40 protein-coding genes, 1 tRNA gene and 3 pseudogenes are annotated in these 56146 nt (G+C 70.6%); 29 read left to right on the plus strand and 15 right to left on the minus strand.

Annotated elements, in window-relative coordinates; all coding sequences use genetic code 11:
- Positions 1–38 precede the first annotated feature (38 nt).
- Positions 39–1317, plus strand: a pseudogene (locus tag DVH02_RS13670) (tyrosine-type recombinase/integrase).
- 78 nt (positions 1318–1395) lie between these two features.
- On the opposite strand, the gene DVH02_RS13675 reads toward DVH02_RS13670, so the two are convergent.
- From DVH02_RS13675 to DVH02_RS13685, 3 genes are all read right to left on the minus strand, one after another.
- Positions 1396–1938, minus strand: coding sequence for a DUF4265 domain-containing protein (locus DVH02_RS13675; RefSeq protein ID WP_158575883.1), 543 nt, complete (start codon positions 1936–1938; stop codon positions 1396–1398).
- On the minus strand, positions 1910–2680 hold the full coding sequence (locus DVH02_RS13680; protein WP_114624076.1) for a polymorphic toxin-type HINT domain-containing protein: 771 nt from the start codon (positions 2678–2680) through the stop codon (positions 1910–1912). The genes DVH02_RS13675 and DVH02_RS13680 overlap by 29 nt, the downstream gene beginning before the upstream one ends.
- A 324-nt stretch (positions 2681–3004) precedes the next feature.
- Entirely contained in the window at positions 3005–6592 is a 3588-nt protein-coding gene (locus DVH02_RS13685; RefSeq protein WP_147286057.1) for an FG-GAP-like repeat-containing protein, read from the minus strand.
- A gap of 717 nt (positions 6593–7309) precedes the next feature.
- On the opposite strand from DVH02_RS13685, the gene DVH02_RS13690 reads away from it, so the two are divergent.
- Both DVH02_RS13690 and DVH02_RS13695 read left to right on the plus strand, forming a co-directional pair.
- Positions 7310–15097 (plus strand): ricin-type beta-trefoil lectin domain protein, encoded by a 7788-nt coding sequence (locus DVH02_RS13690; RefSeq protein WP_114624110.1) that lies wholly within the window; start codon positions 7310–7312, stop codon positions 15095–15097.
- Positions 15098–15180: 83 nt separating this feature from the next.
- Positions 15181–15657, plus strand: a complete 477-nt coding sequence (locus DVH02_RS13695) for a hypothetical protein (protein WP_233518211.1) — start codon at positions 15181–15183, stop codon at positions 15655–15657.
- Positions 15658–15790: 133 nt separating this feature from the next.
- Here the strand turns inward: DVH02_RS13695 and DVH02_RS13700 are convergent.
- From DVH02_RS13700 to DVH02_RS13710, 3 genes and pseudogenes are all read right to left on the minus strand, one after another.
- Positions 15791–16054: pseudogene (locus DVH02_RS13700) on the minus strand (tyrosine-type recombinase/integrase); the annotation flags it as partial.
- A 120-nt stretch (positions 16055–16174) separates the two neighbouring features.
- Complete coding sequence (locus DVH02_RS13705; protein WP_114624079.1) at positions 16175–16957, minus strand: GntR family transcriptional regulator; 783 nt, start codon at positions 16955–16957, stop codon at positions 16175–16177.
- On the minus strand, positions 16954–17496 hold the full coding sequence (locus DVH02_RS13710) for a GntR family transcriptional regulator (protein ID WP_114624080.1): 543 nt from the start codon (positions 17494–17496) through the stop codon (positions 16954–16956). The genes DVH02_RS13705 and DVH02_RS13710 overlap by 4 nt, the downstream gene beginning before the upstream one ends.
- 287 nt (positions 17497–17783) lie before the next feature.
- On the opposite strand from DVH02_RS13710, the gene DVH02_RS13715 reads away from it, so the two are divergent.
- The 12 genes from DVH02_RS13715 (at position 17784) to DVH02_RS13770 (ending at position 31079) form a co-directional block, all read left to right on the plus strand.
- Positions 17784–18083 (plus strand): hypothetical protein, encoded by a 300-nt coding sequence (locus DVH02_RS13715; protein WP_114624081.1) that lies wholly within the window; start codon positions 17784–17786, stop codon positions 18081–18083.
- A gap of 113 nt (positions 18084–18196) precedes the next feature.
- Positions 18197–18493, plus strand: coding sequence for an ATP-binding protein (locus tag DVH02_RS13720; protein WP_233518212.1), 297 nt, complete (start codon positions 18197–18199; stop codon positions 18491–18493).
- A 240-nt stretch (positions 18494–18733) separates the two neighbouring features.
- Complete coding sequence (locus DVH02_RS13725) at positions 18734–19615, plus strand: LLM class F420-dependent oxidoreductase (protein WP_114624083.1); 882 nt, start codon at positions 18734–18736, stop codon at positions 19613–19615.
- A gap of 177 nt (positions 19616–19792) precedes the next feature.
- Positions 19793–21172 (plus strand): nitrate/nitrite transporter, encoded by a 1380-nt coding sequence (locus DVH02_RS13730; RefSeq protein WP_114624084.1) that lies wholly within the window; start codon positions 19793–19795, stop codon positions 21170–21172.
- 129 nt (positions 21173–21301) lie between these two features.
- Complete coding sequence (locus tag DVH02_RS13735; protein WP_114624085.1) at positions 21302–22447, plus strand: uroporphyrinogen-III synthase; 1146 nt, start codon at positions 21302–21304, stop codon at positions 22445–22447.
- A 144-nt stretch (positions 22448–22591) separates the two neighbouring features.
- Complete coding sequence (locus tag DVH02_RS13740) at positions 22592–23128, plus strand: GNAT family N-acetyltransferase (RefSeq protein ID WP_114624086.1); 537 nt, start codon at positions 22592–22594, stop codon at positions 23126–23128.
- A gap of 265 nt (positions 23129–23393) precedes the next feature.
- Positions 23394–24032, plus strand: coding sequence for a CGNR zinc finger domain-containing protein (locus DVH02_RS13745; protein WP_114624087.1), 639 nt, complete (start codon positions 23394–23396; stop codon positions 24030–24032).
- Positions 24033–24361: 329 nt separating this feature from the next.
- Entirely contained in the window at positions 24362–24949 is a 588-nt protein-coding gene (locus DVH02_RS13750) for a sigma-70 family RNA polymerase sigma factor (RefSeq protein WP_114624088.1), read from the plus strand.
- Entirely contained in the window at positions 24946–25791 is an 846-nt protein-coding gene (locus DVH02_RS13755) for an anti-sigma factor family protein (protein WP_114624089.1), read from the plus strand. The genes DVH02_RS13750 and DVH02_RS13755 overlap by 4 nt, the downstream gene beginning before the upstream one ends.
- 62 nt (positions 25792–25853) lie before the next feature.
- Positions 25854–28418 carry a HelD family protein gene (locus DVH02_RS13760; protein WP_407697622.1) on the plus strand — a complete coding sequence of 855 codons (2565 nt, stop codon included), beginning with the start codon at positions 25854–25856 and terminating at the stop codon, positions 28416–28418.
- Positions 28419–28947: 529 nt separating this feature from the next.
- On the plus strand, positions 28948–30366 hold the full coding sequence (locus DVH02_RS13765) for an NAD-dependent malic enzyme (RefSeq protein ID WP_114624091.1): 1419 nt from the start codon (positions 28948–28950) through the stop codon (positions 30364–30366).
- A 431-nt stretch (positions 30367–30797) separates the two neighbouring features.
- Positions 30798–31079, plus strand: a complete 282-nt coding sequence (locus DVH02_RS13770; protein WP_004571953.1) for an HU family DNA-binding protein — start codon at positions 30798–30800, stop codon at positions 31077–31079.
- Positions 31080–31221: 142 nt separating this feature from the next.
- Here DVH02_RS13770 and murA read toward each other — a convergent pair whose 3' ends face one another.
- Positions 31222–32562 (minus strand): UDP-N-acetylglucosamine 1-carboxyvinyltransferase, encoded by a 1341-nt coding sequence (gene murA, locus DVH02_RS13775; RefSeq protein WP_114624092.1) that lies wholly within the window; start codon positions 32560–32562, stop codon positions 31222–31224.
- 275 nt (positions 32563–32837) lie between these two features.
- Here murA and DVH02_RS13780 point away from each other — a divergent pair, with 275 nt between their 5' ends.
- The 9 genes from DVH02_RS13780 to DVH02_RS13820 all read left to right on the plus strand — a co-directional run bounded on the left by DVH02_RS13780 (position 32838) and on the right by DVH02_RS13820 (position 43986).
- Positions 32838–33398 carry a YqgE/AlgH family protein gene (locus tag DVH02_RS13780; RefSeq protein ID WP_114624093.1) on the plus strand — a complete coding sequence of 187 codons (561 nt, stop codon included), beginning with the start codon at positions 32838–32840 and terminating at the stop codon, positions 33396–33398.
- A gap of 122 nt (positions 33399–33520) precedes the next feature.
- Positions 33521–33820, plus strand: a complete 300-nt coding sequence (locus DVH02_RS13785; RefSeq protein WP_114624094.1) for a DUF3039 domain-containing protein — start codon at positions 33521–33523, stop codon at positions 33818–33820.
- Between the two features lie 195 nt (positions 33821–34015).
- Positions 34016–35320 (plus strand): extracellular solute-binding protein, encoded by a 1305-nt coding sequence (locus DVH02_RS13790; protein WP_114624095.1) that lies wholly within the window; start codon positions 34016–34018, stop codon positions 35318–35320.
- A 5-nt stretch (positions 35321–35325) separates the two neighbouring features.
- Positions 35326–36303 (plus strand): carbohydrate ABC transporter permease, encoded by a 978-nt coding sequence (locus tag DVH02_RS13795; protein WP_114624096.1) that lies wholly within the window; start codon positions 35326–35328, stop codon positions 36301–36303.
- A gap of 2 nt (positions 36304–36305) precedes the next feature.
- Positions 36306–37139, plus strand: coding sequence for a carbohydrate ABC transporter permease (locus DVH02_RS13800; RefSeq protein WP_114624111.1), 834 nt, complete (start codon positions 36306–36308; stop codon positions 37137–37139).
- A gap of 11 nt (positions 37140–37150) precedes the next feature.
- Complete coding sequence (locus DVH02_RS13805; RefSeq protein WP_114624097.1) at positions 37151–38923, plus strand: beta-N-acetylhexosaminidase; 1773 nt, start codon at positions 37151–37153, stop codon at positions 38921–38923.
- 250 nt (positions 38924–39173) lie between these two features.
- Positions 39174–40070 carry an FAD binding domain-containing protein gene (locus DVH02_RS13810; RefSeq protein WP_114624098.1) on the plus strand — a complete coding sequence of 299 codons (897 nt, stop codon included), beginning with the start codon at positions 39174–39176 and terminating at the stop codon, positions 40068–40070.
- The gene (locus tag DVH02_RS13815) at positions 40067–41686 is read left to right on the plus strand and encodes a (2Fe-2S)-binding protein (RefSeq protein WP_114624099.1); all 1620 of its coding nucleotides are present in this window, start codon (positions 40067–40069) and stop codon (positions 41684–41686) included. Before DVH02_RS13810 ends, DVH02_RS13815 begins: the two co-directional genes overlap by 4 nt.
- Positions 41683–43986 carry a xanthine dehydrogenase family protein molybdopterin-binding subunit gene (locus tag DVH02_RS13820; protein ID WP_114624100.1) on the plus strand — a complete coding sequence of 768 codons (2304 nt, stop codon included), beginning with the start codon at positions 41683–41685 and terminating at the stop codon, positions 43984–43986. Before DVH02_RS13815 ends, DVH02_RS13820 begins: the two co-directional genes overlap by 4 nt.
- Positions 43987–44290: 304 nt before the next feature.
- On the opposite strand, the gene DVH02_RS13825 is transcribed toward DVH02_RS13820, so the two are convergent.
- A tRNA-Cys gene (locus DVH02_RS13825) sits at positions 44291–44365 on the minus strand.
- A 250-nt stretch (positions 44366–44615) separates the two neighbouring features.
- Between DVH02_RS13825 and DVH02_RS13830 the strand changes: the two genes are divergently transcribed.
- From DVH02_RS13830 to DVH02_RS13850, 5 genes are all read left to right on the plus strand, one after another.
- Positions 44616–46115, plus strand: a complete 1500-nt coding sequence (locus tag DVH02_RS13830) for an MFS transporter (RefSeq protein WP_114624101.1) — start codon at positions 44616–44618, stop codon at positions 46113–46115.
- Positions 46116–46228: 113 nt separating this feature from the next.
- Entirely contained in the window at positions 46229–46831 is a 603-nt protein-coding gene (locus tag DVH02_RS13835) for a DinB family protein (protein WP_114624102.1), read from the plus strand.
- Positions 46832–47129: 298 nt separating this feature from the next.
- Positions 47130–48917 carry a DEAD/DEAH box helicase gene (locus DVH02_RS13840; RefSeq protein ID WP_114624103.1) on the plus strand — a complete coding sequence of 596 codons (1788 nt, stop codon included), beginning with the start codon at positions 47130–47132 and terminating at the stop codon, positions 48915–48917.
- A 492-nt stretch (positions 48918–49409) separates the two neighbouring features.
- Complete coding sequence (locus tag DVH02_RS13845) at positions 49410–50051, plus strand: IclR family transcriptional regulator (protein WP_114624104.1); 642 nt, start codon at positions 49410–49412, stop codon at positions 50049–50051.
- Positions 50052–50189: 138 nt separating this feature from the next.
- Positions 50190–50978, plus strand: coding sequence for a S16 family serine protease (locus DVH02_RS13850; protein WP_114624105.1), 789 nt, complete (start codon positions 50190–50192; stop codon positions 50976–50978).
- Positions 50979–51104: 126 nt separating this feature from the next.
- Here DVH02_RS13850 and DVH02_RS13855 read toward each other — a convergent pair whose 3' ends face one another.
- From DVH02_RS13855 to DVH02_RS13885, 7 genes and pseudogenes are all read right to left on the minus strand, one after another.
- Entirely contained in the window at positions 51105–51452 is a 348-nt protein-coding gene (locus DVH02_RS13855) for a hypothetical protein (RefSeq protein ID WP_114624106.1), read from the minus strand.
- Positions 51453–51624: 172 nt separating this feature from the next.
- On the minus strand, positions 51625–51843 hold the full coding sequence (locus DVH02_RS13860; RefSeq protein WP_114624107.1) for a hypothetical protein: 219 nt from the start codon (positions 51841–51843) through the stop codon (positions 51625–51627).
- Positions 51844–51854: 11 nt separating this feature from the next.
- The gene (locus DVH02_RS13865; RefSeq protein WP_114624108.1) at positions 51855–52583 is read right to left on the minus strand and encodes an ArsR/SmtB family transcription factor; all 729 of its coding nucleotides are present in this window, start codon (positions 52581–52583) and stop codon (positions 51855–51857) included.
- Positions 52584–52705: 122 nt separating this feature from the next.
- Entirely contained in the window at positions 52706–53653 is a 948-nt protein-coding gene (locus DVH02_RS13870) for a glycine betaine ABC transporter substrate-binding protein (protein ID WP_114624112.1), read from the minus strand.
- Between the two features lie 104 nt (positions 53654–53757).
- Complete coding sequence (locus tag DVH02_RS13875) at positions 53758–54600, minus strand: ABC transporter permease (protein ID WP_114624109.1); 843 nt, start codon at positions 54598–54600, stop codon at positions 53758–53760.
- Positions 54597–55877, minus strand: a complete 1281-nt coding sequence (locus DVH02_RS13880) for a betaine/proline/choline family ABC transporter ATP-binding protein (RefSeq protein ID WP_114624113.1) — start codon at positions 55875–55877, stop codon at positions 54597–54599. Before DVH02_RS13880 ends, DVH02_RS13875 begins: the two co-directional genes overlap by 4 nt.
- Positions 55878–55944: 67 nt before the next feature.
- A pseudogene (locus DVH02_RS13885) lies at positions 55945–56146 on the minus strand (ABC transporter permease); the annotation flags it as partial.

Here is a 56146-nt window from a genome sequence, read left to right on the forward strand (position 1 = left end):
AGTGACTTCTGTTAGGACCTCTAACAGGACGCCGCCTGATGCCCACACCCCGGGACACGCCTGCCGTCGCGTCCGCGCCAACGGCGACGAAACCGTCTACCAGCGCAAGGACGGCCGCTGGGAGGCCGCCGGATACGTCCTCGCCCCCGGCAACACCCGCAAGCGCGTCCGCGTCTACGGCACCACCCGGAAGGAAGCCCTGGCCAAGCTCACCGAGAAGATCGCCGCCAGCAACCGTGGCGTCCCCGCCCCATCCGCGCAGGGCAGCCTGGCCGCGTACCTGACGTACTGGCTGGAGCACGTCGCCGTTCACCAGCTCCGCGAGAACACCCACGCCCGCTACACCGCCGTCGCCCGGCTCTACCTCATCCCCGGCCTCGGACGAAAGAAGCTCGCCAAGCTCACCGCCGAGGACGTCCGCACCTGGCTCAACCAGCTCCGCACCACCTGCCAGCGCTGCACCCGCGGCCGCGACACGGCCCGCGAGGAGTCCCGCTGCTGCGCCGCTCGTGAGTGTTGCTTCAAGCGACTCTCGCCGCTGACTCTGGCCTACGTTCACTCGGTGCTCAAGTCCGCTCCGGAGCACGCGGTACGCGAGGAGGAGATCCCGCGCAACGTCGCCCGCAACGTCCGCATCGGCACCCCACGACCTCGCCGCTTCGAACCCCTCACCGCCGACGAAGCCCGCCGTTTCCTCGCTGCCGCGCGCGGACACCGGCTCCGTTCCCTGTTCGAACTCGCTCTCCACTCCGGACTCCGCAAGGGCGAGCTCCTCGGCCTTCGCTGGGAAGGCCTCAACTTCGGCACCGGTACCGCTGCCGTCCGCCGCGCATTGCAGCGCACCAGCACGCGCGGACTCACCACGTTGCCCACCAAGACCCGGCCTCCGAGCGCCGCATCACCCTCCCCACCCGCTGCCTCCAATCGCTGAAGGTTCACCACGAACGGCAGCAGCACGAGCGCGAGGCCGCGGCCACCACGTGGCAGCACCACGAGCACGTGTTCACCACACCGCAGGGCAGGCCGATCGACCCGACCAACCTCACCCGCCGCTTCCGCCGCCTCCTCCACAACGCAGAACTCCAGACCATCCGCTTCCACGACCTCCGACACTCCACCGCCACCCTGCTCTTGGAACAGGGCGCCGATCTCGTCGTCATCAAGGAACTCCTCGGCCACGCCCACATCGGCGTCACCGCCGGCGTCTACGCCCACGTCCGACTCCGCCTCCAGCGTCAGGCCATCGATACCCTCGGCAGCATCCTCAGCCCGACCGACGATCCAGACGACCCGCCCACCGCAGCCGTCGTCCGCTGACGTTGCCGTCAGCGTTGCCGTCAAGCGGCACAGAAGCCCTACCGAAATCACTCTCGGCGGGGCTTCTGGCGGACCATATTAGAGATCTGACTCTGGCAATCCGAGTCCGTCTCGGTGAGCCCTCGCGAGGGCGCTCTCTTCGATGCTGATTTTCTCTTCACTGGCAATGCGAAGGAGAGCGGTCCTCATAGGTGCGTAATCAACATGCGGCGGCACATCGATTGCCCACAAAAATCCGGTTGCATCAATCTCCCAGGAACAATCAAAGGCGCGAAGCGTGGCGTCGACTTCCCCTCCCGCGCCGTCACCTTTGATGATGATGCGGACCGCCGAATGGCCAGACTCAGAAACGAACTCCTCGAACACGAGCTCCCTGCGCTCGTGATCAGCCCTGACCCGCACGATATCCCCGAAGGCAACACCCTTCACGTAGAAGGGGGTGTTCCGGACCTGAACCTCCATCTTCACGGAGGTCTTCCCAGTCCAGAGCCGCTCCGTAGACGCACGCGCCCAGTGGGCTGTCTCTTCAGGGAGGTCGAAGGCTACCTTGTACAGCCTCTCAGGCTTATCGTCCGACGCCGACTTTCCGGCGCTAGTCATCGAGGAAATCTCTGAGCTCATCGTCCCAATCTTCCAGAGGTTTCGTGGACTTATCTCTGTTGCATCGACGGCAGGCCACCGCTCCATTGTGGTCGCCACCGTGCCCTCCACTGGCCTTCGGCTCTACGTGGTCGATCTGGGCATCGTCGGGCCTCCCCTTGACGGCGTTTCCATTGGCGTCTCGTGATGCGCGCCGCTCCACCGTCTGCCCACAGTAGTCACACTTGTACTCGCCGCCGTTCTGCGCGGCATTGGCGTCGTAAACCTTCTGCCTCTCGGCATCAGTGAAATCCAAACCGGCTCTGTTGCAGTTATGAACTAGAACAGGCGTGGTGCCTGCCAGCACATAGTACGTGTGCTTATCGGTGACGGTGAGGTTGTGGACCTTTTCCGCCGTGGCCGTCCAGCGTTTGATCGCCGTGATCTGGACGTGGGTGCCGGCGCTTGTGCGGAGCCACTGGCCTGCCTTGAGGTGGGTGGCCTTGATCCAGGTGTTGAGTGCGGGGACCCAGAAGGGGTGGCCGTCCGTTGCTGTGAGCGTGGAGGTTGTGGAGGTGGCCTCGGTCGGGGCTTCGGTCGGGCCCTTGCCTGCTTCCGCGTCGCCTTCAGCGGCGATCGTGACCTCGACCAGGTTCTTCTGTCCCTGGCCGGTGATCTGCGCCGATACCGTTTCCACGCTCGTCTCGCCCGTGGCCGGGTCGGTGGCCAGGACCTTGTCGCCGTTCCTGACGTCTTCGATCGGCTTTGTCGTGCCGTCGGCCATCAGGACCAGCGTGCCGGGGACGAAGCTGTTGCAGCCGGACTTGGGGCTCTCGCCGTGGCTGGCGCTGCCGGTGCCTCCGCTGCTCGGGCTGTTCGTCCGCGTCGCGCTGTTGGTGCGCGCCGGGCTCGCCGTTCTCGCGGCGCCGCCGCCTCCGCCGCTGGACTTGGTACCTGTGTGTGTGGGGGGGCGGGCTGGGTCAAGGTCAGCTACGACGGTGCGCAACGCTCGGAGAAGTGCCCGACCTGCAATGGTTGAGGCGCCGCCGCCCGCGCGGTATGCGCGTGCGGCGGCGGCCTCGGCAGGTGGGGCGGGGTGCGGGCGGGGTCAGCCGAATCCGAGTTTGCTGGTCTTCCAGCCGCTGCCCGCGCTGATCACCGTGGTCGGCGCGCCCAGTGTGGTTCTGCCTCCCTTGTAGATCGCGATGGCACCGTCGTCCGTCACCGCCCAGATGTCCGGGATGCCGTCGCCCGTGACGTCCGGGGTGCCGTAAACCAGATGGATCGGCTTGGCCGCGGTCGTCCACCCGGTGGCGTACGTCGAGTCGACGCCCGTCTTGGAGGCGGCGGCGGTGGCGAGGGAGGCCAGGGCGGTGCCGCCCGCGGAGTCGGCCGTGCCGTAGCGGATGTAGAGCTTGCCCGAGGCCCCGGAGCGCCACACCAGGTCGGGTGCGCCGTCCTTGTCGTGGTCGCCGATGGAGACCAGGTCACGGTCGGCCCAGGCGCTCGCGTTCAGCTGGGTCGCCGAGGAGAAGACGGCACCGGTGTAGCCGGTGAAGGCCCACATCGCACCCGAGTGGGTGAGGACGAACAGGTCGGGCCGCTTGTCCCGGTTGTAGTCGCCCACGATGATCTGCTTGTACGTCGCGGGGTCGGGGGCGTTGGCGGGGAGCTTGATCCGGACGCGTTGCTCGATGTCCACGCTGCCGTAGCCGTCGCCCCGGTAGACGTAGAGCCTGCCGTCGGGCATCCGGGCGAAGAGGTCGGTGATGCCGTCGCCCGGGTAGGCGTCCCCGCCGTGGGCGATCAGCGCCGCCTTGCCGTCGGCGCCGATCCAGTAGTCGCCGTAGCCGTCCTCCTTGGAGAGGATCACCCCGTCGCGGTGGGCGCCTTCCAGCGAGTGGTGCAGATCGCCGGCCGGGTCGGAGGGGTACATCCTCAGCAGCCCGGTGTTCTGGATGGTGTAGAGGTCGGGGATGCCGTCCCCGGTGACGTCCCCGAAGGTGTCGGCCTTGTCGCGCGGTGTCACGTAGAAGAGGTACTTGGTGCCGTCCGAGACGTTGCCGGCGATGTCGACGGACCGTACGTACAGCACGTTCGGCCCGGCGAACGGCGGACGCAGCGGGTCCACGGTGGCCGATTTGCCGACCGTCGTCTTCTTGCCGCTCTTGTAGGCGGAGCTGTTGAACGAGTACTGGAACTCGTTGATGTCCTTCTCGCCGTTGGGGTCGAAGGTGAACGATCCGTCCGTGCCGAACGGCACCTTCGACCAGACGGTGCCGTCCTCGTCGGCCTCGGGGAAGGTCTTCGAGGAGACGACCGGCGAGGCGGGCTTGGCGCTGTCGTAGAGGAAGCGGCAGACCTTCGGGTCCGCCGTCGGGGCGTAGGCCGAGGCCGTTCCCGAGGAGTCGATCGCCCGGACCCGCCAGGAGTACTGGTACTTGTTGGTGAGCTTGGACTGGGCCAGCGTCACGGATGCCTTGCCCGTGCTGGTGACGGTGACCTTCTTGTCGAGGATCTTGCTGTCGCCGTATCCCGTGCGCCACAGCTGGAAGTGCAGCTGGGCGAGGTCCTGCCGGGTCGAGGTGTCGTCCGGGTCGGAGGAGGCGGCCGAGAGGGTGAGATCGTGCTTGCCGACGCTCTGGTACGGGGCGCTGGTGTCGCATCCCTTGCCCGGCGACTGCTGAAGCGAACTCGGCGTCTTGGGCGGCCGGTTGTAGACGACGGTGATCCGGGGGGCCGATTCGCCCTCGGCCTTGAACTTCTTCCACGAGTAGGCCGAGGTCTCGGTGCTCGCCTTCAGCCCGATGGTCAGCTCCGACCAGTTGCCGTTCGCCGCGTCCTGCATGATCGCCTTGGCGTTGAAGTCGACGTTCGCCTTGGGACACCTGGAGGCGTAGCCGTGGGCCAGCGACTTGGTGGCGATGTGCTTCTTCCAGTCGGGCTGCTTGCTCCAGGTGGTCTTGGAGGAGATGGCGCCGGTCTGCCACACCTGCACCTCCCGTGCGTCGCAGGACCAGGAGTAGGTCTCCAGCATCTTCAGCGTCGCCGACTGGACCGTGGCGCCCTTGATGTTGGTGGACCAGCCGAGGCGGAAGAAGGAACGCGAGGTGCCCCAGGTGGTGGACTCGAAGCCCACCCGCGCCTCCGTGGTGCCGGAGTTGTAGTTGGCGCCGTCGTAGAAGCTGGAACTGGGGTAACGGTTGTAGGCCGTCGTCCAGTTCTTGGTCTTCCCGGAGATCGACGGGTCGATGAAGACCGGGTAGACGGTGTCCTTCGCGGTCAGGAGCGACTGGTCGGGGATCAGCCGCAGCGGCGCGAAGCCGTTGTCCTGATCGCCGAGCGTGGCGTTCATCGGGGCCAGGCGGGTGCCGTTCTCGGGGCCCGCGAGTCCGGGCAGTCCGAGTGTGCCGTCGGCGCTCGACGCCGCGTGCCGTACGCCCGTGCCGGAGCGGTACGCGGCCGGGTCCGCGGAGCCCGTGGCGGCGGAGCCCTGCGCCGCGGATCCCGGGTCGGGCGGGTCCTGGTCCTCGGGTCCGGCGGGCTCTCCCGGCACATCCGTGTCCGGGGCGTCGTCCGGATCCCCTTCGCCGTCCTCGGCGGGCGGCTCGGGCGCGGCGGTGTCGAGACCGTCGGAGGAGTCCGTGCTCTCGTCCGGCACCTCCTCGTCCGGCGGTTCCGACGGCTCCGGCGCGGGCTCCTCGCCCTCTTCCTGGGGCGGCGGTTCGTCCCCCGCCCCCTCGGTGGGCGTTCCAGCGGAGTCCCACATATGCGGGGTGGGGGAGATGACGATCTCCTGCCCGTCGGCGTCCTCGCCGGTCACGACCTTGGAGCCCGGGTCGAGGCGGAAGGTGAGATCCGGGGAGGACAGGCCGTACGAGAGCGAGGCCAGCGCCGGGTTGGCGGCGGCCTCGGCGTTGTGCACGACCAGCACATGACTGAAGCCGCTGTCCTTGGCGGTGAGCAGGAGGTCGATGTCGGGGAAGACGTCGCGGTAGAGCGCGCTCGGGCCGGAGACGACGGGCGCGGGGAGTTCGCCGGGCCAGCTCAGGGTGGCCTCGTGGCCGCCGCTGTTCAGGGTGGCCAGCTCGTGGTAGCCGTCCTTCGGGTCGGCGGCCCGCAGGACGGGCCCGGCGGCCGTGGCGTGAGGGGTACCCGCGCTCATCGCGGTGGCGCCGCCCGCGCCGGGAGCCACCGTGTACACGGCCGGTTCGGCCCCGGAGGCGCGGCGGCCCACGGGCCCGGCGCCGCCCGGGGAGAAGACCACCGGGTCGGCCGCGGCCTTCTGCGTCCAGCCGCCTCCGCCCTCGACGGCGGTGAGGTCCGTGTCGATCGGCTGCCACGCCCCGTCGACCCGGGCGCGCACCGGGGCCGCGTGCACGGTGAGCCGGAAGGTGCCGTCCGGCTGGGCGTACGTGGTCGACGTCTCGGTGCGCAACGCGCCCACCTCGACGCTCCTGCCCTTGGCGACGGCCTGTTCCTGTGCGCCGTCCTCGGACAGGGGGCGTCCGACGGCGGGTGAATCCGCCTTCCCCCGGCCCTCCGCGGAGCGTCCGTCGGCCGCCGGATCGGTGGGACCGGGCGGCCCGGAGCCGGGCAGGGCGAGCAGCCCGAAGGTGAGCGCCGCGGCGATGGCGGCGGCCACACCCCCTGCGGCGCGCCTGGATACGGGCAGGCCGAAACGACGACGTTCCACGGTGCTGGAGTCCCCCTCCTCAATGGCGCGGGCATGCGAAAGCCCCCGGTGTCACGAGCAATCGCCTTACCCCCGGCGACCGCACGCGCCCGATGCCATTTCCCAAACTCAACGACCGCACCGCGCCAAGATCGCGGCGGGTGCGTGGTGAAGAGCATGGACCAAGAAATGAGCGGGGCGCCAGAAGTTCTTTTCGACGGGAGACGGGCCGTCCCGGCCGTCCGCGTGCCGTCGGATGTCCGGACTGTCCACCGAAACGGCCGACTTCTTTGAAGCCGCAGGTCGGAGGCGAGATCGCCAGACCCTACGAGAAGCGGACATATGCGAATGGAAGGCTATCCTTTAGCTGCACTTTATGTCCCCTTGATTATGGCATGGGGTTCATGCGGCGAGATGGAGCGATAGATCAACTCTCTTGCCTTGAATGATGTTTCGTTGTTCTTTTGCGTCATTGATCGCGGCTGGGCGGCTTTTATGTGGTGACGTAGATCACCGCAACCACATGGCAGTTGACGTTCTGTGAATCTCTGACGCAGGATTCGTGATCACCGGGGGACCACTGTGTGATCGCGACATCACCGCCAGTCCCCGCAGTAGTGAGCGTGGGGGGATATCGCCGTGCGGCGACCACAGTCATGGCAGTTCTGGCGTGCCCTGAATCGGGGGCGGCTCCGAGTCGCGCCGTTCCGTGCTGTGCGCCGGCCGTACGAACGGTCCATGCTCACCGTCATCGGTGTGCTGACCCTGGCCCTGCTGGCGGGTCTGCTGCCCAACACCGCTTACGCCGTGCCGCCGCCGCAGACCCAGCGCAACGGTGTGGAACTGGAAGACCTGCCGGAGGCCGACGAGGCCCCCGGCGACGACGACTCCCAGCTCGCCGAACTCACCCCCACCGACAGCGAACCGCGCGAGGACTACGAGCCGGTGGCCGTCGAGCCGCCCGCCGGCGGCAGCGTCAGCCAGAAGCTGTCGGGGCTCGCCGCCGGTGAGCTGGTCCAGGTCGGTGACCTGCCGGTCGAGGTGGGCGCACCCGACGGCGCGACCGACGCCGAGGCCAAGGCGCTGGAGGGCACCTGGCAGGTCGAACTGGCCACGCCCGACGCCATCGAGGCCACCGCCATCCAGGGGATGGCCCTCACCGTCACGCCGCCGGTCGCCGCCGAGGGCGACGCCGTGATCGCCCTGGAATACACCGAGTTCACGGAGTTGTACGGCGCCGACTGGGCCGACCGGCTCTCCTTCGTGCAGTACCCGTCGTGCTTCCTGACCGACCCCGAGGCCGAGGAGTGCTCCGAGCCCACCGAGGTCGCCACGGAGAACGTGGTGGAGGGCGGGGAGCGGCGCATCCTCGCGACCCTCGACGTCGCGGCGCTGGCCGCCGGAGGTGCGAGCGGGGACGGCGAGGACGCGGTCCGGGCCGCCGCGACCACTACCGACGCCGCCACCGCCACCGACGCCGTCTTCCGCGGCTCCCCGTCCGCCGCGTACCCCTGGAGCACGCCCGACACGGCGGAGGACGAGACCGGGCTGCGCACCCTGCTGCCCGTCGCCGCGAAGACCGCGAGGACCGCGGCGGCGGCCGGATCCGGTTCCTCCGTACTGCTCGCCACCGACTCCGGATCCGGATCCAAGGGCGACTTCTCCGCCACCCCGCTGGTCGCGGCCGGTTCCTGGTCGGCGGGCAGCGGTGCCGGAGGCTTCGGCTACACGTATCCGCTGAACGTGCCCGAGGTGCCGGGCGGCCCCTCGCCGAGTGTGGCCTTCGGCTACCACTCCCAGGTGGTGGACGGCCGTACCTCCGCCTCCAACAACCAGCCCTCCTGGGTCGGGGACGGCTGGGAGTACAACGCCGGTTCGATCACCCGCGCCTACCGCAGCTGCCGTGACGACACCAAGGACGGCAACAACGCCAAACACAAGACCGCCGACATGTGCTGGGGCTCGTACAACGCGACCCTCACCCTCGGCGGCACCACCACCGAACTCGTCCTCGACGACAAGAGCGGCGAGTGGGTCACCTCCAGCGGCGACGGCTCCCGGGTCGAGCTGCTGAAGGACACCAAGCTCGGCAACGGGGACGACGACGGCGAGTACTGGCGCGTCACCACCCGCGACGGCACCCAGTACTACTTCGGCCTGCACAAACTGCCCGGCTGGAGCAGCGGAAAGCCGGTCACCGACTCGGTCTTCACCGTGCCGGTCTCCGGCAACCAGAAGGACGAGCCCTGCTACAACGCCAAGTTCGCGGACTCCTTCTGCCAGCAGGCATGGCGCTGGAACCTCGACTACGTGGTGGACACCAGCGGCAACGCCATGACGCTGTGGTGGGAGAAGGAGACCAACCACTACGCGCGCGACAACGCGTACAAGAAGCCCGTCCCCTACGTGCGCGGCGGCTACCTCTCCCGCATCGACTACGGCCAGCGCGCCGACTCCCTCTTCTCCGCCGGGCCCATTGCCCGGGTCTCCTTCGCCGTCGACGAACGCTGCTTCGCCGAGGGCCAGCTCACCTGCACGGAGAAGAACTTCACCTCGGGCAACTTCGGCCAGAACCGCATCTGGTACGACACCCCCGCCGATCTGTACTGCTCCGGCGCCTCCGGCAAGGAGTGCTACGTACCGACGCCCACCTTCTGGTCGCGCAAGCGGCTGGCGAAGGTGACCACGCTGGCGCAGCGCGCCAAGGGCTCCACCGAGCTGTCGAAGGTCGACAGCTGGACCCTCAGCCAGACCCTGCCGGCCGATCACACCGACGTCGGCACCGCGCTGTGGCTCTCCGCCGTCACCCGTACCGGTTACGACACCGACGGTGAGGCGATCGTCCTCAACCCGGTCAGCTTCCTCGCCAACAGTGAGCCGATGCCCAACCGCGTCAAGAAGGGCGCCAAGGACACCAATCCCGCCTTCGACCGGCTGCGGGTCAGCCGGATCGTGAGCGAGTACGGCGGCGAGACACGCGTCGTGTACAAGGCGCCCGAGGGCGCCTGCGCCTCCGGCTCCGGATTCCCCAAACCGGAGGCCAACACCACCCGGTGCTTCCCCGCGTACTGGAATCCGGACCCGGAGCGGGAAACCATCGAGTGGTTCAACAAGTACGTCGTGGACTTCGTGGAGGAGATGCCGGCGCTGACCGGTGTGCCGTCCACCACGACCGCGTACGAATACCTCGACGGCGGTGCCTGGGCGCTCAACCAGGCCGAGTTCTCCAAGAAGAAGACCCGCACCTACGACCAGTGGCGCGGCTTCGCCCGGGTCAGAACCCTCACCGGCGAGAACTCCAGGAGCACCTACCGGGAGACCGAGCGCGGCAAGAGCGAGGTCCGCTACTTCCGGGGCATGGACGGTGATCCGCTGCCCGACGGGACCAAGCGCGCGGTCACCGTCAAGGACACCACCGGTGCCACCATCGCCAAGGACAGCGAGCCGTTCCAGGGCCGGGTCGCGGAGAGCGTCACCTACACGTCGGCCGCGGCGGCCGACTGGCTGACCCGCAGTGTGGACCGGCCGGAGGCGGTGCAACTCGCCTCGCGCGCCCGCGACGACGGCAAACCCGCGCTGAAGGCATGGCGGGTGCAGGACGTCGAGAGCCTGGACACCACGAAGTCCTCGGGCGGCGGCGACGACAAGCGCACGGAACGCACCCTGCGCACCACCACCGAGTACGACGCCACCTACGGCCTGCCGGTCCGGATCGACGAGTACAACGACTACGCCACCGGCAGCGCCGACAACCCCGACGACGACACCTGCACCACGCTCTCGTACGTCCACAACACGGCCAAGCACCTCATCGGCCTCTCCAAGGAGTCCCTGACCTTCACCGGTCTGTGCGCCGACGCCGCGAAGACCACCGGCGCGGACTGGATCTCCGGCGCCCGCGTCGCCTACGACGACAAGGCGTACGGCGAGGCGCCCACCGCCGGTCTTGCGACCACCACCTGGGACGTCTCGGGGAGCGGCGGCAGCTGGACCCGCGCCGGCGGCGCCCGCTACGACTCCTACGGCCGGGTGGTCTCCTCCACCGACGCCAAGGAGCAGACCAGCACCGTCACCTACGTACCGGACTCCGGCCAGGTCCACCAGGTCACCACCAGCAACCCGCTCAAGCACACCGCGACATCGGTGGTCGAGCCCGGCCGGGGCACCGCCCTCAGCGAGACCGACGCCAACGGCCGCACCACCGTCTTCTCCTACGACGCGCTGGGCCGTTCCCTCGCGGGCTGGAGCGCCGGGCAGGACAAGAAGGACCTGCCCTCGGTCCGCTTCACGTACAACACCACCGTCGGCGAGCCGGTCTCCGTGGTCACCGAGACACTCGGTGAGGACGACACCTACCACCAGTCCGTCGTCATCTACGACGGACTGGGCCGTGAACGGCAGACGCAGACCCCGGCGGTGGGCGGCGGCCGGCTGATCAGCGATGTCCTGTACAGCGCCAACGGCACGGTCAAGCAGACGAACAACGCCTTCTACTCCAACGGCGGCCCCACCACCCAGCTGTTCTCGCTGGCCTCCGACCACCAGGTGCCCAACAGCACGTTCTACGCCTACGACGGCCTCGGCCGGGTGCTCTCCGAGACACCGTACGAGGCGGGCCGGGCCAAGCCCGACAAGGCCGTGTCGTACGAGTACGGCGCCGACTACACCACGGTGACCGAGCCCGAGGGCTCCGCCTCCACCCGTACCTACAGCGACGCCCTGGGCCGCACCGTACGGATCGACACCCTCACCGGCACCGGCCCGCGGGCGTACTTCTCCACCCGGTACGACTACGACGCGCGCGGCGACCAGATCGCGGCGCGGGACAGCGAGGAGAACACCTGGTCCTGGACGTACGACGCGCGCGGACGGCTGACCGAGGCGGCCGACCCGGACACCGGCCGTACCAAGACCTGGTACGACGAGCTGAACCGGCCCTACGCCGTCGAGAACGCCCTCGGTGTGAAGGTGTGGACCGGCTACGACGAGCTGTCCCGCCCGACCGGCCAGCGGATCGACGACTCCAACGGCACCGAACTCACCAGGTTCGGCTACGACCCGGCGGGGGCCAAGGGCTATCCGGCGAGCGCGATCCGCTTCACCGACGGCAAGCCGTACACCACCACGATCACCGGCTACAACACCGACTACCAGCCGACCGGCCAGCGCCTCACCCTGCCGAAGGACATCGCCTCGGGCTTCGGCCTCAAGGAGACCTACGCGTACGGCTACGAGTACTCCAAGACGGGCCTCGCGGAGGCCGTGACCCTGCCGTCGGCCGGCGCGCTCGGCTCCGAGCGGGTCGTGGTCCGCTACAACGACGCCGGGCTGCCCATCTCCACGTCGGGCAAGGACTGGTACACGGCGGAGACCTCGTACAGCCCGTACGGCGAGGTGCTGCGCACCACCACCGGATCGCAGCCCTACCGGGTCTGGAACACCAACCTCTTCGACGAGAGTTCCGGACAGCTCACCCGGACGATCACCGACCGCGAGAACACCGGCGACACCTCGGTGGCCGCCGGAAACCGGGTCAACTCGCGTACGTACGGCTACGACAACTCCGGCAACATGACCACCGTCGCCGACCGGCTGGACGGCGTGACGGACCGTCAGTGCTTCCGGTACGACACCCAGGGCCAGCTGACCGAGGCGTGGACCACGCCGAACGCCGACTCGTGCGTGGCGAAGGGCCAGACGACGGCGGAGCCGAAGTACGCCGACGGAACGGTCAACGTGACCGCCGCCAACTCCGGCTACTGGCAGTCCTACACGTACGACACGATGGGCAACCGCACCAGGCTCGTCGCGCACCACCCCGGGCTCGACACCGCCAAGGACGCCACCACCGAGTACCGGTACGGCAGGACGGGCGCCGCACCGGACGCCGCGCAGCCGCACACCCTGACCTCGATGGCCTCGACGTACACGACCGATGCCGGGGCGAAGGTCCACGAGGGCGCCGCCCTCACGTATGACGCGGCCGGCAACACCGAGAAGCAGGTGATCGGTGGGGACGAGCAGGGGCTGACCTGGACCTGGGACGGAAAGGTCGAGAAGGTCACCGGGTTCGGGGCCAACGGCGCGGGCCCCTGGGTGGGGCCGGGCAAGAAGTGCATCGACGCCAGGGGCGGGGCCATCGCGGCGGGTACGGCGATCCAGCTGTACGCGTGCAACGGGACCAAGGCCCAGAAGTACCGCGTCGACGCGCAGAGTTCCTCGGAGCCGGGGACCGGTGCGCTGAAGGTCATGGGCAAGTGCGTGATCCCGGCGGGCAACGCCACGGCCAACGGCACGCTCACCGTCCTCGCGGAGTGCACGGGCGCGGCGAACCAGAAGTGGACGGCGACGGCGACCGGCGCGCTGAAGCACGTGGTGTCGGAACGCTGCCTGGACGTACCGGGTGGTTCGACGGCCAGCAGCGTGCAGCTCCAGATCAGTACGTGTGCCGGGAGCGCGGGGCAGTCGTGGGCGCCGGCCGATGTGACCTCGTACATCTACGACGCCGGTGGCGAGCGGCTGCTGGCGGTCAGCGGCGGCGAGCACACGCTGTACCTGGGCGACACGACGGTCGCCACCGACGCCGTCGGCGAACACGCCTACACCGAGCGCTACTACAGCCAGCCCGGCGCGCCGACGGTGATGCGCCGGGTGCAGCTGACCGGCAGCAACGAGGGCCAGCTCTACGCCCTGGTGACGGATCATCACGGCACGCCGATGGCGGAGATCTCGCTGGTGTCGGGACAGTCGGTGAAGCTGTCGAAGTCGGATCCGTTCGGTGTGGAGCGCAGTGAGGCCAGTACGTGGCTGAGCCATCGCGGCTTCGTGGGCGGGGACCGGGACAGCGGGACGGGGCTCACGCATCTGGGGGCGCGCGAGTACAACCCGCACACGGGGCGGTTCCTGTCGGCCGACCCGGTGCTGGACCAGAGCGATCCGGTCCAGATGAACGGCTACAACTACGCCAACAACAGCCCCATGACCTTCTCCGATCCCTCGGGCCTGGCCCCGGCGGGCGGCGGAGAGGGCGTGGGCGGCCCCTCGGCCTCACAGCAGTCGTGGGCACGGGCTGCGCTGAACCGGTCGCTGACCGATGTGATCCTCAGTACCGGCTGGGCGGTGCTCAAGGAGTTCCTGGGCTGGAACGACGTGGTCAGCTGCGTCACCCGGGGCGATCTGTGGGCGTGTGCGAGCGTGGCGATCGACGCGATCCCCTGGAGTTCGGTCTTCTCCAAGTCGAAGAAGATCTGGAACGCCCTGAACGCCACGATGAGCGCGATCAGCGCCTGGCGCTCGGCCCAGGCCAAGGCACGCCAGATCATCGAACTGGCGCGCAAGGCGGCGGAGGCCGCGAAGCGGCTCAAGGCGGCGAAGGAGAAGGCACTCAAGGCCGCCCAGGCGAAGAAGGCGAAAGCCGCGGCGGCAGCCCAGGCGCTGCGCGCCAAGGTCGCCCGAGCCAAGGCACCGACGGGCAAACCGGTCCAGAAACAGGCCCGCGTCAACCTCACCAAGTCCAGCGGCGGAGGCGGCGGCGCCGCGAGAACGGCGAGCCCGGCGCGCACCAACAGCGCGACGCGGACGAACAGCCCGAGCAGCGGAGGCACCGGCAGCGCCGGCCACGGCGAGAGCCCCAAGTCCGGCTGCAACAGCTTCGTCCCCGGCACGCTGGTCCTGATGGCCGACGGCACGACGAAGCCGATCGAGGACGTCAGGAACGGCGACAAGGTCCTGGCCACGGACCCGGTCACGGGCGAGACGAGCGTGGAAACGGTATCGGCGGAGATCACCGGCCAGGGACAGAAGAACCTGGTCGAGGTCACGATCGCCGCTGAAGGCGACGCGGAAGCAGGCAAGGGCCCGACCGAAGCCCCGACCGAGGCCACCTCCACGACCTCCACGGTCACGGCAACGGACGGCCACCCCTTCTGGGTCCCCGCGCTCAACGCCTGGATCAAGGCCACCGACCTCAAGGCGGGCCAGTGGCTCCGCACAAGCGCCGGCACCCACGTCCAGATCACGGCGATCAAACGCTGGACGGCCACGGCGGAGACGGTCCACAACCTCACCGTCACCGATAAGCACACGTACTATGTGCTGGCGGGGGCTACTCCGGTCCTCGTTCACAATTGCGGTGGCGCTCAAGACTTGGCCGACCGTGCATCCGAGATTCACGGTCAAGCGGGTAGCGAAATAGCTATGAGCAAGTCAACTGTTGCCGTAGTCAGTGCGCAAACCCCGAAGGGTGTCGTTCACGTGGTTGCTGGCAGTGGTCGTGGCTTGAATAAGGCACAGAAAGACATGCTTAGCGGAGTAGAGTTTCCCGCTCGAAACATCCCCGGAACTCACGCGGAGCAGAATGCACTCCTGTTCATCAATGAAATGAGATGGTCCCCGATTGCTGGAGGCGCCTCAAGGAGTGTGTGCAGTGAAGTCTGTGCGCCGCTCATTCGGGCGGGCGATGGTCGCATAAGTGGCCGCGTCTACCAGAACGAATCAGGGACAAAGATTAGGACTTACGAGTGGTAAGCATCGAGTCGACGATCCGCGAGTTCTCGGAAAGTGCAAGTTCAGGCCAGATGAGGATTTTTGTAGCCTCGTGCGCAGAGCGAATGGCCCAACTCTTCACCGGTCTGGTAGGCACCAACGCTGATCGATCTCAGGACGTCGAGTTGGCGATCCGCTGCATGGATCTACTCTGGCAATCCCAGCCCCAAATCTCGTGGGATGAAATCGCCGAGAGTTTCAGCTCGTTGCCAGAGCTGGCGGGTGACGAGGAGCCGCCTGGCTTGCTGGCGTACGCCTACGACGCAGCCGCCACGTTGTATTACGCGGCAAGATATAGAGAGACTGGTAATTTGGTAGATGTGGCCAGTTGCTCAAACCATGCACTAAATTCGGCTGAATACATCTCGGAAGAGTTGGACGACCGGGTGGATAGGTACGAAATCGAGCTCCAAAATCAAATGGCTGACATCGCCTTGCTGTCCCGGACCGGCAACCCTGATGAGCACGAGTTCATTCAGTCGCTGAGGGGTCGTGCACGAGAATTTGCACGTGCAAGGCTGACTGAACTGACTTCAGCATAATTGGGCGTATTTTTCACCCCTGCCTTTCCTCGCGGGAGGGTGCCTAACTCGAAACTGATAAACGCTACAGATGTCCCACCGATGAAAACGGTGGTGCATCTGTAGCGTTTGACGGCAGTAGTTGACGGCAACGTCAGCGGACGGGCGCGGCGCAGAGGGGTGGTTCGTCGTCGTCGGGCTCGCCGGTGATCTCAGCGGGATTACGGAGGGCGTTACCAAGAAGGTCGATGGCGTCGCGCTGGAGGCGGAGCCGGAGGTGGGCGCAGACGGTGGCGGTGACGCCGATGTGGGCGTGGCCGAGGAGTTCCTTGATCACGACGAGTTCCACCCCTTGCTCCAGGAGGAGTGTCGCCGCCGAGTGTCGGAGGTCGTGGAACCGGATGCGGCGAAGTCCCGCGACGGGAACCCTTGCTACCTCAGCACCGACGGCAGGGCTACCTCTCCCCCTCGCCGACAGCATCGAAGAAGTACAACTCGAACCCCGCTTGCGTCTGCACTTGCCGAATGGATGTGTGCGTCACTCCGGAATGAACTCGTAGCGCAGTTCGTACAGATGGCCCGCCTTGGCCATCACCGTGACTTCGATCGGCCGCTCGTCGTCCCCGTACACCGTGCGCAGCGTTCGCAGGATCGGCAGGTCGCCGGGGAGGTGGAGTGCCTCGTACTGCTCGCGCGTGGGGACGCGGGCGGAGATGTGGTCGACGCTGAGCCGGGGTGGGTGACCCAGCGTGGTCAGGAGTGTGGGAGCGCCGCCCTTGATGCGGTGCGGGTCCATGAGCGCGGTGCCCCGGGCGATGTCCAGCGGGTAGTACGCGTGGACGAGTTCGACCGGCTCGTCGTCCAACGTCAGCACCTGGAGGCGGAGCAGAGCCGTACCGCCGTCCGGCAGGCGCAGCGCTGACGCGACGTCCGCGGGAGGTACGGTCTCGGCGACGCCGAGGATCTCGCTCCGCGCCACTCCGCCCCGCTTGGCGGTCTCGGCGAGCCACGGGTAGGGCTCATCGGCGCCGGCCGGTGTCATGGATGAGGCGGGGCGCACGGTCAGTTGGCGGTGTTCTCGTACGGTCACGGCGGCGCCCGCACGTCCGACGACCAGCCTTTCGTCCTTGAGGAGTTGCACCGCCTTCTGCACCGTGGCATTCGAGGCGCTGAATCTTTCCTTGAGTCGCACGGTGGACGGCAGCCGGGTTCCCGGTGCGAGGTCTCCGGTCATGATCTCGTCGCGCAGATCGGCCGCGATCCGCTCGTGGAGGGACCGGCGGTCGTGCGTGTTCTCTTCGGGGAGCGGCACGGTCGTCATTCGATCCTCATCTCGTAGCGCAGCCGTTGCCGGTGTCCCGGCATCGTCATCATGTCGACCTGGATGGGACGGTCCTGGCTGTCGAAGGTGACCCGGGTCAGGCGGAGTGCCGGTTCGCCCGGTTCGGTGTGCAGGGCTTCTCGTTCGTCGGCGTTCGGCAGGTGGGCCGTTACGTCCTCCTGGACGCGTACGCCGATGTGTCCCAGCTCGGCGAGGAGCGTGACGGCGCCGCCGGGGATCTTCGCCGTTCCGGCGAGGCGGGTGTCGCGTGCGATCGGCGCTGGGTAGTACGTGTCGGTCAGCTCGCAGGGCCGGCCCTCCAGGTACATCACCCGCCGCCGGACGACGACCGCCTCGCCCACGGCGATCCCGAGCCGCTCGGCCACCTCCGTCGGCGCCTCGACCTCGCCCGCGCTCACGATCCGCTGGCTGCCGCGCCTGCCGCGCGCGGCCAGTTCCTCCGTCCAGGCGTCGGGCCGGGCTTCGTGTCGCGGGGTCAGGTACGGCATCGAGGTGCTGACCCAGTCGCCGGTGTTCATGACGTCCTCCTGTGCGGCTGACGGATCTGGACCTTGCTGCTTTACACGGTAAGCGAGTTGCTCCGGCGGGGGTGCCGTAGCGCAAAGCTTGCCGCTTTTCGCGAATAGCGGTATGTTTTTGGAGTTGGGTCAGCTCGGGACCACGCGGTGATACGTGCTGTCTCTGTCCGCCGAACGGGACAGGGAAGAGCCGTCCTCCGTGGCCAACTCCGGGTGTGAACAGCAGAAACCCCGGCGACGCGGAAGACGTCCCGGGGCATGGCCAACGCTTTGAAGGAGCGTGGACAGTGAGTGAGTTTATCGTTCGTCTCTTCGGGCCGCTGTGGAGTGGCCTGTTCCCCTCGGCCGGACAGCGACGGGAGCCGCTGGGCCGGTCTCCGATTCCGGTGGACTTGCGCTTCGAGGTGGATCGGCCGGTGGTCGTGTTCGTCGAGAGCTGCCTGGTTGAACCAGATGGTGCGCATCGTGCCCTGCTCCAGCCATGCGTCCGCGCCGAGTTCGAGCGCTGGGAGCGGGTGCGGCAGTGGCGTCGGAGGCAGCGGCGCAGGGCCCTGTGGCTGGGCGCGTACGGTGCGGAGGCGGCCTGATGGGACGCCTCCGGAATCCGGGTGGGGACGCTGTTGTGCTGCGGTGGCGGCGGCATCCGGGCAGTGTCGGTCTGGCGCGGCTGGAGTTACGTAAAACACTCGCCGGGTGGGGGATGGGCGCGCTGGAGGAGCCGGCGGTGCTGGTCCTCTCCGAGCTGGTCACCAATGCCGTGCGCCACGCCCGTGTGCCGGTCGGGCGGGAGATCGAGACGCGGTATCTCGCCGTACCGGAAGGTCTGCGCCTGGAGGTGCATGACGCGTCCTCCGAGCGGCCCAGGCTCCAGCGGGCTGCGCCGGGCGCGTGCGGCGGCCGAGGGCTGGTCATTGTGGATGCCCTGGCCGATCGGTGGGGCGTCGCGGACCGTGCGGGTGTGGGCAAACTGGTATGGGCACAGCTGTGTTCCTCCTGAGCCCTGGGCGTCGTCTCGCCCTTCGCCGGGCACCGTTCCTCATCGGTGGTCTGAGGTGTTTGCTCCGCGTCCGTGCTGTCCGGCGGCGCTCACGCTGTCCCTGGGGATGCTGCGCCCTCGTCCCGTACACCCGGACGGGTGGGGCACCGGGGGCCTCGCGTGGAATAGGGCCGGGCCCGGCCTGGTTGGCGGGGATCGTTGGGGGACATGACATCCGCTGGGCATGAGGGAGACACACCGATGGCCGCTCTGCGAGACACCGTGGGACCGTACGGGATCTGGAGTGCCGAGCTGCGCTCCGAGGATCCCGCCCTGCGGGACGAGATTCCCGAGGCCGCCGCCGAGTTGGAGGAGCTGGGGTTCGGGGCCGTGTGGCTCGGGGGGAGCAGTGGGGTCGAGCATGCGGTGCCGTTGGTGGAGGCCACCTCACGGCTCACCGTCGCCACCGGCATCCTCAGCATCTGGCAGTACGAGCCCGCCGACGCGGGCGCCCGGTTCCTGGAGCTGGAGGCCGCGCGGCCCGGGAGGTTTCTGCTCGGGATCGGGGCCAGCCACGCCAAGCTCGCCGCCCAGTACAAGCGCCCCTACTCCGCGATGGTGCGCTACCTCGACGGTCTCGACGCCGCCGGGGTGCCCGCCGGGCGTGTGGTGCTCGCCGCGCTGCGGCCGCGGATGCTGGAGCTGTCCCGGGACCGGGCCGGCGGGGCGCATCCGTACCTCGTCACGCCCGAGCACACCGCGCACGCCCGCGAGCTGCTGGGGCAGGGGCCGCTGCTGGCGCCCGAGCTGAAGGTCGTCCTGGAACGGGACCCGGAGATCGCGCGGAGCACCGCCCGCGACTATCTCGCCAGGTACCTCGCGCTGCCCAACTACACCAACAGCTTCCTCGAACTCGGCTTCACCGAGGAAGACTTCGTCGGCGGCGGCAGCGACCGGCTCATCGACGCCGTGTACGCGTGGGGCGACGACGCGCGCGTCCGCGACCGTATCGACGCCTTCCGCGCCGCCGGGGCCGACCACGTCGCCCTCCAGATCGTCCGCCCCGACGCGGGCACGGGCGCCGGGGCCCCGGCGGCCCTTCCCCGGGACGAGTGGCGGCGGCTCGCCGCCCTCCTCGGCTGAGACCTCCTCGGCTGAGGGCCGAGACCCCCTCGGCCGTGGCCACCGGCGCGCGACCGCTCACAGCCGGCCCCGCCACCGGGTGAGAGCAAGGTTGCGCGCCGGTCACCGGGCGGCACCGGGGCGAAACGCGGCGTCCCTACGGTCGGGGTCACCATTCGATCCCGCCCGGGAGGCGTGATGACAGCCCCGACCACCACCACCGATCCGCGCAAAGGGGGCCGCTGGATCGAGCAGTGGGATCCGGAGGACGAGACCTTCTGGCGGGAGAGGGGAGAACGGATCGCCCGGCGCAATCTGGTCTTCTCCGTACTCTCCGAACACATCGGGTTCTCCATCTGGACCCTCTGGTCGGTCATGGTCCTGTTCATGGGGCCCGAGTACGGAGTCGACCCGGCCGGGAAGTTCTTCCTGATAGGCACCGCCACCCTGGTCGGCGCGATCGCACGCGTCCCCTACACCTTCGCCGTGGCCCGCTTCGGCGGCCGGAACTGGACCGTCCTCAGCGCGCTGACGCTGCTCCTGCCGACCGGCGCGGCGTACGCGGTGATGGAGCCTGGGACCTCGTACACCACGTTCCTGGCCGTCGCGGCCCTCACCGGCGTCGGCGGCGGCAACTTCGCCTCGTCGATGACGAACATCAACTCCTTCTTCCCGCTGCGCGCGAAGGGCTGGGCGCTCGGGCTCAACGCGGGCGGCGGCAACATCGGCGTGCCGGTGGTGCAGCTGATCGGGCTGCTCGTCATCGGGACCGCCGGGGCCACGCACCCGCGGATCGTGCTCGGCGCGTACCTCCCGCTGATCGTGATCGCCGCCGTGTGCGCGGCGCTGTTCATGGACAACCTGGGGCCGGTCCGCAACGACACCGGCGCCGCCGGGGAGGCGCTGCGCGACCGGCACACCTGGATCATGTCGCTGCTCTACATCGGTACGTTCGGTTCGTTCATCGGATACAGCTTCGCCTTCGGCCTGGTACTCCAGACCCAGTTCGGCCGCACCCCGCTGCAGGCCGCCTCGCTGACCTTCATCGGGCCGCTGCTCGGCTCACTGGTCCGGCCCGTCGGGGGCAGGCTCGCCGACCGGTACGGCGGCGCCCGCATCACGCTGTGGAACTTCGCGGCCATGGCCGTCGCGACCGGCGTGGTGGTCCTCGCCTCGCTGGTCGAGTCGCTGAGCGTCTTCCTCGTCGGGTTCGTGGCGCTGTTCCTGCTCACCGGAGTCGGCAACGGCTCCACGTACAAGATGATCCCGGGCATCTTCAAGGCGCGGGCGCTGGACCGGGGGATGACGGGCGAGGCCGCCGACGCGTACGGCCGACGGCTGTCCGGGGCGTCCATGGGGCTCATCGGGGCGGTCGGCGCCCTCGGCGGGCTCGCCATCAACCTGGTCTTCCGCCAGTCCTTCCAGACGGCGGGCACCGGGACGTCGGCGTTCGTGGTGTTCCTCTTCTTCTACCTGGGATGCTTCGGACTCACCTGGGCGGTATACCTTCGGAAGGGGGACGCCGGCGGGTCCGTGGCGGCGCGCACCGAGCCCGGTCTCAGCTACGCGGGGGTGTGAGCCGCCGGGCGCGCGCCGCGCCGCGTCACCGGCTCGACCGATGACGTAACTCGCGGGAAACGCCGGAGCACCCGGCCTGTCACGCGCCCTTGGCAGGCTCGGCCACCACGGTCGGCGGTGAGGAGAGGTATGGACGGGGACGGTCAGCGCCACGGTCCGCTCGCGGGGTTCACCATCGGGGTCACCGCGGCCCGCCGCGCCGACGAGCTGGGCACCCTGCTCAAGCGGCGCGGCGGCACCGTCGTGCACGCCCCCGCCTTGCGGATCGTGCAGCTCGCCGACGACGCGGAGCTGCTCTCCGCGACCAAGGAGCTGATCGCGCACCCGCCCGACACCGTCGTCGCGACGACGGCCATCGGCTTCCGCGGCTGGGTGGAGGCCGCCGACGGCTGGGGGTACGGCGAGGACCTCCTCTCCTGCCTGCGCGGGGCCGAACTCCTCGCGCGCGGGCCCAAGGTCAAGGGCGCCATCCGGGCCGCCGGGCTCACCGAGGAGTGGTCACCCACCTCCGAGTCCCTGGCCGAGGTGCTGGAACGCCTCCTCGGCCAGGGTGTCGAGGACCGCCGGATCGGGCTGCAACTGCACGGCGAGCCCCTGCCCGGATTCGTGGAGGCGCTCCGGGTCGGGGGCGCCGACGTCGTCGTCGTACCCGTCTACCGGTGGATGCCGCCGGAGGACCTCGCCCCCGTCGACCGGCTGATCGAGGCGACCGTCGCCCGCGCCGTGGACGCCGTCACCTTCACCAGCGCGCCCGCCGCCGCCTCGCTGCTCTCGCGCGCCGAGGAGCGCGGACAGCTGACGGAGCTGCTCGCGGCCCTGCACCACGACGTGCTCGCCGCCTGCGTCGGGCCGGTGACGGCGCTGCCGCTCCAGGCGCGCGGCATCGACACCGTCCAGCCGGAGCGCTTCCGGCTCGGGCCGCTGGTGCAGGTGCTCTGCGCGGAGCTGCCGGGACGGGTCCCGACGCTGCCGGTGGCCGGGCACCGCGTCGAGATCCGCGGCCATGCCGTGCTGGTGGACGGTGAGCTGCGGCCGGTGCCGCCCGCCGGGATGGCGCTGCTGCACGCGCTCACCCGGCGGCCCGGCTGGGTGGTCTCCCGGGCCGAGCTGCTGCGCGCGCTGCCGGGCGCCGGGCGCGACGAGCACGCCGTCGAGACGGCGATGGCCCGGCTCAGGACCGCACTGGGCGCGCCCCAGCTGATCCACACCGTGGTCAAACGCGGCTACCGGCTGGCGCTCGACCCGTCGGCCGGCTCCAAGTACGCGGACGTCTGAGCGCCGGGACCTTCGAGGCCGCCCACGCGTCAGGGCCCGGCCCCTCCCGGCCCGTTGCCCGGCGGACCGGGTGCGTACTCCGGGCCCGGCGGGTCCGGCGAGTACGGCTCGCGGCGGGCGGTGAGCGCTCGGTACCGTACGGACATGGCCAACGACCCCGACCTCTCGATACTCTTCCGGCCCGCCACCCTGGACGATGCCGAGGCGCTCACCGAGGCCCTCATCCGCAACCGCGAGCACCTGCGGCCCTGGGAACCGGCCCGTCCCGCCGACTTCTTCACCGCGCGCGACCAGGCCAACCGGCTCGGCGATCCGTCCCTGCGGCGCTGGATCTTCACCGAGGGCGCGCGCGTCGTGGGTGCGGCGACCCTCTCCAACATCGCGCTCGGCTTCTTCCGCAGCGCCAATCTGGGCTACTGGATCGACAGCGACTACACCGGCCGCGGCCTGGCGACCCGCGCCGCCGAGGAGATCTGCCGGCTGGCCAGGGACGAACTCGGCCTCCACCGCGTCGAGGCAGGCACGCTCCTCGTCAACACGGCCTCGCAGCGGGTGCTCGTGAAATGCGGCTTCGAGCTGATCGGCACCGCGCCGCGCTATCTCCACATCGCCGGGGAGTGGCGCGACCACCGTCTCTATCAGCGCATCCTGCACGACGGCCCGCCCAACGCCGCCGCCTGACGCCGCCCGAGACCGCCGCCCGAGGTCGCCCGAGACCGCGCCTGACGCCTCCCGACGCCTCCCGATTCCTCCTGACGCCTCCCGACGCCGTCTGGCGCGGTCGCCGCACGGCCACGCCGCCGCCCCCCCCGAGGCATCCATTTCCCGCCCCGGCGGCGGGGTTTCGGCCCCGCCGCCGGGGAGGCACTCTGGAACGGGAGGGCGGCCCGCCGACGCGGGACGGCCCCACCGGTCGACCGGTCGATCCCGAGGCGGTGAACGGCACATGGCGGCGGGCAGGGCGGCGGGCAGGGGCGCGGGGGCGGTTCCGTACGCGTGGCGATTCGACTCGGGGCGGATCTGCCTTGACCTGGTGGCCACCGGTGAACCAACCTTCAGGGGATGCGGAAGACTTGACTCCGCCATACCGCTCGGACAGTGGCTGATTGCCGCCGGTCTGCTGCCGGAGAGAACGCCGCTCGCGGCCGTCGACGCGGACTGGGTCCGCTCCTTCGCCGAACTCCGCTCGAACCTGGGACAATTGGTGCGCGCCGAGATCGACGGGCGCCCGTCGGGGACCGCGCTGGAGGCCGCCTTGGAGCGCGTCAACGCCCTCGCCTCGGCGGCGCCGCCGGGCATCAGGGCCGTACGGGACGAGCGCGGCGCTCTCGTCAGGGAGTTGTGCGCGGCGCCCCGCTGCGGGGCGCTGCTGGCCGCTGTGGCCAGGGATGCGGTGGAGCTGCTCACCGATCCGGCCGCGCGGGCCAGGTTGCGCCAGTGCGAGGGTGACAGCTGTCTGCGCGTCTATCTGGACACGTCCCGCGGCGCGCGCCGCCGTTGGTGCTCCAGCGAGGTCTGCGGCAACCGCGAGCGCGTCGCCCGGCACCGGCGCCGTACGACCGTACGCCCCGCCCCGTCCGCCTGAGCTTTCCCGAACCGCCCCAAAGCGGGCGCGTGTGGGGTCGTCGTCGCGTCGGCGAGGCGGGCCGGGCTGCGTTCCACACCTCGATTTCGCAAGGTTCTTGCGCGATTTTCAGCCAACTCTGCGCGCTTCCTCCTCGGCTTCCCGACAGCTTCTCCATGAGTCGCACACGATTCCTCCGTGGGTCCCGGATCGGCGCGAACCCCCACGTGTCGCCTTCCGGCCGCCATAAAAGATCTTGAAAGAATTTCTCCGGCCGTTGAGTACGGGCACCCCGGCTTCCGTAGTGATGAGGGAGAAGCAGCCAAGAAGGTCTCGACCGGGAGGTTTAGGTGCGCAAGGATGCGGCCGTGGCCGATGACCGCCCTCACCGGGCCCGACACCGGAGCGCGACACCGCGCACCAATACTCCCGCTCCCGATGAGGAGTTGATGCGAGCGCTGTACCGCGAACATGCCGGACCGCTGCTCGCCTACGTCATGCGCCTCGTCGCGGGCGACCGCCAGCGGGCCGAGGATGTCGTACAGGAAACGCTCATCCGTGCCTGGAAGAACGCCGGCCAGCTCAATAGGGCGACCGGCTCTGTCCGACCCTGGCTGGTGACGGTCGCTCGGCGGATCGTCATCGACGGACACCGCAGCCGGCAGGCCCGGCCGCAGGAAGTCGATCCGTCGCCGCTGGAGGTCATGCCCGCGGAGGACGAGATTGACAAGGCGTTGTGGCTGATGACGCTCTCGGATGCGCTGGAGGATTTGACCCCCGCCCACCGGGAAGTACTCGTGGAGACGTACTTCAAGGGGCGTACGGTCAATGAGGCTGCCGAGACCCTCGGCATACCCAGCGGGACCGTGCGTTCCCGGGTGTTCTACGCACTGCGTTCCATGAAGCTCGCGTTGGAGGAGAGGGGGGTCTCGGCATGACCACGCACGAGCAGTACGGACTGGGCGACGAAAGTACTGTGCATGAAGCCGTCGGAGCGTATGTTCTCGGCATTCTGGACGATGCCGAGGCGACGGCGTTCGAGGCGCATCTGGCGGGCTGCCGGATCTGCGCCGTCCACCTGGAGGAGTTCTCCGGGATGGAACCGATGCTCGCCATGCTGGCGGACACGCCGTCCGATCGTTTCTCCGTACCCGAATCACTGCCGGGCCCGCTCGGCGCGCCCGCCAAGCCGGTCGTCGTGCCGCTCGCCCAGCTGCCGACGCCGTCCGTCTCCGTACAGCCGAGCCCGCAGCTGCTCGGCAGACTGGTCGACGAGGTCGCGGTCAAGCGCGCCAAGCGCAAGCGCCGCGGACTGTACCTCGTGGCCGCCGCCGCGGTGCTGATCATCGGCGGACCGGTGGGAGCCGTCGTGGCGACCTCCGGCGACTCGTCGCCCGGCAGCAACCAGGCGGCGTCCCGTAATCCGGCCGACGACTTCAAGAAGCTGACGGCCAAGGTGGCGGCGACCGACCCCACCACCAAGGTCAGCGCGAGCGTCGCCACCGAGGCCAAGCTGTGGGGCACCCGCACCGCCCTGGAGCTGAAGAACGTCAAGGGCCCGCTCAAGTGCAGCCTCATCGCCGTCTCCAAGACCGGTGAGGAGGAGGTCGTCACCTCCTGGTCGGTGCCCGAGTGGGGGTACGGGATCCCGGACAGCCCCAATGAGAACGGCAAGAAGCCGCTCTACGTGGAGGGCGGTACGGCCATGGACAAGAAGGACATCGCCCACTTCGAGGTCCGGACGTTCGACGGAGACCGATTGGTGGAGATCCCTGCCTGACATCCCCGCCCCCTTCGCGTACGGTTGACGGCTGCCCAACGCACGTCATGAAGGGGGCCTCGGTGGCCGCGCAGGATGCCGCTGTTCAATCGGCTGGACCCGCCGTCGATCCCGTGCGCGACACGGGGCACGACTCCGTACGCGACCGTGAGATCGGTGTCGAACAGCACCATCTGGACCAGGTGTACCGCCGCCTCGAGGAGAAGATCCACGAGGCGGAGTTCCTGATGAACGACGCCGCCAAACGGGGACAGGTCGGCACCCCGGGAGCCCTCGCGGAGCGGGACGCGCAGGTCTTCCGGGCCGGTATCCACCTCAATCGGCTCAACAACGAGTTCGAGGACTTCCTCTTCGGCCGGATCGACCTGCTGCGCGGCAAGGACGGCAAGAAAGGCCCGGACGGCGCCTACACCTCGGTCGAACCGGCCGACGACGCCATCCGGGCCGACCGCGCCGCCGAGATCGCCGAGACGCTGCACATCGGCCGGATCGGCGTCCTGGACTCCGACTACTCGCCGCTGGTCATCGACTGGCGCGCGCCCGCCGCCGCGCCGTTCTACCGCTCCACCCCGGTGGACCCCGGGCGGGTCGTACGGCGCCGGGTCGTGCGCTCCAAGGGCCGCAAGGTCCTCGGCGTCGAGGACGACCTGATGCGCCCCGAGCTGACCGCCTCGCTGGACGGCGAGCCGCTCGCCGTCATCGGCGACGGCGCGCTGATGGCCGCGCTCGGCCAGGCCCGCAGCCACACCATGCGGGACATCGTCTCCTCCATCCAGGCCGAACAGGACCTGGTCATCAGGGCCCCCGCCGCCTCCGTCACCGAGGTCGCGGGCGGCCCCGGCACCGGCAAGACGGCCGTCGCGCTGCACCGCGCCGCCTATCTCCTCTACCAGGACCGGCGGCGCTACGCGGGCGGCATCCTCATCGTCTCCCCGACGCCGCTGCTCGTCGCGTACACCGAAGGCGTGCTGCCCTCGCTGGGCGAGGAGGGGCAGGTGGCGATCCGCGCGGTCGGATCGCTGGTGGACGGCGCCGAGGCCACCGCGTACGACGAACCGGCCGCGGCGCGCGTCAAGGGCTCCGCCCGGATGGTCAAGGTGCTGCGCCACGCGGCGAGAGGCGCCCTGGAAGGGGCCGCGGAAGCCACGGGCGCGGGAGGCCGCCGCGGCCGGAGCCGGGGCGGGCGGCGCGGCGGCGCGGGACAGGACGGCTCGGGTCAGCTCGCCTTCGGCGAGATCGAGACCGAGATCGAGACCGAGGCCGGAGCAGGGACCGCGACCGGGATCGGGGTCGGACCAGGGACCACGACCGGGGCAGGCGCCGACGGCGCCACCGCGGCCGTACGGACCGACCGGCTCCGCGTCGTCGCCTTCGGCCGACGGCTGGAGCTGGAGGCCGAGGAACTGCACCGGATCCGGCAGTCCGTGCTCAGCGGTACCGCCCCGGTCAACCTGCTCAGACCCCGGGCGAGACGGCTGCTGCTCGACGCCCTGTGGGCCAAGTCCGGTGCCGCGTCGCGGGCGGGGGAGTACCTCTCCAAGGGAGACGCGGAGCTGGCCGCCGAACTGCGCGGCGGCTTCGACGACGACCTGACCTCCGAGGACGCCTTCGTGGAGTTCCTGGACGCCTGGTGGCCCGAGCTGACGCCGCGCGGTGTGCTCGCCGCGATGGCCGACGAACGGCGGCTGGGCCGCTGGACGCGCCGGGTGCTCAACCAGGGCGAGAGCAGACGGCTGGCCCGCTCGCTGCGGCGGCTCGGCCCGGACGGCACGGGCCCGCTCTCCGTGCACGACGTGGCGCTCCTGGACGAGCTGGAGACGCTGCTGGGCGCCCCGCCGCGCCCGCGCAAGCGGCGCGACCTCGACCCGCTGGACCAGCTCACCGGGCTGGAGGAGCTGATGCCGCAGCGCGAGGAGTCGCAGCGCGAGCGGGCCGAGCGGCTGGCGGCGGAGCGTACGGAGTACGCGCACGTCATCGTGGACGAGGCGCAGGACCTGACCCCGATGCAGTGGCGGATGGTCGGCCGCCGCGGCCGGCAGGCCACCTGGACGGTGGTCGGCGACGCCGCGCAGTCCTCGTGGTCCGACCCGGACGAGGCAGCCGAGGCCCGCGACGAGGCGCTGGGCGCCCGCCCGCGCCGCCGCTTCACCCTGACGGTGAACTACCGCAACCCGGCCGAGATCGCCGAACTGGCGGCCAAGGTGCTGGCGCTGGCCATGCCCGGCATGGAGTCCCCGCGAGCGGTGCGCTCCACCGGCGTACGCCCGCGCTTCAGCGTCGTGCGCGACGGCGATCTGGCCGCGTCCGTACGGGAGGAGGCGCGGCGGCTGCTGGAGCGGGTGGACGGCACCGTGGGCGTCGTCGTCGCCATGCACCGGCGCCAGCAGGCGGCGCGCTGGCTGGCCGGGCTCGGCGAACGGGTGGTCGCGCTGGGCAGCCTTGAGGCCAAGGGCCTGGAGTACGACGCGACGGTCGTGGTCTCCCCCGCGGACATCGCGGACGAGTCCCCGGCGGGCCTGCGGGTGCTGTACGTGGCGCTGACGAGGGCGACGCAGCAGCTCACGGTGGTCTCGGCGGCCCGGGACGAGCCGGACGCGGACGGCGTGCCCGACCTGCTCCGCGACTGAGCCGCGGGCCGTTGGCGGGCCTGCTGAGGACCTGCTGGGGCCCGGGACGGGCCTGCGACGGGCCTGCGAGGGGCCCGCGAGGGGCCCGCGACGGGCGCTCGGCGGGGCCGGTCGGCGTCCCCGCCGCACATCTCGCCCAAACGCGTGTTCGGAATGAGCGAGATTGACCCCGAGTCAACTCGTATGGAGGGAATCACTTACCGGGGTGGTTTGTTAACCTGGGGGTGGCACCGACTCGATCCAAGCCCCCGGGCCCAACCTTCGTCGCTTCGAGCGACCACTTGCCGCGAGGCGAGCATGGCGGGTCGGTGCCACCTCACGTAGTCACGCAGGCGTGTCCGACGCGCCGAGCAGGCCCCCGCCACTGAGTGGCGGGGGCCTGTTTTCGTCTCGCATCATGGACGACGGGTTCCGTAGATAAAGGTCTTTACCTGTTACCAGTCGGTAGGTGCGACCATCTGAAGGTCTCTCCGGTCCGCTGGGCCGGACGGGGCGGCAATGAGGTAGGGAAAGAAGAGGGAACACGGTCATGGCAACGGCGCCCAGCGTCTCGTACTCGATGACAGTCAGGCTGGAGGTCCCCGCGAGCGGTACCGCGGTCTCCCAGCTGACCACGGCCGTGGAATCCTCCGGCGGCTCGGTGACCGGCCTGGACGTGACCGCCTCCGGCCACGAGAAGCTGCGGATCGATGTGACCATCGCCGCCAGCTCCACCGGGCACGCCGACGAGATCGTGGAACAACTGCGGGGGATCGAGGGCGTGACCCTCGGCAAGGTCTCCGACCGTACGTTCCTCATGCACCTCGGCGGCAAGATCGAGATGCAGTCCAAGCACCCCATCCGCAACCGTGACGATCTTTCCATGATCTACACCCCGGGTGTGGCGCGGGTCTGCATGGCGATCGCGGAGAACCCCGAGGACGCCCGCAGGCTCACCATCAAGCGCAACTCGGTGGCGGTCGTCACCGACGGCTCCGCCGTGCTCGGCCTGGGCAACATCGGCCCCAAGGCCGCGCTGCCCGTGATGGAGGGCAAGGCGGCCCTGTTCAAGCGGTTCGCCGGCATCGACGCCTGGCCGATCTGCCTGGACACGCAGAACTCCGACGAGATCGTCGCGATCGTCAAGGCGATCGCGCCCGGCTTCGCGGGGATCAACCTGGAGGACATCTCCGCGCCCCGCTGCTTCGAGATCGAGGCGCGGCTGCGCGAGGCGCTGGACATCCCGGTCTTCCACGACGACCAGCACGGCACCGCGATCGTCGTCCTCGCCGCGCTGACCAACGCGCTGCGCGTGGTCGGCAAGGGCATCGGCGACGTACGGGTGGTCATGTCCGGCGCGGGCGCCGCCGGTACGGCGATCCTGAAGCTGCTCATCGCGGCGGGCGTCAAGCACGCCGTGGTCGCCGACATCCACGGCGTGGTGCACGCGGACCGTGAGGACCTGGTGGCCGCCGCCCCCGACTCGCCGCTGCGCTGGATCGCCGACAACACCAACCCCGAGGGCGTCACGGGCACGCTCAAGGAGGCCGTGCGCGGCGCCGACGTGTTCATCGGCGTCTCGGCCCCCAACGTGCTGGACGGCGCCGACGTGGCGGCCATGGCGGAGGGAGCCATCGTCTTCGCGCTGGCCAACCCCGACCCGGAGGTCGACCCGACGATCGCGCGCGAGACGGCCGCCGTGGTGGCCACGGGCCGCTCCGACTTCCCCAACCAGATCAACAACGTGCTGGTCTTCCCCGGCGTCTTCCGCGGCCTGCTGGACGCCCAGTCCCGTACGGTCAACACGGACATGATGCTGGCCGCCGCCACCGCCCTCGCGAACGTGGTCGGCGAGGACGAGCTGAACGCGAACTACATCGTCCCGTCGGTCTTCAACGACAAGGTCGCGGGCGCGGTGGCCGGGGCGGTCAACGAGGCCGCCAGAGCGGACGGCGTGGCCCTCGCCTGAGGGCAGGCGCGCCGGGCGGCCGACGGTGTGTCCCGTCCACCCGGATGGGCGCACCGCGCAGGTGAAGCGCGTGATCACGGTCACGCTACCCACCACTGCGGTACATCTCACGTCCGCCCGGTGCCCGGCGCGTCGCGATTCGCCGGGCCCCACGCACCCCTTTAGGCTCTGCCAGACGGGACTTTCGCAACGCGCTCCAGGCTCCAAGGAGTCTCCACAGAGTCGACGGAACGTCACGACGACGAGGCAGAGGTGCTTTTCGTGTGGCTCCGGAGGGTGCCGGATTGGCTTTCCCGCCGCTGGTGGGGGCAGGATGCGTATTCGGGCGCGAGGGTCTGGCAGCAGACCCGGGTCCGGGGACTGTCCGAGGGCCCTGGCAGCATCGGCTTCGATCTCACGCCTACAGGCAAGAAGAACACGGGAGTAACAACATGAACCGCAGTGAGCTGGTGGCCGCCCTGGCCGACCGCGCCGAGGTGACCCGCAAGGACGCCGACGCTGTGCTGGCCGCTCTCGCCGAGACGGTCGGTGAGGTCGTCGCCAAGGGCGACGAGAAGGTCACCATCCCCGGCTTCCTGACCTTCGAGCGCACCCACCGTGCCGCTCGCACCGCTCGTAACCCGCAGACCGGCGACCCGATCCAGATCCCGGCGGGCTACAGCGTGAAGGTCTCCGCGGGCTCCAAGCTCAAGGAAGCCGCCAAGGGCAAGTAGCACCCATGGTCCGACAGCGCCGGTGAACGACGCTGGGCCACACGCAGGGGCGGCCGTCCGATCCGGACGGCCGCCCCTGCTGTGTTCGGCCGTCAGAAGCCGTCAGAGGGCCGTTCGGCGTGCGCGCGCTGTGCGGGTCCGGTCAGGCGACCGAGGGGCCGGGCAGCTCCACCTTGGCGCCCAGCTCGACCAGCTTGTCGAGGAAGTTCTCGTAGCCGCGGTTGATCAGATCGATGCCGTGCACCCGCGAGGTGCCCTGCGCGGCCAGCGCCGCGATCAGGTACGAGAAGCCGCCGCGCAGGTCGGGGATGACCAGATCCGCGCCCTGGAGCTTGGTGGGGCCCGACACCACGGCGGAGTGCAGGAAGTTGCGCTGCCCGAAGCGGCAGTCCGAGCCGCCCAGGCACTCCCGGTAGAGCTGGATGTGCGCGCCCATCTGGTTGAGCGCGGAGGTGAAGCCGAGCCGCGACTCGTACACCGTCTCGTGGACGATGGACAGCCCCGACGCCTGTGTCAGGGCCACCACCAGCGGCTGCTGCCAGTCGGTCTGGAAACCGGGGTGCACGTCCGTCTCCAGCGCGATCGCGTTGAGCGAGCCGCCCGGATGCCAGAAGCGGATGCCCTCGTCGTCGATCTCGAAGGCGCCGCCCACCTTGCGGTAGGTGTTCAGGAACGTCATCATCGACCGCTGCTGGGCGCCCCGGACGTAGATGTTGCCCTCGGTGGCCAGCGCGGCGGACGCCCAGGAGGCGGCCTCCAGCCGGTCCGGCAGCGCCCGGTGCGTGTAGCCGTCCAGCCGGTCGACCCCGGTGATCCGGATCGTCCGGTCGGTGTCCATCGAGATCATCGCGCCCATCTTCTGGAGGACGCAGATCAGATCCTCGATCTCCGGCTCCACGGCGGCGTTCGACAGCTCGGTGACGCCCTCGGCCAGCACGGCCGTCAGCAGCACCTGCTCGGTCGAGCCCACCGACGGGTACGGCAGCCGGATCTTGGTGCCGCGCAGCCGCTGCGGGGCTTCCAGGTACTGGCCGTCGGCCCGCTTCTCGATCGTGGCGCCGAACTGGCGCAGCACGTCGAAGTGGAAGTCGATCGGCCTGCCGCCGATGTCGCAGCCGCCCAGACCGGGGATGAACGCGTGGCCGAGCCGGTGCAGCAGCGGGCCGCAGAAGAGGATCGGGATGCGCGACGAGCCGGCGTGGGCGTCGATGTCGGCGACGTTGGCGCTCTCGACGTGGGTCGGGTCGAGGATCAGCTCGCCCGGTTCGTCGCCGGGGCGCACGGTCACGCCGTGCAGCTGGAGCAGTCCCCGTACGACCCGCACGTCGCGGATGTCCGGCACGTTGCGCAGCCGGCTCGGGCCGCTGCCGAGCAGGGCCGCGACCATGGCCTTCGGAACCAGGTTCTTCGCGCCTCGGACGCGGATCTCGCCCTCCAGCGGGGTTCCACCGTGGACAAGCATTACATCGTCTGTGGCGGTCATGAATCTCGCGTTCCGGAGTGGGCGGGCAGGTGGTCAAGGAAAAGGGTAAGGGGCGACAACCCCTGTCCCGTAAGGCCCGGGGCGGATGGGACACGTAATGGACATGTAACGGTAGAGGCGGCGCCACGCAATGTGGGGGAGCCCTCGCGGAGGGTCACCGGGCGAGTTTCGTCCGCCCGCGCGCGCCCCTCCGTCACCCCGCGCTCCGCAGCGGGTTCACGCCCACTGTGCCGGGCGCGCCCCACGGAGGGCGAAGATGCGGGATCATGTGTCGCATGACCGAGGTGTCCTCGCTCACAGGGCGGTTGCTTGTCGCGACACCCGCCCTGGCGGATCCGAATTTCGACCGCGCGGTGGTCCTCCTGCTCGACCACGACAAGGAGGGTTCCCTCGGCGTGGTCCTCAACAGGCCCACCCCGGTGGGCGTCGGGGACATCCTGGAGCCCTGGGGGGAGCTGGCGGGCGAGCCCGGCGTGGTCTTCCAGGGCGGGCCCGTCTCGCTGGACTCGGCGCTGGCGCTCGGCGTCATCCCCGGCGCGGAGGGCCCGTTGGGCTGGCGCCGGGTGTACGGGGCGATCGGGCTGGTCGACCTGGACGCCCCGCCCGAGCTGCTGGCGCGGGCGCTCGGCTCGCTGCGGGTCTTCGCCGGATACGCGGGATGGGGCCCCGGCCAGCTGGAGAACGAGCTGCGCGAAGGCGCCTGGTACGTCGTGGACTCGGAGCCGGGCGACGTCTCGTCGCCGCGCCCCGAGGGGCTGTGGCGGGCGGTGCTGCGCAGACAGCGGGGCGAGCTGGCCATGTTCGCCACATATCCGGACGATCCCTCCCTCAACTGAGGGATTGGCCTGATGGTGCCGCCCACGCCCCCGGCGTGTCGGCGCGATGCGTGAGCACTCGGCTCCGGAGTGCATGGACCCGGGCCGCCGTGAACCGCCCGGCGTGGGTACCCTTGGCTCCCATGAGCACTCTTGAGCCCGATCGCGGGGCAGGCACGGGCACCCTCGTGGAGCCGACACCACAGGTGTCGCGTGGCGACGGCGACCACGAGCGCTTCGCCCACTATGTCCAGAAGGACAAGATCATGGCGAGTGCCCTTGAGGGCACTCCCGTGGTGGCACTGTGCGGGAAGGTCTGGGTACCGGGGCGCGACCCCAAGAAGTATCCGGTCTGTCCGATGTGCAAGGAGATCTACGAGTCCATGGGTCCCGGTGGGGACAAGGACAAGGGCAAGGGCGGCAAGGACGGCGGCAAGAAGTAGCCGACCGCGCCTCCGTCACGAGGCGGCCCCCGGAACGCGTGAGCACGGCGCGCTCCGGGGGCCGTTCGCGTGTGCCGGTGGCTCATTGGTCGAGACCACTTGTGGGCACGTTCCGGCCGTGCGTACCCTCCTGCCAGTTGTGCAGCACGAAACGCTCGTTGCGTACGTTGCAACGCCGACTCGTAGGGATCCCGGATGAAGCTCTCTGCCCGCCTGATCGCGCCCCTCGCGGCGCTCGTGCTCGCCGGACTCACCGTCACCGGCTGCGCCCCGCAGACCTCCGACACCGGCGCGACCAAGGACGAGAAGAGCGGCACCCTGCGTGTCTGGCTCTTCCAGGAGGTCGGCAACAAGCCCAAGGAGCGCGTCGTCGACGCCGCCGTGGCCGCCTTCCGGGAGAAGCACACGGACGCGAAGGTCGAGATCGAGTACATCCCCGTCGAGACCCGCGCCCAGCGCGTCAAGGCCGCCTTCAACGACCCCAAGAGCGCCCCCGACCTCATCGAGTACGGCAACACCGACACCGCCGGGTACGTGAAGGACGGCGGACTCGCCGACATCAAGGCCGAGTTCGACGCCTGGGGCGAGGCCGAGGACACCGACCCCACGGCCCGGCAGTCCGTGACGGTCGGCGGCGGGATCTACGGAGCGCCGCTCTTCGTCGGCGTACGCGCGCTCTACTACCGCACCGACGTCCTCAAGGAACTCGGGCTGCCCGTCCCCACCTCGCAGGCCGCGCTGATCTCCACGGCCAAGAAGATCCACCGCGCGAAGCCGGGGCTGTACGGGCTCGCGGTGGGCGGCGCCTACACCTACGGCGCGATGCCCTTCCTGTGGGCCAACGGCGGCGAACTCGCCGAGGAGAGCGGCGGTACGTTCAAGGCCGCCGTCAACAGCCCGGCCGCCCGCAAGGGCATCGAGGCGTACACCTCGCTCTTCGGCGACGACAACTGTCCGGCCGCCAAGTGCGCCTCCATGGGAGGCAACGCGACCGTCACGGCCTTCGCGTCCGGCAAGGCCGCCATGGCCATCGGAGGCGATTTCAGCCACAGCGCGGTCGAGGAGGGCGCGGTGAAGGGCAAGTACGCCGTCGTGCCGCTGCCCGGCGTCGCGGCGGGCTCGATCGCCCCCGCGTTCGCGGGAGGCAACAACATCGGCGTCCTCAAGAGCAGTTCGCACCGCACCCTCGCCGTCGAGCTGATGAAGTCCCTCACCGGCAAGAAGACCCAGGCCGAACTCTTCGACGCGATGGGCTTCCTGCCCACGTACACCGACGTACGGGCCGCCTCGGCCGAGAAGCAGCCGTTCGTCGCCCCCTTCGTGAAGACCCTCGGCGCGGGCGCCAAGTTCGTCCCCGCGTCGGCCGGCTGGGCGCAGATCGACGCCTCGCTGGTGCTGCCGACGATGTTCCAGGAGATCGTCAGCGGCCGTAAGGGCGTCGCCGCCGCCTCGGACGACGCGGCCCGGAAGATGGACGCGGCGTTCTCCTCGGCGGGCTGACCGCCATGACGAACGACACGGTGTCCGCCGACACCGCGCCGGGCAGCGCCCTGCGCCCGCGTACGCCCGTGCGCGCGCCCGCTCGCGAGCGCCGTACCCGGCGCGTGGGCGCGGGCGGCTGGACGCCCTGGCTCTACCTCGCGCCCGCGCTCGTCGTCCTCGGCGGGCTGCTCGTCTACCCGATCTACCAACTCGGCCTGATCTCCTTCCTGGAGTACACCCAGGCCCAGGTCAGCGGCGGACAGCCCACCACGTTCAAGGGGCTGGGCAACTACGCCACGCTCTTCGGCGACGGCGAGTTCTGGCAGGTGCTGCTCGCCACCGTGCTGTTCGCCGCCGCGTGCGTCGTCACCACCCTGGCGGCGGGCTGCGCGCTCGCCGTCCTGCTGACCCGGGTACGGGCGCTGCCGCGCCTCGCGCTGATGCTCGCCGCGCTCGGCGCCTGGGCCACCCCGGCGATCACCGGCTCCACGGTCTGGGTCTTCCTCTTCGACCCCGACCACGGCCCCGTCAACCGGCTGCTCGGCCTGGGCGACTTCTCGTGGACGTACGGCCGCTACAGCGCCTTCACGCTGGTCCTGCTCGAAGTGGTCTGGTGCTCGTTCCCGTTCGTGATGGTGACCGTGTACGCGGGCATCAGGGCGATCCCCTCCGAAGTGCTGGAGGCCGCCTCGCTCGACGGCGCCTCGCAGTGGCGGACCTGGCGCTCGGTCACCGCGCCGATGCTCCGGCCGATCCTGGCCGTCGTCACCATTCAGTCGGTCATCTGGGACTTCAAGGTCTTCACCCAGATCTATGTGATGACCAATGGCGGTGGAATCGCGGGACAGAATCTCGTGCTGAATGTCTACGCCTATCAGAAGGCGTTCGCGTCCTCGCAGTACAGCCTCGGCTCGGCGATCGGCGTCGTCATGCTGCTGATTCTGCTGGCGGTCACGCTCGTATACCTGCGTATCGTCCGACGCCGGGGAGAAGAACTGTGAACCTGCTCGGTATTCGCCGTCCCTGGCGGCTGCTGGCCGAGGCGTCCGCCCTCGTCATCGCCGTGATCGTGGCGTTCCCGCTGTACTGGATGGTGCTGTCCGCGGTGAAACCGTCCGGCGAGATCCAGTCCACCTCGCCGCGGCCCTGGACGCTCTCGCCGTCCCTGGACTCGTTCCGCCGGGTCTTCGAACAGCACGAATTCGGCCGCTACTTCCTCAACAGCCTGCTGGTCGCGGTCACGGTCGTACTCGCCTCCGCGCTCATCGCCTTTCTCGCGGCGACCGCCGTGACCCGGTTCCGCTTCCGGTTCCGCACCACCCTGCTGATCATGTTCCTGGTCGCGCAGATGGTGCCGGTCGAGGCGCTGACCATTCCGCTGTTCTTCCTGATGCGGGACGCCGGGCTGCTCAACACGCTCGGCTCACTGATCCTGCCGCATCTGGCCTTCTCGCTGCCCTTCGCCATCTGGATGCTGCGGGGATTCGTCAAGGCGGTCCCCGAGGCGCTGGAGGAGGCCGCGTACATCGACGGGGCGAGCCGCACCCGCTTCCTGTGGCAGATCCTCTTCCCGCTGGTCTTCCCCGGGCTCGTCGCGACGAGCGTCTTCTCGTTCATCTCGACATGGAACGACTTCCTCTTCGCCAAGTCCTTCATCATCAGCGACACCTCGCAGTCGACCCTGCCCATGGCGCTGCTGGTCTTCTTCAAACCGGACGAGAACGACTGGGGCGGGATCATGGCCGCCTCCACCGTGATGACCGTACCGGTGCTGGTCTTCTTCGTACTCGTACAGCGCCGCCTGGTCTCCGGGCTGGGCGGCGCCGTCAAGGACTAAGGACGGACGACATGGACCTGATCCCCGAACCCCTGCGCTCCTGGCCCGCGCCGCGCGGCGGCGCCACCGGAGCCGCGTTCCCGCTCGACGCCGAGACCGCCGTCGAGGCCGGGACCGGCACGGAGGGCGTCGCGCGGTGGTGGCGTACGTACGTGGGCGCCGCGACCGGGCTGCCGTTCCCGGACGCCTCCGGCGCCACCGCCGACAACCTCGTCGTCCTGGAGATCGACCCGGCCGCCGGGCGCGAACTGGGGCCCGAGGGCTACCGGATCACCGTCGACGACGCCGAGGTCCGCGTCGCGGGCGGCTCCGCCGCCGGGGTCTTCTGGGGCGCGCAGACCCTGCGCCAACTGCTCGGCGCCGACGCCTTCCGCGCCGCGCCCACCGGGGCCGGGCGGCAGTGGTCCGTACCGACCGGGGTCATCGAGGACGCGCCCCGGTTCGCCTGGCGGGGGCTCATGCTCGACGTGTCCCGGCACTTCACGCCCAAGGACGGCGTGCTGCGCCAGCTCGACCTGCTCGCCGCCCACAAGCTGAACGTCTTCCACTTCCATCTCACCGATGACCAGGGCTGGCGGATCGAGATCGAGAGCCACCCGAAGCTGACCGAAATCGGTGCCTGGCGGGCCCGAACCCGGTGGGGGCACCGCGCCTCCGAGCTGTGGGAGGAGAAGCCCCACGGCGGCTACTACACCAAGGCGGATCTCCGCGAGATCGTCGCGTACGCCGCCGAACGGCACATCACCGTCGTGCCCGAGATCGAGATCCCCGGGCACTCCCAGGCCGCCATCGCCGCGTACCCGGAGCTGGGGAACGCCGACGTGCCCGACGCGGACGGCACGGACGGCGCGGACGGCACGGGCGGCACGGACGGCACGTTCGGCACCGGCGGCGGCGTCACCGTCTGGGACAGCTGGGGCGTCAGCCCCCACGTACTCGCCCCCACCGCACACGTCCTGCGCTTCTACGAGGACGTGTTCGAGGAGGTCCTCGACGTCTTCCCCGCCGCGACCTCGCCGTTCATCCACGTCGGCGGCGACGAGTGCCCCAAGGACCAGTGGCGCGCCTCCCCGGCCGCCCAGGCGCGGATCGAGGAGCTGGGGCTGGCCGACGAGGACGCGCTCCAGGCGTGGTTCATCCGCCACTTCGACCGGTGGCTCGCCGCGCGCGGCCGGCGCCTGATCGGCTGGGACGAGATCCTGGAGGGCATCAACCTGGTGGACGGCGCGGCGGAGAGCGGCGCGGTCGAGGGCGGCACGGCGGGCACCGGCCTGTCCCCGGGCGCCGCCGTCTCGTCCTGGCGCGGGTACGCGGGCGGGATCGCCGCCGCGAAGGCGGGCCACGACGTCGTCATGTGCCCGGAACAGCAGGTGTACCTGGACCACCGTCAGGCACCCGGCGACGACGAACCGATGCCCATCGGCTACGTGCGCACCCTGGAGGACATCTACCGTTTCGAGCCCGTACCCCCGCAGCTCACCCCGGAGGAGGCGGCCCATGTCCTCGGTACCCAGGCCAACGTATGGACCGAGGTGATGCAGGACCGTTCCCGCGTCGACTACCAGGTCTTCCCCCGGCTCGCCGCCTTCGCCGAGGTCGCGTGGTCGGCCCTCCCCGCCCCCGGGGAACGTGATTTCGCCGACTTCGAACAGCGGATGGCCGAGCACTACCGGCGGCTGGACGCCCTCGGGGTCGAATACCGGCCGCCCGGTGGCCCGTTGCCCTGGCAGCGCCGCCCCGGAGTGCTGGGACGCCCGCGGGAGGGGACGCCACCGGTCGGGTGACCCGACCGTGTGAACGCGGCCGGTGCATGCGGACAAGTCACCCAAGAGCCGTAGAAGATCGGCATTTCGCATGTGACGCCGAAGAGGCGCGAAAGCGGACCTTCCTCCTGGCCGGGGACGGATGCGCCCTTCGTGGACCCTCGCGTCGGCAGGTCCGGAAGATGTGCCAGAGTTGCCACGTCCCGACTGTGAGCACGTACGGTACGGCAACACAGGCGGGAGACCGGGACACCGGAAAGGGGCAGCTGGGTTGACCACGCACGCACCGCAAACGGCGCAGTTCGTGACGTTGCCGGCCTCGCTCGACGAGGCCGTGGCGGCGCTCACCGCGATGCCCGCCGCCGTGCCCGTCGCGGGGGGAACCGATCTGATGGCGGCCGTCAACAAAGGCCAGCTGCGGCCCGCGGGACTCGTCGGCCTCGGCCGGATCAGCGAGCTGCGCGGCTGGCACTATCAGGACGGCCACGCGCTGCTCGGCGCCGGTCTCACCCACGCGCGCATGGGCAGGCCCGACTTCGCGGCCCTGATCCCCGCGCTCGCCGCCTCGGCGCGCGCGGCGGGCCCGCCGCAGATCCGCAACGCGGGCACGCTCGGCGGCAACATCGCCAGCGCCGCCCCGACCGGCGACGCGCTGCCCGTGCTCGCCGCGCTCGAAGCGGACCTCGTCGTCGCGGGTCCTGACGGCGCCCGACGTGAAATTCCTGTTTCGCATCTGCTCGCGGGCCGGGAGATGCTCGCGCCCGCCGAGCTGATCGGTTTCGTGCGCGTGCCGCTGCTGCACGCGCCCCAGGTCTTCCTCAAGGCGACCGGCCGCACCGGCCCCGGCCGCGCCACCGCCTCCGTCGCCGTCGTCCTCGACCCGCAACGGCGCGGCGTGCGCTGCGCGGTCGGCGCGATCGCGCCGATGCCGCTGCGCCCGCTGGAGGCGGAGCGCTGGATCGCCTCGCTGATCGACTGGGACGGCGCGCGGGGGCTCGCGCAGGAGGCGCTCGCCGCCTTCGGCGAGTACGTCGCGGCGGCCTGCATCCCGGATCAGGCGCCACCGGCCGACGGGGGAGAGGCATCACCGCCGTCGCCCGCCATACTGCATCTGCGGCGTACGGTCGCCGCGCTGGCCCGACGGGCACTGGGGAGGGCGTTGTCGTGACCACCAATGAGAACCCCGGTTCCGGCTCCGGGACCCCCGGAGGTCCGGGCGGCTGGCAGCCGGTGCCGCAGGGCGGTGAGTACGACGGCGAGTCGACCGCGTTCGTACACCTGCCCCCGGAAGACGCCCTGGACGCGCCGCTGGCCGCTCCGGGGCACGGTTACGTACCGCCGAGCATCGACCCGCTGACGCAGCGGGACCCGGCGGCGGGCGACCCGTCCGTGCCCGGCGGCTGGGCCGCGCAGCCGGTCGCGGGAGCGGACGGCACGCAGTGGCCCGAGCCGCAGCAGAGCGCCGTGGGACACGACGGATCCGGCTACGGCCAGGGCGGGTACGGGCACGGCGGCTACGGCCCCGGCGGCTACGCCCCGCAGGGCACGAGCCACTGGAACTTCAGCGACATCGTGCCGGAGGCCGCCGCGGCGACCGGCGAAGGAACCGCGGCCGAAGGCGTCGCCGGTTCCGAGCCGTCCGGCCAGTGGACCATCCCCGTCGCGCAGGGCGATCTCCCCGACGAGTCGGGCGAGTTCAGCACCTCGATGCTGACGTCCTCCTGGGAGAGCGGCCCGCCCGCCGCGACGCTGCCCGGCGGCGCCACGGCGCCCTGGGTCCCGGAGGAGACCGCCCCGGCGCCGGGCGAGCCCGGCGGGCCGCAGGAGGCCACCGCGGAGCCTCTGGAGCCCGCGGCCGTCCACGAGTCCACCGCGGTCACGCACGAACCGGCCGAGGTCCACGAGACCGCCGCCGTCCACGAGCTGGCGGTCCACGACGACGCCGCGCCGGAGGATCCGGCCGGTGCCGCACCCGGGTCCGACCCGGCCGGTGCCGCACCCGGGTCCGACCCCCTCCCCGAACCCGAACCGGCCGCCGAGCCCGCGGCTTTCGCCGAGCCCGCGCCTTTCGCCGAGCCCGCGCCCTTCGCCGAGCCCGCGCCCCTCACCAGCAGCAACGACAGCGCCGAACACCCCGCGGGCTCCTACGTCCTGCGCGTCAACGGCGCCGACCGGCCCGTCACCGACGCGTGGATCGGCGAGTCGCTCCTGTACGTGCTGCGCGAACGCCTCGGCCTCGCGGGCGCCAAGGACGGCTGCTCGCAGGGCGAGTGCGGCGCCTGCAACGTCCAGGTCGACGGCCGGCTCGTCGCCTCCTGCCTCGTCCCCGCCGCCACGGCCGCCGGCTCCGAGGTCCGTACGGTCGAAGGGCTGGCCGCCGACGGCGAACCCTCCGACGTCCAGCGGGCGCTGGCCAGGTGCGGCGCGGTGCAGTGCGGCTTCTGCGTACCCGGCATGGCCATGACCGTCCACGACCTGCTGGAGGGCAATCACGCCCCCAGCGAGCTGGAGACCCGCCAGGCGCTGTGCGGCAACCTCTGCCGCTGCTCCGGCTACCGGGGCGTGCTCGACGCGGTCGACGAGGTCGTCGCCGAACGCAGGGCGAGCGCGGAGGCCGCCGCCGCGGCCTCCGAAGAGGCCCGCGTACCGCACCAGGCGCCGCCGGGCAACGGCGGCGCGCACCCCCGGCCCGCCCCGGGCCGCGGCCGCCAGCACCTCCCGAACCAGCAGCACTCGCCGAACCAGCAGCACACCCCGCACTCGCCCGACGGAGGCATGGCGTGAGCAACGACGCGGCCACCGGGGCCCCGACGCTCGACGGCCCGCAGCAGGAGCCGCCCGCGCACGGCCTCGGTGCGTCCCTCCCCCCGGCCGACGCGCGCGCGAAGACCGAGGGCACCTTCCCGTACGCCGCCGACCTGTGGGCCGAGGGACTGCTGTGGGCCGCCATCCTGCGCGCCCCGCACCCGCACGCCCGCATCGTCTCCATCGACACGGCCGCCGCCGCCGAAATGCCCGGCGTACGGGCCGTCGTCACCCACGAGGACGTCCCCGGCGACTCGGCGTACGGCAGGCGGGTCGCCGACCGGCCCGTCTTCGCCGCCGACGTCGTACGCCACCACGGCGAGGCCATCGCCGCCGTCGCCGCCGACCACCCCGACACGGCCCGGCTCGCCGCCGCCGCCATCGCCGTCGAGTACGAGGTGCTCGAACCGGTCACCGACCCGGAGAAGGCGTTCGCCGCCGAACCGCTGCACCCCGACGGCAATCTGATCCGCCACATCCCGCTGCGCTACGGCGACCCCGCGATCACCGGCGAGGTCGTCGTCGAGGGGCTCTACCGCATCGGCCGCCAGGACCCGGCGCCCATCGGCGCCGAGGCGGGCCTCGCCGTGCCGCGACCGGACGGCGGCGTCGAGATCTACACCGCCTCCACCGACCCGCACACCGACCGCGATCTGGCCGCCGCCTGCTTCGGGCTCGCCCCCGAGATGGTCAAGGTCGTCGTCACCGGCGTCCCCGGCGCCACCGGCGACCGCGAGGACCCCGGCTTCCAGATCCCGCTGGGCCTGCTCGCCCTGCGCACCGGCTGCCCGGTCAAACTCGCCGCCTCCCGCGAGGAGTCCTTCCTCGGCCACGCCCACCGCCACCCCACCCTGCTGCGCTACCGCCACCACGCGGACGCCGAGGGCCGCCTCGTCAAGGTCGAGGCCCAGATCCTGCTGGACGCGGGCGCGTACGCCGACGCCTCCTCCGAGTCCCTGGCGGCGGCCATCGCCTTCGCCTGCGGCCCCTACGTCGTCCCGCACGCGTTCATCGAGGGCTGGGCCGTCCGCACCAACAACCCGCCCTCCGGCCATGTGCGCGGCGAGGGCGCGATGCAGGTGTGCGCCGCCTACGAGGGCCAGATGGACAAGCTCGCCGCCAAGCTCGGCGTGGACCCGGCCGAACTCCGGCTCCGCAACGCCCTCGCCACCGGCGACATCCTGCCCACCGGCCAGACCGTGACCTGCCCGGCGCCGGTCGCCGAACTGCTCACCGCCGTACGGGAGTACCCGCTGCCCCCGCTCCCCAAGGACACCCCGGAGGCGGCCTGGCTGCTGCCCGGCGGCCCGGAGGGCGCGGGCGAGCCGGGCGCGGTACGGCGCGGCGTCGGCTACGCGCTGGGCATGGTCCACATGCTCGGCGCCGAGGGCGCGGACGAGGTCTCCACCGCCACCGTCAAGGTCCACGACGGAGTGGCCACGGTCATCTGCGCGGCCGTCGAGACGGGCCAGGGCTTCGCCACCCTCGCCCGCCAGATCGTGCAGGAGACGCTCGGCATCGAAGAGGTCCACGTCGCCTCCGTCGACACCGACCAGCCCCCGGCGGGACCGGCCGCCCACGGGCGCCACACCTGGGTCTCCGGCGGCGCGGTCGAACGGGCGGCCAAGATGGTCCGCACCCAGCTCCTCCAGCCGCTGGCGCACAAGTTCGGCATGTCCACCGAGCTGCTCCAGATCACCGACGGCAAGATCACCTCGTACGACGGGGTGCTCTCCACCACGGTCACCGAGGCGATGGACGGCAAGGAACTCTGGGCCACCGCCCAGTGCCGCCCGCACCCCACCGAGCCCCTCGACGCCTCCGGCCAGGGCGACGCCTTCGTGGGCATGGCCTTCTGCGCGATCCGCGCGGTCGTCGACGTCGACATCGAACTCGGCTCGATCCGCGTCGTGGAGATGGCCGTGGCCCAGGACGTCGGCCGGGTGCTCAACCCGGCCCAGCTCGCCACCCGTATCGAGGCCGGCGTCACCCAGGGCATCGGCACGGCCCTCACCGAGAACCTGCGCACCAACCGGGGCGTCGTGCGCCGCCCCGACCTCACCGGCTACGCCCTGCCGACCTCGCTCGACGCGCCGGACATCCGCATCGTCAAGCTGGTCGAGGAGCGCGACGTGGTGGCCCCCTTCGGCGCCAAACCGGCCAGCGCCGCCCCGGTGGTCACCTCCCCGGCGGCGGTGGCCTCGGCGGTACGCGCCGCGACGGGCCGCCCGATCAGCCGCCTCCCGATCCGCCCACAGGCGGCGGTGGCGGCGCCGTGAACGCGAGAGCGGCCGCTCCCCGGAGGGGAGCGACCGCTCTCACTGTCTTTCCGCGACGGTGGCGGTGGCGGGGGTCGGGCCCGCGTAACTCTCCGCGGGCGGAGCCTGCTGATGGATGCCGTGCAGGTGAGTTCCTGAACCGCTCGGGCGCGGGGTGGGGGTGCTGGGGCGGGTGATGTTTGGAGGCCGTGGCGGGAATCGAACCCGCGTAACTCTCCGCGGGCGGAGCCTGCTGATGGGTGCCGTGCAGGTGAGTTCCTGGACCGCTCGGGCGCGCGGCGGGGCGGTTGGGGCGGGTGATGTTTGGAGGCCGTGGCGGGAATCGAACCCGCGTAACTCGCTTTGCAGGCGAGTCCCTGAACCACTCGGGCACACGGCCGTGTCCTGATCTGTTCTCCTTGCCCTCTCGAAGGTAGGCGCCCCGGGCGCCTGGCTCAAGGGTGCCAGGACCCGTGCAACGCGACTGCCATACGCCGTTCACGGACGGGGCACGGACGGGGCATGGGCGGGGTGTGCGCGGGCCGTGGACGGGGGGCACGCGTGGAAGCCGCGGTCGTACGCCCAAGGGACCAGGACGGATACACCGCGCGACAGGGCTCACCGGGGGATACGCCCCTTACGCTGGGGCCATGACCGTCCCCGACCCAGGCGACACCACCGCCCCACCTGACCTTGCCGCCTCCGCCGTCTCCGCCCCGCCGGGGACCGGCTCCGCCGCGTCGTCGCTGCCGCGTGCGGGCGGGGTTCTGGGGCCCGAGCACCGGGCGCTCAGCGTCGGGATCGTCTCCGTGGTCCTGCTGATCGCGTTCGAGGCGACCGCCGTGGGGACGGCGATGCCGGTGGCGGCGCGGGAGCTGAACGGGATTCCGCTGTACGCGTTCGCGTTCTCCGCGTACTTCACCACCAGCCTCTTCGCGATGGTGTTCTCCGGCCAGTGGGCCGACCGCTCCGGGCCACTCGCGCCGCTCGCGACGGGGATCGGCGCGTTCGGTGCCGGGCTGCTGCTGTCCGGGACGGCCTCCACGATGTGGCTGTTCATCCTCGGCCGCGCCGTCCAGGGCGTCGGCGGCGGGCTGGTCATCGTCGCGCTGTACGTGGTCGTCAGCCGTGCGTACCCGGAGCGGCTGCGGCCCGCGATCATGGCCGCGTTCGCCGCGAGCTGGGTGATCCCCTCCGTGGTCGGACCGCTCGCCTCCGGGACCGTGACCGAGCACCTCGGCTGGCGCTGGGTGTTCATCGGCATCCCCGTGCTGGTCGTCCCGCCGCTGGCGCTCGCGCTGCCCGCGATCCGGGCGCGGGCGGCGGGACCCGCCGACCCGTCGGCGCCCGCCCCCGCCTTCGACCGGCGCCGGATCAGGCTCGCGTTCGCCATCTCGCTGGGCGCCGCGCTGCTCCAGTACGCGGGCCAGGAACTGCGCTGGTTCTCGCTCGTCCCGGCGGCGGCCGGGGTCGCCTTCCTCGTCCCCGCCGTCCTCGGGCTGCTGCCCGTCGGCACGTGGCGGGCGGCGCGCGGGCTGCCGTCGGTGGTGCTGCTGCGCGGCGTCGCGGCCGGGGCGTTCGTCTCCGCCGAGAGCTTCGTACCGCTGATGCTGGTCACCCAGCGCGGACTGTCGCCGACGATGGCCGGGCTCTCGCTGGCGCTGGGCGGGGCGGCGTGGGCGCTGGGCTCGTACGTACAGTCCAGGCCGCGTCTGGAGCCGTACCGCGAGCGGCTGATGGCGGGCGGCATGGTGCTGGTGGCCCTGGCCATCGCCGTGGCGCCCAGCGTGCTGATCGAGGCGGTCCCCGTCTGGGTCCTGGCGGCGGGCTGGGGCGTCGGCTGCCTCGGCATGGGCGCGGTGATCGCCTCGACGAGCGTGCTGCTGCTCAAGCTGTCGGCGCCGGAGGAGGCGGGCGCCAACTCGGCCGCGCTGCAGATCTCGGACGGTCTGTCCAACGTCCTCCTGCTGGCGGCGGGCGGCGCGGCCTTCGCGGCCCTCGGCGGCGGCGCGGTGGGCGCCCACGCCACGGCCGCCGACGCGGCGACGGGCTCGCATCCGGCGGCCTTCGTGGCGGTTTTCCTGCCGATGGCGGTGGTGGCGCTGGCGGGGGTGTGGGTGGCGACGCGGGTGCGGGTGCCGGTGCGCTGAGCGGTGAGCGGTGCTCAGGACAGGGCCTGGCTAGGACACGGACTGGCCTAGTTGGTCTCTAGCGTGCTGCTGGTAGAAGACAGCCGGAACGGGAACACCGAAGGGCCGAGACCATGACCGACCGCGACCTCACCGACCACTCCCCGGGCGACCACTCCCCGGGCGACCGCGACCTCACCGACCGCGACCCGGGCGCACGTCCGCCCGTCACGGGTGAGCGCGCCGACTGGCTCGCGGCACTGGCCAAGCAGCGGCACCTGCTGCGCTTCACGACCCGTGACCTCACCGACGACGCGGCCCGTCGGCGGACCACCGCCAGCGAGCTGTGCCTGGGCGGCCTGGTCAAGCACGTCACGGAGGTCGAACGGGCCTGGGCGGACTTCATCCTGAACGGCCCTTCGGGCATGCCGGACTTCACCGCGATGACCGACGCGGACTGGGCGCGCCGGGCCGAGGGGTTCCGGTTGCTGCCCGGGGAGACGCTGGCCGGTGTGCTGGCCGACTACGCGGCAGCGGCCCGCCGTACCGACGAACTGGTGGCCACCATCCCCGACCTGGACGCCACGCGATTGCTGCCGAAGTCCCCGTGGACCGAACCCGGCGCACGGTGGTCGGCACGCCAGGTGCTGCTGCACATCGTTTCCGAGACCGCTCAGCACGCGGGCCACGCCGACATCATCCGCGAGTCACTCGACGGCGCCAAGAGCATGGGGTAGACGTCACCCGGGCCGGTAAGCCCCACCCGGGCCGCCAGACCTCACCCGGGCCGGTGCGAGTGTGGCGCCCGTCGCACCTGTCCGTCCACCCGTCGGTTCATACGAGGACCGGGCCCCCTCGCGGGTAGGGTGGCCCGGTCCTCGTACGCGCGGACCCCGCCCACGCGGAGCCCGTACGTGCGGACCCCGCCCACGCGGCACCCGTACGTGCGGACCCTGCCCGCACGGCACCCGCGCGTGCGGACCCCGCCCACGCGGCACCCGCGCGTGCCGACCCCGAGCGCCCGAACCGGAGACCGTGACTACTACCGCCGCCTCCTCCCACCACCTCTCGCCCGCCTTCCCGGGCCGCGCCCCCTGGGGCACCGCCAACAAGCTGCGCGCCTGGCAGGAGAACGCCCTCGGCCGCTACCTGGAGTCGCAGCCGCGCGACTTCCTCGCCGTCGCGACCCCCGGCGCCGGGAAGACGACCTTCGCGCTGACCCTGGCGTCCTGGCTGCTGCACCACCACGTCGTGCAGCAGGTGACCGTCGTCGCGCCCACCGAGCACCTCAAGAAACAGTGGGCCGAGGCAGCCGCGCGTATAGGCATCAAGCTGGACCCGGAGTACAGCGCCGGGCCGGTGAGCAAGGAGTACGACGGCGTCGCCATCACCTACGCCGGTGTCGGCGTGCGCCCCATGCTGCACCGCAACCGGTGCGAGCAGCGCAAGACCCTCGTCATCCTCGACGAGATCCACCACGCCGGCGACTCCAAGTCCTGGGGCGAGGCGTGCCTGGAGGCGTTCGAGCCCGCGACCCGGCGGCTCGCGCTGACCGGTACGCCGTTCCGCTCGGACACCAACCCGATCCCGTTCGTGGCGTACGAGGAGGGCGACGACGGCATCCGCCGCTCCTCCGCCGACTACACGTACGGATACGGCAACGCGCTCGGCGACGGCGTCGTGCGCCCCGTCATCTTCCTCAGCTACAGCGGCAACATGCGCTGGCGCACCAAGGCCGGTGACGAGATCGCCGCCAAGCTCGGCGAACCCATGACCAAGGACGCCGTCTCGCAGGCGTGGCGCACCGCGCTCGACCCGCGCGGCAACTGGATGCCCAACGTGCTGCGCGCCGCCGACCAGCGGCTCACCGAGGTCCGCAAGGGCATCCCCGACGCCGGCGCGCTGGTCATCGCCAGCGACCAGGACTCGGCGCGCGCCTACGCCAAGCTGATCCGCGAGATCACCGGTACGAAGGCGACGGTCGTCCTCTCCGACGACACCGGCGCGTCGAAGCGGATCGACGACTTCAGCGGCAGCACCGACCGGTGGATGGTCGCGGTCCGTATGGTGTCCGAGGGCGTCGACGTCCCGCGCCTCGCCGTCGGCGTGTACGCCACCACCATCTCCACCCCGCTCTTCTTCGCGCAGGCCGTCGGCCGTTTCGTGCGCTCCCGGCGGCGCGGCGAGACCGCCTCGGTCTTCCTGCCGACCATCCCGGGCCTGCTCGGCTTCGCGAGCGAGATGGAGGTCGAGCGCGACCATGTGCTCGACAAGCCGAAGAAGGGCGAGGACGACCCCTACGCCGAGTCCGAGAAGGAGATGGCGGAGGCCGAGAAGCTCCAGGACGAGGAGACCGGCGAGCAGGAGGAGTTCTCCTTCGAGGCGCTGGAGTCGGACGCCGTCTTCGACCGGGTCATGTACGAGGGCGCCTCGTTCGGCATGCAGGCGCACCCGGGCAGCGCGGAGGAGCAGGACTACCTCGGCATCCCCGGTCTGCTGGAGCCCGACCAGGTGCAGATGCTGCTCCAGAAGCGCCAGGCGCGGCAGATCGCGCACAGCCGCAAGAAGCCGGACGCCGAGGCGGATCTGCTGGAGCTGCCCGCCGAGAAGCGGCCGGTCGTCTCCCACAAGGAGCTGCTGGGGCTGCGCAAGCAGCTCAACACCATGGTCGGCGCCTACGTCCACCAGAGCGGCAAGCCGCACGGCGTGATCCACACCGAGCTGCGCCGGGTGTGCGGCGGGCCGCCGAGCGCCGAGGCGACGGCGGGACAGCTGCGGGAGCGGATCGCGAAGGTCGGCGAGTGGGCGACCCGGATGCGCTGAGGCGCGTGTGGGCGAATGCGGTGATGGCGTAAAGATATGCGGCAGACGCGACAGCCGCGATAGCGCTGAGTGACGGGCGATCGCGAGAGTGTGCCCGACCGTGGCCGTTGTCCGCGTGGGCAACGGCCACCGCCATGTCACGATACGGCAGGACACGTCGCCCGAACCGGCCCTTTCGTGCGAGAGATACGGTCCGTTGGGGCGTCGTCCGGCGATGTCCGGCTCCTGTTCGGCCACGGAAGATCAACTCCGTACGGTTACCGTCCCGTAGCCTCCTGTGCCCGGATTCTGGACGAGGTCTTCCGCTCAGCGGTGTCCCTGGTTACTGTCCCCGCAATGTGAACGCCGCGTGGCGACTTCGCCGCACGGCGCGTCCGGTGGCGCCCCGCCCACCGGGGCCTCTCCGTGTGTCACCGACGGGACCGGTGCCGCAGGCCGTGAGAGCGCCGTCGTCACTCACTTTTGAATTCTCACTCCGAAGGAGAGGGCGTCGTGACCGCGGAGACCTCCCAGACGCTCGACCGAGGGCTACGGGTCCTCAAGCTGCTCGCCGACACCGACCACGGTCTGACCGTGACCGAGCTGTCCAACAAACTCGGCGTCAACAGGACCGTCGTCTACCGGCTGCTCGCCACGCTCGAACAGCACGCCCTGGTCCGCCGTGACCTCGGCGGCCGGGCCAGGGTCGGCCTCGGCGTACTGCGGCTGAGCCGCCAAGTGCACCCGCTGGTACGGGAGGCCGCGCTGCCCGCGCTGCGCTCGCTCGCCGAGGACATCGGGGCCACCGCGCACCTGACGCTCGTCGACGGGGCGGAGGCGCTGGCCGTGGCCGTCGTCGAGCCGACCTGGACCGACTATCACGTCGCCTACCGGACCGGATTCCGCCACTCGCTCGACCGGGGCGCGGCGGGCCGGGCGATCCTCGCGGCCCGGCAGGACGCGCACAGCGAGCCGCGCTGCACCCTCACCCACGGCGAGTTGGAGGCGGGCGCCAGCGGGGCGGCGGCGGCGCTGGTGGGGGTGACGGGGATAGAGGGCAGCGTGGGCGTGGTGATGCTCGCGGACGCCGTACCGGAACGGGTGGGTCCGCGCGTGGTGGACGCGGCGAGGGAAGTGGCGGACGCGCTGCGCTGACGGTGGCGGGGCCCGTCCCTTTCCCCCCGTACCCCATACCCTGCCCTGCCCTGCCCCGCCCAGGGCAGGGCAGGGCACAGCGGGCCCGGCGCAGCGGGCTCGGCACGGGACATAGCGCGCGACAGATAGATTGACACCGTGCTTTCTCGCCTCTCGCGCCCCACGGCCCTCATCCTCTGCGCCGTCCCGATCGTCGCGCTGTTCGTCGTCGTCGGGGTGGCACCGCTGCCGTACGCCGTGGCGCAGCCGGGGATGACGGCGAACGTCCTCGGTGCGAACGAGGGCAGGCAGGTCATCACCATCAGCGGCACGGACACCCGCAGGACCGAGGGGCAGCTGCGGATGACGACGATCGAGGCGACCGGCCCGTCCACCGACGTCGACTTCGGTGATGTCGTCGAGGGCTGGTTCCGCGCCGACCGCGCCGTACTGCCGCGCGAGGCGGTCTACCCGTCGGGCAAGTCCGACAAGGAGATCGAGAAGCGCAACGTCCACGACATGGTCGAATCCCAGAACTCCGCGACGACCGCCGCCCTCGGCTACCTCGGCAAGGACGCGAAGTCGGTCGACGTCAGCCTCCACCTCGCCGACGTCGGCGGCCCCAGCGCCGGCCTCCTCTTCGCGCTCGGCATCGTCGACAAGCTCGACGGTGACGGCGCGGGCGGCGATCTCACCGGCGGCCGCACCATCGCGGGTACGGGCACGATCTCCGACGCGGGCGAGGTCGGCGCGGTCGGCGGCGTCTCCCTCAAGACCCAGGCGGCGGGGCGGGACGGCGCGACGGTCTTCCTCGTCCCGAAGGCGGAGTGCGCGGACGCGCGCAGCGAACTGCCGAAGGGGATGCGGCTGATCCCCGTCACCACGCTGAAGGGCGCGGTGACGGCGCTGAAGGCGCTGGAGAAGGACGAGAAGGTCCCGGCCTGCTGACGACCGCGCGAAGGGGCGCGCCGTGCACCCCGGACAGCGGACAGCACCCGGACAGCACCCGGACAGCACCCGGACAGCATCCGGACCAGCGCCCGGACAGAGACGCACCGGCGCGGTGCCGTGTGGTCAGAGCCAGCGCTGAGCCGCCTCGACGCAGTCGCCCATGCTGGAGTTGAACGCTACGGCTGCCTGCGGGGCGTGGCGGTGGGTGAGGTTGAGGACGCGTTCGAACTGGATGAGGTTCTCCTGCCTGCGGACGCCGCCGCCGATGAGGACGACGTCCCACGGCCGGTCGGTCAGCTGCGCCACGAGGGGTGGTTCGGACGACTCGTCCGGGGTGATCAGTGCCGTGGCCGTGTCGATGCCGAGTTTCTCGAACCGGGCCATCTCCAGGTCGAGGCCCTTGAGGAGGGCGTCCGCGTCGACCCCGGGCACGGTATGCGGGTCATATCCAACGATCAGTACGGAAGACATGCGACCAACCTACTGAAATCCGGCTGCGGCGAGGGGCGTTCCGCACGCATGACGCATGACGCATGACGCATGAGTCACGACGCATGAGTCACGACGCATGAGTCACGACGCATGAGTCACGACGCATGAGTCACGACGCACGACTCACGACGCACGACTCACGACGCACGACTCATGCGAGGTGGGTTCCCGTGCGCCGTACCACCGGCCTGTTGACGAGCCGCAGCCCCAGCTCGACCAGTGACCAGCCGAGCCGGATACGCAGGCCGAGAGTGGCGCGTGGGCGCCGTCCGCGTTGTCTGTGCCGTATGCCCCGGCGGAACTCGGCCGCCTCGGCGTGCAGTTCAGCGGCCAGTAAAGCGTGCAGCTGGAGATGGATGTCGGAGTGCATGGCGGTGGCCTTCAGTCTCTGGGGAGTGCGCGGGGGAAGGAGTGCAGGTGGACGCGGATCTGGGCCGAATTCTCCGGGGCGGAGTCCGTTCCGCCGCCCGTTCCCGCGTTCGCGTCCGTTCCCGCGTCGGCGTCCGCTTCCTGGTAGCTCTCGACCACTTCGTGGAGCTTCTTGTTCATCTCGCGCAGGCGCTCAGGGGTGAGGCGGAGCGTGTAGTCGCTCAGATCCCCGACGTGTGCCCACTCCGAGGGCCAGTCGCGCAGGGTGCCCAGCCAGGTGGACAGCTCCTGGGTATGGGTGGTGGCGACCTCGTGCAGGAAGAGGTCGGCCGCGCCGCGTACTTCCGGGTCGGTGCTCTCGTGCAGTTCACGGCTGAAGTGGGTGCCCTGCACCGAGGCTTTCCACCACCGCTCGCGGCCCGTGCCCCGGTCCGGGTCGTCCGCCACGAACCCGTGCGCGGCGAGCTGGCGCAGGTGATAGCTGGTGGCGCCGCTCGACTCGTGCAGACGTGCGGCCAGTTGGGAGGCGGTGGCGGGGCCGTCGTGGCGCAGTGAGGCCAGCAGCCGCATGCGCAGCGGGTGGGCCAGCCCGCGCAGCGAGCGCGCGTCGAGGGCGTGGTAACCGGGCTTGGGCTGGGTGGACCCGGGTTCGGCGCCCTCGGGTTCGGTGGACCCGGGTTCGGTGGGCTGGGGTTCGGCGGACTGGGCCTGGTCGGGTGCGGGCCGGTCGGGTGCGGGCATGCCGCTACCGTAGCGACGCAAAGACTCCGTTGCAACGGGTTCTTTGCAACGGAGTCTTTGCGTCCGAGTCCCTGCGTCCGAGTCCCTGCGTCCGAGTCCCTGCGTGGCTACTCGGTCGGGCTCTACCCGTTCTTGATGAAGCCTTCCTTGATCAGCCACTCCTTCGCCACGGCGTGCGGATCCTGGCCGTCCACGTCCACCCGCCCGTTCAGCTCCTGGGCGACCTTCGTGTTCAGCCGCTTCGACAGCGGATCGAGCAGCTTCGCGATGGCCGGATACTTCTTGAACGTCGCTGAGTGCACCACGGGCGCCGCGTCGTAGATCGGGAAGAAGTGCTTGTCGTCCGCGAGGGTGTCGAGGTGGAGCGACTTGATGCGGCCGTCCGTCGTGAAGACCTCGCCCAGCAGGCAGGCGCCCTTCGAGACCTGGGTGTAGACGATGCCCGCGTCCATCTTCTTGATGTTCGCGGCGGGCAGCTTCATGCCGTACGCCTTCTGCATGCCCGGCAGCCCGTCGTCGCGCGAGGCGAACTCGTTCTCCACGCAGATCGTCACGGCCGACGGGTCCTTCTTGGCCAGCGCGGCCACGTCGGACAACGTCTTGAGCTTGTACTTCTTGTTGTTGGCCTGGTTGATGCCCAGCGAGTACGTGTTGTTGAGCGTCGACTGCGGCAGCCAGGTCACCCCGTGCGCGCGGTCGGCGTCGCGCACCGCCTCCCACTGCTTCTGACCGTTCTCGATCGGCTTCTCGTGGCCCAGATAGGTGATCCAGGCCGTGCCCGTGTACTCGTACATCGCGTCGGCGTCGCCCTTGACGATCGACTCACGGGCGCTGATCGAGCCGGGGAGGTTCGTACGGTCCAGGACCTCGGCGCCCGCCGCCTTGAAGATCAGGCCGATCATCTCGCCCAGAATGATGTTCTCGCTGAAGTTCTTCGAGGTGACCGTCAGCGAGGCGCCCTTGAGGGGCTGGCCCGCGTCCCGTGGGCCGGGCCGCACGTCGTCGACCATCGGGGAGCCGCTCTTGAGGCCGCAGCCCGCCAGCCCCACCCCCGTCAGCAGCAGCGCCATCGTGGCGGGCAGGGTCCGCCGGACGAGCCGCGAGCCCGCCGGGGAGCGGCCCCCCAGGGAGCGCGTCCGTCCGGTGAACCGCTCTGTGAGCCGGGTATGCCGCATCACTTCTCCTCCAGCCCACGCGGTGTGAGCATGACTTCCACCAGCGAGGCCAGCCAGTCCACGATCAGCGCCAGGCACACCGTCAGTACGGAGCCCACGACCAGCACCGGCATCCGCTGCGTCTGGATGCCCGAGGTGATCAGGTCACCGAGTCCGCCACCGCCGCCGAAGGTCGCGAGCGTCGCCGTACCCACGTTCAGAACGAGCGCCGTCCGTACGCCCGCCAGGATCAGCGGTACGGCCAGGGGCAGTTCGACCCGCGCCAGCGTGGCCCGCGCCGACATTCCGATGCCCTTGGACGCCTCGACCAGGTTCGGGTCGATGGCGCGCAGCCCGGCCACCGTGTTGGCGAGGACCGGGAGGATCGCGTAGAGCACCATGCCGGTGATCGCCGTCGACTGCCCGATGCCCAGCCAGATCACCAGCAGCGCCAGCAGACCGATCGCCGGGGCCGCCTGCCCCACGTTGGCGATCGCCGTGACCACCGGCGCGGCCTTGCGCAGCCCGCGCCTGGTCAGCGCGGTCCCCAGCGGCAGCGCGATGATCAGCACCCAGAAGGTGGAGATCGCCGTCAGCTCGATGTGCTGGCGCAGCCGCAGCGGCACATTGCCGCCCTCCAGGGAGTTCCTGGCGATCGAGTCGAGCTGGACGTTGCTGATGTACAGCCAGGTCAGCAGCAGGACGATCAGGACCACGGCCGGCACCGTCACCAGCTTGCGCCAGGTGATCCGGCGCTTCGGTCCGGTGGGCGGCGGGGTGGGTTCCTCCTCCTCTTCCCAGAGCGGCGGGGTCTTCGCGTCCGGTTCGTCGGCCCGGCGCTCCTCCTGAGCGGGGGAACTCATACCTCGGCACCGTCCTCCAGCTGCTGACCGCGCTCGTCCTGCTCGCCGCGCCGGTCCTGCGGATCGGTGAGCAGCTCCGCCTGCTCGTGCTGGTGCTCGAAGGCGGCCAGCCGGTCGGCCTCCAGCATCTCGTGCACCGAGTTCATCAGGGTCTCCATGTCCACCACCCCGATGTACTCGCCGCGCCGCCCGGTCACCGCCACCCGCCCGCCGCTGTCGGTGAGGACCGCCTCCAGCGCGTCGCGCAGGGTCGCGTCCCTGGTCACCGTGTCGTGCACCAGCTGGCCCGCACGGGCCAGCGACCCCTTCGCGCGCATCAGATCGCCGCGCCTGAGCCACTTGTACGGGCGGTTCCTGCGGTCGAGCATCAGCAGCTCGTTGTGCGGTCCCGAGCGCAGCTTGTTGAAGATCGACTGGAGGGGGTCCTCGACGGTCACGGTCGGGAAATCGGCGATCTCCACCTCCCGTACCCGGGTCAGGTTGAGCCGCTTCAGCGCCGCGCCCGCGCCCACGAAGCCGGAGACGAAGTCGTCCGCCGGGTTGGTGAGGATCGCCTCGGGGGTGTCGAACTGCGCGATGTGCGACTGCTCGCGCAGCACCGCGATGCGGTCCCCGAGCTTGATCGCCTCGTCGAAGTCGTGCGTGACGAAGACGATCGTCTTGTGCAGCTCGTGCTGGAGCCTGATCAGCTCGTCCTGGAGATGGTCACGGGTGATCGGGTCGACCGCGCCGAACGGCTCGTCCATCAGCAGTACGGGCGGATCGGCCGCGAGCGCCCGCGCCACGCCCACCCGCTGCTGCTGGCCGCCCGAGAGCTGGCGCGGGTAGCGGCCGTGGAACTCGCGCGGGTCGAGCCCGACCAGGTCGAGCATCTCCTCGACCCGGTCCTTGACCCGCGACTTGGACCAGCCGACCATCTTGGGGACCAGCGCGATGTTCTCGGCGACGGTCATGTGCGGGAACAGCCCGGAAGACTGGATCGCGTAGCCGACCTTGCGGCGCAGCTTGACCGGGTCGATGTCGGTGACGTCCTCGTCGCCGATCCTGATCCGGCCGCTGGACGGCTCGATCAGCCGGTTGATCATCTTGAGGGTGGTCGACTTGCCGCAGCCGGACGGGCCGACCAGGATCACCGTCTCGCCGGGCTTGATCTCCATGTGGACGTTGTCCACAGCCGGTTCCCGGCTGCCCGGGTAGCGCTTGGTGAGCCCCTCCAGCAGGATCCCGGCTCCCGAACCGGACCCCGAGCCGGACCCGGATCCGGCGTGGGTCCCCAGGCCGCCTTCGGCCCTGGCACCGTCCTCCGGGTGACTTCCGGCGCCGCCGGTTTCGGAGTCGTAGGTCTCAGACACGGATCCCCCTCGGGATGGTCAGTCGGCCGAGCAGGATGTACGCGGCGTCGAAGAGCAGGGCGAGGATGACGATGCCGATCGTCCCCGCGAGGACCTGGTTGAGCGCGTTCGCGCTGCCCAGCGAGGCGATTCCGCGGAAGATCTCGTTGCCGAGCCCCGGCCCGGAGGCGTACGCCGCGATCGCGGCGATGCCC

The organism is Streptomyces corynorhini, from assembly GCF_003346515.1.
GTDB classification, from domain to species: domain Bacteria; phylum Actinomycetota; class Actinomycetes; order Streptomycetales; family Streptomycetaceae; genus Streptomyces; species Streptomyces corynorhini.

Excerpts from the sequence above, each read along its gene's own strand:
- DVH02_RS13710 (WP_114624080.1), bottom strand. The coding sequence starts at position 17,496 with ATGAACACCGGCGACTGGGTCAGCACCTCGATGCCGTACCTGACCCCG.
- DVH02_RS13785 (WP_114624094.1), top strand. The coding sequence starts at position 33,521 with ATGAGCACTCTTGAGCCCGATCGCGGGGCAGGCACGGGCACCCTCGTG.
- DVH02_RS13695 (WP_233518211.1), top strand. The coding sequence starts at position 15,181 with ATGGCCCAACTCTTCACCGGTCTGGTAGGCACCAACGCTGATCGATCT.
- DVH02_RS13790 (WP_114624095.1), top strand. The coding sequence starts at position 34,016 with ATGAAGCTCTCTGCCCGCCTGATCGCGCCCCTCGCGGCGCTCGTGCTC.
- DVH02_RS13805 (WP_114624097.1), top strand. The coding sequence starts at position 37,151 with ATGGACCTGATCCCCGAACCCCTGCGCTCCTGGCCCGCGCCGCGCGGC.
- DVH02_RS13755 (WP_114624089.1), top strand. The coding sequence starts at position 24,946 with ATGACCACGCACGAGCAGTACGGACTGGGCGACGAAAGTACTGTGCAT.
- DVH02_RS13735 (WP_114624085.1), top strand. The coding sequence starts at position 21,302 with ATGGACGGGGACGGTCAGCGCCACGGTCCGCTCGCGGGGTTCACCATC.
- DVH02_RS13795 (WP_114624096.1), top strand. The coding sequence starts at position 35,326 with ATGACGAACGACACGGTGTCCGCCGACACCGCGCCGGGCAGCGCCCTG.
- DVH02_RS13720 (WP_233518212.1), top strand. The coding sequence starts at position 18,197 with ATGGGCGCGCTGGAGGAGCCGGCGGTGCTGGTCCTCTCCGAGCTGGTC.
- DVH02_RS13725 (WP_114624083.1), top strand. The coding sequence starts at position 18,734 with ATGGCCGCTCTGCGAGACACCGTGGGACCGTACGGGATCTGGAGTGCC.
- DVH02_RS13855 (WP_114624106.1), bottom strand. The coding sequence starts at position 51,452 with ATGTCTTCCGTACTGATCGTTGGATATGACCCGCATACCGTGCCCGGG.
- DVH02_RS13690 (WP_114624110.1), top strand. The coding sequence starts at position 7,310 with ATGCTCACCGTCATCGGTGTGCTGACCCTGGCCCTGCTGGCGGGTCTG.
- DVH02_RS13770 (WP_004571953.1), top strand. The coding sequence starts at position 30,798 with ATGAACCGCAGTGAGCTGGTGGCCGCCCTGGCCGACCGCGCCGAGGTG.
- DVH02_RS13865 (WP_114624108.1), bottom strand. The coding sequence starts at position 52,583 with ATGCCCGCACCCGACCGGCCCGCACCCGACCAGGCCCAGTCCGCCGAA.
- DVH02_RS13780 (WP_114624093.1), top strand. The coding sequence starts at position 32,838 with ATGACCGAGGTGTCCTCGCTCACAGGGCGGTTGCTTGTCGCGACACCC.
- murA (WP_114624092.1), bottom strand. The coding sequence starts at position 32,562 with ATGACCGCCACAGACGATGTAATGCTTGTCCACGGTGGAACCCCGCTG.
- DVH02_RS13740 (WP_114624086.1), top strand. The coding sequence starts at position 22,592 with ATGGCCAACGACCCCGACCTCTCGATACTCTTCCGGCCCGCCACCCTG.
- DVH02_RS13870 (WP_114624112.1), bottom strand. The coding sequence starts at position 53,653 with ATGGCGCTGCTGCTGACGGGGGTGGGGCTGGCGGGCTGCGGCCTCAAG.
- DVH02_RS13860 (WP_114624107.1), bottom strand. The coding sequence starts at position 51,843 with ATGCACTCCGACATCCATCTCCAGCTGCACGCTTTACTGGCCGCTGAA.
- DVH02_RS13675 (WP_158575883.1), bottom strand. The coding sequence starts at position 1,938 with ATGAGCTCAGAGATTTCCTCGATGACTAGCGCCGGAAAGTCGGCGTCG.
- DVH02_RS13835 (WP_114624102.1), top strand. The coding sequence starts at position 46,229 with ATGACCGACCGCGACCTCACCGACCACTCCCCGGGCGACCACTCCCCG.
- DVH02_RS13875 (WP_114624109.1), bottom strand. The coding sequence starts at position 54,600 with ATGAGTTCCCCCGCTCAGGAGGAGCGCCGGGCCGACGAACCGGACGCG.
- DVH02_RS13765 (WP_114624091.1), top strand. The coding sequence starts at position 28,948 with ATGGCAACGGCGCCCAGCGTCTCGTACTCGATGACAGTCAGGCTGGAG.
- DVH02_RS13730 (WP_114624084.1), top strand. The coding sequence starts at position 19,793 with ATGACAGCCCCGACCACCACCACCGATCCGCGCAAAGGGGGCCGCTGG.
- DVH02_RS13745 (WP_114624087.1), top strand. The coding sequence starts at position 23,394 with ATGGCGGCGGGCAGGGCGGCGGGCAGGGGCGCGGGGGCGGTTCCGTAC.
- DVH02_RS13705 (WP_114624079.1), bottom strand. The coding sequence starts at position 16,957 with ATGACGACCGTGCCGCTCCCCGAAGAGAACACGCACGACCGCCGGTCC.
- DVH02_RS13830 (WP_114624101.1), top strand. The coding sequence starts at position 44,616 with ATGACCGTCCCCGACCCAGGCGACACCACCGCCCCACCTGACCTTGCC.
- DVH02_RS13680 (WP_114624076.1), bottom strand. The coding sequence starts at position 2,680 with ATGGCCGACGGCACGACAAAGCCGATCGAAGACGTCAGGAACGGCGAC.